This window comes from Mycobacterium sp. ML4 (genome assembly GCF_054515735.1).
Map to the genome: position 1 here is coordinate 112,325 of NZ_JBTNSY010000012.1, position 56,241 is coordinate 168,565.

Below are 56,241 nucleotides of genomic sequence, written 5' to 3' on the forward strand. Positions count from 1 at the left end.
ATCGGCTTCGTCGTCGTCGGGATGTTCGTCCTGACCTGGGCAGTCGCACTTGTCGTCTGGCGTCTGGGCCGGATCGAGGAGAAGTGGGCGCCGGCGACCGAACGTGTCGGCTAGCCCGAACCGGAGCGGCGGCAACGCCATCACCGGCCAAAACCTCACCGGATTCATTCGTCACTTGTTCTGATGCACAGCGATTTCGGGGTGTTACCGTTGGCAACGGTGCATGAGCTCTCGCTGTGCCAAGCCATCGTCGGTGTGGTCAAATCCCACGCCGCGGGTCGGCATGTCGAGGTGGTGCGGGTGCGGGTCGGTGCACTCCGGCAGGTTGTTCCCGAATCGTTGTCGTTCTGCTGGACATTGCTGCGAGACGCCGAGGGGATGCCCGACGCCGAGTTGGAACTCGAATGCGTCGCCGCCGAGGTCCGCTGTCGCGCCTGCGGCAGCCGCCAGGAGATCACCTCGGCATGGTCTATCTGGTGCCCGCAATGCGAAAGCCCCGACGTCGAAGTCCTGCGCGGCAACGAATTCCTGGTGACGTCGCTCGACGTGTCCTGAAAGCGACTCATGCCGGCGAGATTTCGCTGCGGAGGATTCCTGCGAACAGTTTGCAACAATCGTGACAGGACGGAAGTAACGCGGCTGACAATAGGAATCGACCGGGACGGGTGGCGCTGCGCACTCCGACCGAGATTGCAAACCCTTTCTGCACAAAACACTTCAACAATCACCACGCTATGAATCATCTTTCTCAGCTGTATTCTCACGACCAAACGTTGACATTGCCCGACGGCACGAGTAGACCCGGAAACAGCGCCGCGCAAGTGGGCCGACGGTCGACTCCGGCGGCGCAGGGGTCTCAGCCCGGCCCCGGAAAGCTGCAGTATGCCGACGGAAGCAGCAGTCAAGGCAGAACAAACGTTGATTCACGTTCTGTGGATCAACGCCGGCCTCAGTTGTGATGGCGATTCGGTGGCGCTGACTGCCGCCACCCAGCCCAGCATCGAGGAAATCGCCCTGGGGGCGCTTCCCGGTCTTCCGCAGGTCGCCGTCCACTGGCCGCTGATCGACTTCGAATGCGGGCCCAACGGGGGCGCGGACGACTTCCTCGAATGGTTCTTCAAGGCCGACCGGGGTGAGTTGGAACCATTCGTCCTGGTCGTCGAGGGGTCCATCCCGAATGAGCAGATCAAGAGCGAAGGCTACTGGTGCGGGTTCGGCAACGACCCTGCCACGGGCCAGCCCATGACCACCAGCGAATGGCTGGACCGGTTGGCGCCCAAGGCGACCGCCATCGTCGCCGTCGGGACCTGCGCCACCTACGGCGGCATCCACGCCATGGCCGGCAATCCGACGGGGGCGATGGGCGTGCCCGATTACCTCGGCTGGGACTGGAAGAGCAAGGCAGGGATACCGATCGTCTGCGTGCCCGGTTGCCCGATCCACCCGGACAACCTGTCGGAGACGCTGACCTACCTGCTGTACATGGCGACCGGTCAGGCGCCGATGATCCCGCTGGACGACGCGCTGCGTCCCAAGTGGTTGTTCGGCCAGACCGTGCATGAGGGGTGTGACCGCGCCGGCTATTACGAGCAGGGAGATTTCGCCACCGAGTACGGATCCCCGAAATGCATTGTCAAGCTTGGTTGTTGGGGTCCCGTGGTGAAGTGCAACGTGCCCAAGCGGGGCTGGATCAACGGCATCGGGGGTTGCCCGAACGTCGGCGGCATCTGCATCGGGTGCACGATGCCCGGCTTCCCGGACAAGTTCATGCCCTTCATGGACGAGCCGCCGGGCGGCAAGTTTTCCAGCACCGCATCGGGTCTGTACGGGACCGTGATCCGAAGCTTGCGCCATATCACCGCGAAGACCGTCGACAAGGAACCGCGGTGGCGCCACAAAGGCACCGAACTGGTCACCGGAGCCCGCAGGACCTGGTGAACTCGGACTGAGTTCACCCTTTCCAGAGCCGTCTAGACGGAAGAGCAGTATCTGCTATGACAACCATCATTCCCGAACCGTCAACTTCCAAGCGGGAACCCGGCCAGCTCGTCGAAATGGCGTGGGACCCGATCACCCGGATCGTCGGTAGCCTCGGCATCTACACCAAGATCGACTTCGAGAACCGCGAAGTGGTCGAGTGTCACAGCACGTCGTCGATCTTCCGCGGCTACTCGATCTTCATGAAGGGCAAGGACCCTCGCGACGCCCACTTCATCACCAGCCGCATCTGCGGCATCTGTGGCGACAACCACGCGACGTGTTCGTGCTACGCGCAGAACATGGCCTACGGCGTCAGGCCGCCGCACCTTGGAGAGTGGATCGTCAATCTCGGCGAGGCCGCGGAATACATGTTCGACCACAACATCTTCCAGGAGAACCTGGTGGGAGTGGACTTCTGCGAGAAAATGGTCGCCGAGACCAACCCCGGCGTGCTGGCCAGGGCGGAGACGACTGCCGCGCCACACGCCGATGCGCACGGGTACAAGACCATCGCCGACATCATGCGCTCGCTCAACCCGTTCAGCGGTGAGTTCTACCGCGAGGCGCTGCAAGTCAGCCGCTGGACCCGAGAGATGTTCTGTCTCATGGAAGGCCGGCACGTGCATCCCTCCACGCTGTACCCCGGCGGGGTCGGCACGGTGGCCACCGTTCAGCTGATGACCGACTACATGACCCGGCTGATGCGCTACGTCGAGTTCATGAAGAAGGTCGTGCCCATGCACGACGACCTGTTCGACTTCTTCTACGACGCGCTGCCCGGCTACGAGAAGGTCGGTCTGCGTCGCACCCTGCTCGGCTGCTGGGGCTCGTTCCAGGATCCCGAGGTGTGCAACTTCGAGTACAAGGACATGGAGCGCTGGGGTAACGCGATGTTCGTCACCCCGGGTGTGGTGGTGGACGGCAAGCTGGTCACCCACTCGCTCGTGGACATCAACCTCGGCATCCGGATCCTTTTGGGCAGTTCGTATTACGACGACTGGACCGACCAGGAGATGTTCGTCAAGACCGATCCGCTGGGCAACCCCGTGGACCGGCGGCACCCGTGGAACCAGCACACCAACCCGCATCCGCAGAAGCGGGAACTGGAAGGCGGCAAGTACAGCTGGGTGATGTCGCCGCGCTGGTTCGACGGCAAGGACCACTTGGCGCTCGACACCGGCGGAGGGCCGCTGGCCCGGTTGTGGTCGACCGCGCTGGCCGGCCTGGTCGACATCGGCTACGTCAAGGCGACCGGCAACAGCGTGAAGATCAACCTGCCCAAGACCGCGCTGAAGGGTCCGGTGGAGTTCGAGTGGAAGGTGCCCAGGTTCGGCAGCAACACCATCGAACGTGACCGCGCCCGCACCTACTTCCAGGCCTATGCGGCGGCCTGCGCGCTGCACTTCGCCGAGAAGGCGCTGGCGGAGATCCGCGCGGGGCGCACCAAGACGTGGGAGAAGTTCGAGGTGCCCGACGAGGGCATCGGCTGCGGCTTCACCGAGGCGGTACGTGGCGTGCTCAGCCACCACATGGTGATTCGCGACGGCAAGATCGCCAACTACCACCCCTATCCGCCCACCCCGTGGAACGCCAACCCGCGCGACAGCTACGGCACGCCGGGTCCCTACGAGGACGCCGTGCAGGGGCAGCCGATCTTCGAGGAGAACGACCGGGAGAACTTCAAGGGCATCGACATCATGCGCACGGTGCGCAGTTTCGATCCGTGCCTGCCCTGCGGCGTGCACATGTACCTGGGGAAGGGCAAGACGCTGGAGAGATTGCACACGCCCACCCAGTCACCCGTAATGGAGTGATGAGGAGATGGTGGATCGCCCAGACACCCCTGGCACCATCTCCGATGCAGACGCAGAGTGGCGCGGCGCGGGCGATCGGATCCAGACGTTACTGGATTCCTGCGCGGCAGGAGGGACAGCCGCCTACGATCGCGCGCAGCAACTCGTCCGCGAGGTCGTCGGGCTCTATGGCGCCGGGCTGGAACGGATCCTGGCCCAAACGGGTCCAGAAATGGCCGAGCGGCTGGCCACCGACGACCTGGTGGCCAGCCTGCTCCTGGTGCACGGCTTGCACCCGCACGACGTGCGGCGCCGGGTGTGCGACGCACTGGACCGGGTACGCCCCTACCTGGGTTCACACGGCGGTGATGTCGAGCTGATCGAGATCGCCGACGGCACGGTGCGACTCGCGTTCCAGGGCAGCTGCAAGAGCTGTCCCTCCTCGGCAGTGACCCTGGAGCTTGCGGTGGAAGACTCGGTCCGGGCGGCCGCCCCGGAAATCACCGAGATCGAGGTGGTGACGCCCGAGCGCACCAATGTCATTGCCGCGGAATCACTTTTGGCGCATGTGCACTCGAACGGGCAGGGCGCCACGTCCTGGCACGCCGTGCCCGAGCTGGGCGACCTGATCCCCGGCGAGGTCGCCGGCTTTATCGTTGCCGATATCCCGGTGCTCGCCTGCCGGGTTGACGAGCAGCTCCTGGCTTACCGGGACCGCTGCCCGGTCTGTGACGACACACTGGCCGGTGCGCGCCTGAACGGCACACTCCTCGAATGTCCGCGCTGCGGAACGTCTTTCGACGTGGTAAAGGCCGGCACCGGTGCCAACGGGCTGCACCTGCAACCGCTGCCGCTGCTGGCCCGCGACGGGGTGCTGTCGGTGGCGCTCCCGCGCGAGATGCTGGGGGCTTCGGCATGAGCAGTCCCTACGACGTACTGACCCGCATCGCCAGCCGGCGGGCGCCCGAGCCGGCTGGGGAACGCTGCGAGATGTGCGCCGAGTCGATAGCCGACGAGCATCAGCATGTGGTGGATGTAGCGGCCCGCCAACTGATGTGCGTCTGCCGCGGCTGCTATCTGCTGTTCACCGACCGGCACGCCGAGCTGCGCTATCGCGCGGTGCCCGACCGGTACCTGGCGTTCACCGACTTCGCGCTGGACCGCCGCGCCTGGGAGGCGATGCAGATCCCCGTCGGGATGGCGTTCTTCTTCACCAACTCCGCGCTGGGCCGCACCGTGGCCTTCTATCCCGGCCCGGCCGGGGCGTGTGAGTCCGAATTGGACCTGGACATGTGGGACGCCATCCGGGCCGCCGATCGCCGGGTTGAGCTGCTCACCGACGATGTCGAGGCATTGCTGGTGCGGGTGCCCGAAATAGAATCGGCCCGGCCCCAGACATTTCTCGTCCCGATCGACGCCTGTTACGAATTCGTCGGGGGGCTGCGGATGTTGTGGCGGGGATTCGACGGCGGCCAGCAGGCGCGGGAGTTCATCGACGCATTCTTCGCACAGGTCGCCGCCCGGGCCCGCGAGACACCGCCATGACCGAGCAGCTGGACGTGTCCTTCGCGGTGCTGGACGTGGCGCCCGAACCCTATGCCGTGACCCCGATGCTGACCGCGCGCATCGGTGTCCTCGCCAGCTCCTCGGATATCGAGGCCCCGTCCGTGCACGCGATCGCGCTGCGCTGCCAGGTCCGCATCGAACCACTGCGGCGCTCCTACAACGACGACGAGGCCGCCGGGCTCACCGACCTGTTCGGCACCCGCGACCGTTGGGCGACCACCCAGCGCACCTTCCTGTGGCAACACTGCTGCGCGATGGTGCCGGGATTCGCCGGCAACACCACGGTGGCGCTGCCGCTGGACTGCACCTACGACTTCGAGGTCACCGCGGCCAAATACCTGCACGCCCTCGACCACGGCGCGCTGCCACTGCAATTCCTCTTCAGCGGAACGATTTTCGTCAAGTCAGCCCGCGGGTTCAGCGTGCAGCAGGTGTCCTGGGACTGCGAGGACCGCTACGACATGCCGGTCAGCATCTGGCGCGACCTGATCGCCCTGCATTACCCGAACACCGGATGGGTGCGCCTTGCGCACGAGACCGTCTCCGCACTGGCCGCTTACAAGGCCGCGTGCGGGCTGCTCGACCTCGACCACGCGGTGACCGAGCTGCTGGCCGATGCCTCGGAGCGGGAGGCCGCGCCGTGACTTTCACGACGTCGTCCAGCTGGGACCGGGCTCGCGCCGTCGCCGACGCGGTGCTCTACGAGGGCTACCTGCTGTACCCCTACCGCGGGACGTCGAGCAAGAACCAATCCCGTTGGCAATTCGGCGTTCTCGGACCTCCCGGGGCGGCCGCGGCCGGACTCGGCGAAGACGATGCGCTGTCGGCGCAGTTCCTGGTCGACTCCGCCGATGCGGTCACCCTGGTGGTGCGCTTCCTGCACCTGCAGCGCCGCCAAGCGCAACGCGAGGTCGCCGGCGGCTTCGAGCCGGTCGACGCGCTCAGCACCCCGGGCGGTTCCTGGCTGACCTGGGACGAAGCGGTGGAATGCGAAACGTCCTTCGGACCGTTGGCCTTCACCGAAGCCCCCTGGACCCTGCCGATACGCGCGGCGGCCGCAACCGAGGTCGAGCCCGTCAGCGGTGGCCGCCTGATCCGGGAGCGGCACGAGGTGCGCGGCGACCTGACTGTTTCCGCCGAGCCCGACGGCGACCTGCTGCGGGTCTGCGTGCGCCTGTCCAACACCGGCGCACCCGCCGCGGACCGCACCGACGCGCTGGCCCGCTCCATGATCGGCACCCACGTGATCGCCGAAGCCGTTGGCGGTGGGTTCGTTTCGTTACTGGAGCCGCCGGACACCGCGGTCAGTGCGGCGTCGCGGTGCAGTCACCATCGGTGTTTCCCGGTGCTGGCCGGACCACCGGGTGCTCACGACATGCTGCTGATCTCGCCGATCATCCTCTATGACCACCCCGAGGTGGCCGAACAGAGCAGCACCGCGCTGTACGACTGCACGGAGATCGACGAAATCCTCACCCTGCGCGTGATGACGATGACCGACGAAGAAAAAGTACAAGCCCGCGCCACCGATCCACGCGCGGCACAGATCATCGATCGGTGTGACGCGATGTCGGCCGACGACATGCGCCGGCTGCACGGCGTGCTGCGAGACCCGCACCATGCCGCCGGGCTGTTGCCCGAGATCCCCGAGGGGGTCGACTGGTGGGACCCCTTGGCCGACAACGCGGTTCGCCCGGAGGTCGATGCGGTCCTGGTGCACGGTGTGCGGGTGGCCCGCGGCAGCCGGGTGGTACTGCGACCGCGGCGCAACGCCGACGCACAGGACATCTTCGTCGCCGGCAAGACCGCGCGCGTCACGTCGGTGCACGAGGACGTCGAGGGCAACAGACACGTGGCAGTGGTGGTGGAAGACGATCCGGCCGCCGATCTGCACGACTGGTACGGCCGCTACCTGTACTTCTCCCCCGACGAAATCGAGCCGCTCACCGGCACACTCACCGAAAGGAACCCGTCATGGATGTCTTAGGTTGGATCTTCCTGGCTCTGATCGCACTGGTTGTCGCAGTCGCGGTCGGCTTGGGCGTGGCCTCGATACCGGACGCCAAGCGGTACCTACGCTTGCGGCGCATGTAGGTCAGGACGCTTATGACCGCGCGAATCCTGGTAGCCGGCATCGGGAACATCTTTCTCGGCGACGACGGTTTCGGGTCCGAGGTGGCACGTCGCACCGAGATCCCGCACGATGACGCGCGCGTCGTCGACTACGGCATCGGGGGCATGCATCTGGCGTACGACCTGCTCGAGGAGTGGGACGCACTCGTCCTTGTCGACGCCATACCAAGCCGCGGCGCTCCGGGAACGTTGCACGTCTTCCAGGCCGATCACGACAGTGATTCCGGTACAACAGGTTTCGACGCGCACAGCATGGATCCGCAGACGGTGTTCGCCAGCTTGCGGGTGTTGGGCGGCGCTCCGCCCTACACCGTGATCGTCGGTTGCGAAGCCGGCAACGTCGCCGAAGGCATGGGGCTGAGCGCCCCCGTCGCCCGGGCGGTGCCACGCGCAGCGCAGGCGGTGCAGAAAATAGTTGCCGCCCTGCGGACTTCGGCACCCGCGCGGCAGGAGCGCTGAACCGTGTGTCTGGGTATACCTGGTCAGGTGATCAGAGTGCTGGACGGCTACGAAGGCCAACTCGCCCTGGTCGACGTCAGCGGCGAGGCGCGCAGGGTCAACATCGGAATGCTGCCGGAGGAGACCTTCGAACCCGGCGAGTGGGTGATCATCCACATGGGCTTCGCCGTGGAGAAGACCGACCGCGCCGGCGCCGAGCAGGCGATGGCCGGCCTGGAGTTGATGGGGCGGGGCCGCACGGAGGCTGTCGTCGACCCGGGAGGCGATTGAGGTGACCGCCGTACCCCTGACACCGTCCGACGATGTTCGACAGCGCATCACGGTGACGGGGGTTGTCCAGGGAGTCGGCTTCCGCCCGTTCGTCCATCGCATTGCCAGTGAACTGGGCCTGACCGGGTTCGTTGGAAACGATTCGGGCGCGGTGTTTCTCGAGGTGCAGGGGGATCGTGGCCGGGTGCGGGAGTTCGCGCGACGATTGCGAACGCAGGCCCCTCCGCTGGCCCGGATCAACTCGATCTCGGTGGCCGACGTCGGATCGCGCTGTTGCGGCCCACCTGAGTTCCGAATCGTCACCAGCCAGCGTGCAGGCGGCCCGGCAACGCCGATTCCACCCGACGTCGCAGTGTGTGACGACTGCATCACCGAACTGTTCGACCCACGCAACCGGCGTTACCGGCACCCGTTCGTCACCTGCACCAACTGCGGGCCACGGTTCACCATCATCCGGTCGCTGCCCTATGACCGCCCGGCCACCACCATGTCGGGCTTCGCCATGTGCGCGCGGTGCGCCACCGAGTACCACGATCCCGCCGATCGGCGGTTCCATGCCCAACCCATCGCCTGCCCGGACTGCGGTCCGTCGCTGTGGTTCCGCTCACCGGCCGGGCGGGTCGACGGCTCCGACGCGGCACCGGCGGCCGCCCAGCGGGCGCTGGCATCGGGTGCGGTGGTCGCGATCAAAGGGATCGGCGGCTACCACCTGGCCTGCGTGGTCGACGACGACGCGGTGGTCCGTGGCCTTCGGGCGCGAAAGTCGCGGGGCGCCAAGCCCTTCGCCGTGCTGGTGCGCGATGTCGAGGTGGCGCGCCGCTTCGCCCGGATCGATGCCGAGGAAGCCGCCGTGCTGTCCAGCCCGGCCCGGCCGATCGTGTTACTGCGCCGGCGTCCGGACGCCCCGGTTGCCGACGCGGTGGCGCCGGGCAGCCCGCTGCTCGGCCTGATGCTGCCCTACTCCCCCATTCATCACCTGCTGATGGCGCCGGCGCCCGGCGGGATCCCGCGCGTCCCCGATGCGCTCGTCTTGACCAGCGCCAACCGCTCCGAAGAACCCATCTGTTTCACCGACGACGACGCCGCACAGCGCCTTTGGCGGCCCCGCTCGCCTTCGCGCGATGCACTGTGCGACGCCGTTCTCGATCACGATCGACCCATCCACGTGCCCTGTGACGACTCGGTCGTGCGAGTGATCGACGGCAGAGAGCTCCCGATCCGGCGCTCCCGCGGCTTCGCCCCGCTGCCCGTCGACCTCGGGATGGACGGGCCGGCGGTACTGGCTGTGGGCGGGGAATTGAAGAACACCTTCTGCCTCACCGACGGCTCCCGCGCCTACATGTCGGGGCATATCGGCGACATGGCCAGCTGGGAGACGCTGCGCGCGTTCGAGCGCGCGGTGGACCAGATCACCGGGATACGTGGCCGGCCGGCACGCCTGGCCGCCGATCTGCATCCCGCCTACCACACCCACAGTTGGGCCGATCGGCACCGGCAGGGTCGACCATTGGATCTGGCCCAGCACCACCACGCTCACGTGGTGTCGCTGCTGGCCGAGCACGGGCGGCTCGGCGAGCCGATCGTCGGCGTGGCCTTCGACGGCACCGGCTACGGAGCAGACCGAACCATCTGGGGCGCAGAGATTCTCACTCTCGGCGCGGACAGCCACCGCTTCCGGCGGACCGGGCACCTCAGGCCGGTGATGCTCCCCGGCGGCGACTCAGCCGTGCGCAATCCCTGGCGGATGGCGCTGTCCCAGCTGCGGCTGGCCGACGTCGACTGGAGCCCGGATCTGCCGCCGGTCGCCGCCGCATCGCCGGACGAACTACGCTTCACCCGTTCACAACTGGACAGCGGCACGGCCTGCGTGCCGTGCTCGAGCATGGGTCGCCTGTTCGACGCCGTCGCCTCCCTGCTCGGGGTGCGACACCGAATCGACTATGAAGGCCAGGCCGCAATCGAGCTGGAGGCGCTCGCCGAAACCGCGACTGCCCTGGAACCTGAGATACCCCTACACCTCGCGGTGGGAGCCGACGGTGTGATCGACCCGGCTCCGATGGTGCAATCGATGGTGGCGGCGTGGCGCGGCGGAGCTCGAGCGGCGTTGCTGGCCGCGGCATTTCATCGGGCAGTGGCCGGCGCCGTGGCCGAGGTTGTCACCCAGGTGGCCGGTCCGGTCCGGCTGGTCGGCCTCACCGGCGGGGTGTTCCAGAACGTGCTGTTGCTCCGGGAATGCCGTGAACGACTGTGCTCAGCAGGATTCGAGGTGCTCACCCATCACATCGTCCCGCCCAACGACGGAGGGCTGGCGCTGGGCCAGGCCGCCATCTCCGTCCTGATCGCGCGGGAGGAGGACACCAAATGACGAACACGACCGCGATCGATCGGGGGCTGAGCACCGACCTGGCTGCTGACATCGCCGCCGCCGCCTTCACCCTGGCCAAACGGTTCGCCGCGGGCGCCACCATGTGGTCCGTCGCGCCCGGATGGGAACCGCACGCCCAGCACATCGCGGTGGAGTTCGTGCACCCGGTGATCATGGGTAAGCGGGCCCTGCCCGCGGTCGCGCTGACCGGACCCGACCTGGTGGATCTGGTGCGGGTGTCGGTGCAGCCGGACGACGTCGTGATCGCGGTGTCGGGCGCCGGCCAACCCGACGTGCGGTCGATCATGCGCCGCGCCCCGGCCTGGGGTGCCACCACGATCTGGATCGGCAGTGGTCCGCGGCCGCAACCGGGTGTCGCCGATCATGTGCTGTGGCTGGACGATCCCGATCCCCGGGTGCCCGCCACCGGTGGCTTCGTGCTGTTCTATCACCTGTTGTGGGAGCTGACGCATGTCTGTTTCGAGCATTCCGGCCTGCTCAAACCACCGGAGCCCGAAGGGGTTTGCCTCACCTGCAGCGACGAGGGCCGACTCGGTGAAGTGATCACCGCCGCGGCCGACGGCACTGCCACCGTGCGCACCGCGCGCGGCGCCGAAACCGTGGAGACGACGCTGATCGGCCCGGTCGCCGCCACCGACCTGGTGCTGATACACGCGGGAACGGCGATCTCGCGGGTGGGGGCGCAGGCCTGATGACCGAGCCCACCAACTTCCTCTACCCCTTCATCGACGCACAGGAAGAGAACGCCGACTCGCTGCTGGCCGACCTGACCGCGTCGGCGCAGGCCAAAGCCGCCGAGAGCCTGGCGTTACGCCGCGCCACGCTGGAAGCTAATGCCGAACTGCTGGAGGCGGCCGCGACCGAGCTGGCACGCAGGTTCGCCGCGGGCGGCAGGGCGTTCACCTTCGGCAACGGAGGCAGTTGCACCGATGCCACCACCCTGGCCGCCCTGTTCGCCCGGCCACCCGTCGGAAACCCCTTGCCTGCTTGGTCTTTGACCACCGACCAGGCGATTCTCACCGCACTGGGCAACGACGTCGGGTTCGAGCTGGTGTTCGCCCGCCAACTGATCGCGCGCGCGAAGTCCGGCGACGCCGCCGTCGCCATGTCCACCAGCGGCAATTCACCCAATCTGCTCGCTGCGCTCGCCGAGGCCCGGCAACGTGGCCTCTACACCATCGGTTTCGCCGGTTACGACGGCGGTGCATTCGCGCACAACCCGAATGTGGACGCCTGCTTCACCGTCCGCTCGCAAAGCGTGCACCGGATCCAGGAAGCCCAGGCGTTACTCGGCTATCGGCTGTGGCTGGCCGTGCAGGACAAGTGTGATCAGGGGGCTGCATGAAACACTCAGCAGGCGAATACCTTTCGTCGGGTCCACGGTTCGCCGAAGGTCAGGTGATCGAACGCATCGAATCGTTCCGCAGGCGGCGCCCGCGCCTACTCGATGACCACATCACGCTGGCGCACGGTGCCGGCGGCAAAGCCTCGGCAGCCCTGGTGGACGCCGTGTTCCTGGAGGCTTTCCGCAACCCGCAGCTCGAGTCGCTCGGCGACAGCGCGGTGCTCACCCTGCCCGGCGGCGAGCGGATCGCCATGTCCACCGACTCATTCGTGGTGCAGCCCAGGCGTTTCCCGGGCGGCTCCGTCGGCACCCTGGCCGTGCACGGCACCTGCAACGATCTCGCGGTGGCCGGCGCGGTCCCGTCCTGGATCTCGTCGGCCTTCGTGCTCGAAGAGGGCTTCCCGATAGCCGAGCTGAAGGAGATCGTCGCCGACATGGCGGTCGCCGCCGCCGACGCCGGCGTGCAGATCGTCACCGGCGACACCAAGGTGGTGCCCAACGGCGCGGCCGACGGCCTGTTCATCACCACGACCGGCACCGGTGTCATACCCGCCGGCCGCAACCTGACCGCGACGGCGGTGCGCGCCGGCGACAGACTGCTGCTGTCGGGGCCGATGGGCGATCACGGCATGGCGGTCCTGCTGGCCCGCGGCGATCTGGCCATCGAGGCCGACATCGTCTCGGACACAGCATCGTTGAGCCCGCTCGTCGAACTGCTGATGGCGGCGGCGCCATCCACCCGGTGGCTGCGCGACGCGACCCGGGGCGGGGTGGGCACGGTCTGCAACGAACTCGCGCAGTCCTGTGGTCTCGGCGTCCTACTCGAGGAGGAGCGCCTGCCGGTGCGGCCGATGGTCAACGGGGCGTGCGAACTTCTCGGTATCGACCCGCTGTACGTCGCCAACGAAGGAAAATTCATCGCCGTCGTCGCGGCCGGGGAAGCACAGGCTGGGCTGGCCGCACTGCGTTCGCACCCGCTGGGTGCCGACGCCGCCGACGTCGGTGAGATCGTGACCGAACCCGCGGAAACCGTGGTGCTGCGCACCGGATTCGGCGGCTCCCGGATCGTCGACATGCTGGTCGGCGATCCGTTGCCCCGAATCTGCTGAAACGAGAGAGGAGACCGCCGATGTGCCTTGGCATTCCGGGGCGGATCGTCGAGATCAGCGACCCGGCAAATTATCTGGCCAAAGTCGACGTCAGTGGCGTGCGGCGCACCATCAGCGTGCGACTGCTGGAAGGCGACCCGCCCGAGCCCGACGACTGGGTGCTGGTCCACGTCGGCTTCGCGATGGCCAAGATCGACGAGACCGAAGCGCTGCTGACCCTGGAGGCTGTCAAGAAACTCGGCGAGGCATATACCACCGAATTGGAAGCCTTCGACTCTTCCGCGATCGTTTAGGAGCGCAATGAAATTCGTCGACGAATTCCGGGATCCGGCAGCGGCCCGCACACTGCTGACCGCGATCGAGCACCTCGCGGGAACCGGCCCCGAGCACTTCAAGTTCATGGAGGTGTGCGGCGGGCACACGCACACCATCTACCGGCACGGCATCGAACACCTGTTGCCCGACAACGTCGAACTCGTGCACGGCCCGGGATGCCCGGTCTGTGTGATCCCGATGGGCCGCATCGACGACGCGATGTGGCTGGCCGGCCAGCCCGATGTCATCTTCACCTGCTTCGGCGACATGATGCGGGTGCCGGGTTCGGCCGGCAGCCTGCTGGACGCCAAGGCCCGCGGCGCCGACGTGCGGTTCGTCTACTCCCCGTTGGACGCGCTCAAGATCGCCCTCGACAACCCGGACCGCCAGGTGGTGTTCTTCGCCATCGGGTTCGAGACCACCGCTCCGTCCACCGCGGTGACACTGGTGCGCGCCCGCGACCTGCAGTTGCCCAATTTCAGCGTGTTCTGCAACCACGTCACGATCGTGCCCCCGATCAAGGCGATCCTGGAATCACCGGACCTGCGATTGTCCGGATTCATCGGTCCGGGGCACGTGTCGACGGTGGTGGGCAACCGCCCCTACCGGTTTGTCCCGGAGGTCTACCGGAAGCCGTTGGTGGTGGCAGGTTTCGAGCCACTGGACATCCTGGCGTCGGTCGCGATGCTGCTGCGACAGATCCGCGAGGGCCGGTGCGAGGTGGAGAACCAGTACACGCGGGTGGTGCCGGAGAACGGCAACCCGGCCGCCCTGAGGCTGATGGGGCAGGTGTTCGCGCTGCGTCCGCATTTCGAGTGGCGCGGGCTGGGATTCATCTCACAAAGCGCGCTGCGACTGCACGACGACTACGCGGACTTCGATGCCGAACGACGGTTCTCGATGCCCGGTGTGCGGGTCGCCGACCCGAAGGCATGCCAGTGTGGTGAAGTGCTCAAGGGCGTTCTGAAGCCCTGGGAATGCAAGGTTTTCGGCACTGCCTGCACGCCGGAGACGCCGATCGGCACCTGCATGGTGTCCCCCGAGGGGGCATGTGCCGCCTACTACAACTTCGGGCGCATGCACCGCGAGGCCGCCAAGCTGGTGGGATCGTCAGGACGAGGGTGACTTGACGGACGCCGCCGGGGCCGAGATGTTCGCTCGGTACGCCTACGCCCCCAACGCACTCGGCTATTGTGGTCCACCGCTGGGCGCGACCCTGCGCGACGGCTCGGTGGACGATGTGCTGCACGCCGCGCGCAGATTCTCCGGCGCATGGCCGTATCTGCGGGTGCTGTCCCGGCTGACTGGCATTGCCGATCCGCTGGACCGTCGGCTGGTCGAATCGTATTGGCTCGGCGGGGGTGTCGGCTCCGACGTGCCGGGGTCCCGATTATTCGACGAACTGCTGGCCATCATCGGCCCGCAGGCCGGCCGATACTGGTCACATCTGACCCCCGACCTGGCCGGTGAGGCGGCCGGCAATCATTGCTTTCACGTCTTCGGCGTGTACCCGTGGACGCGCTTCCTGGGACGCGGCATGGATCAGCATCCGCTGCATGTACTGGACAGTTGCCGGATCACCTGGGGCGCAGTCATTTCCCGTACCGATGACAAGATTGAGGTGATGTGCCGGCGGCTGACCTGGGACGGCCGGGCGCTCGGATTGTCCGAGCCCGCGCCGCAGGTGCTCGAGGTGTGGTCCGACGGGTACTGCGCGGTGCCGGACGTGGCGGCCGGCGACGACGTCGCGGTGCACTGGGGCCGGCTGTGCGGGCGGCTGCAACCGGACCAGGTGCGCGCGCTGTCCGACAGCACCGACCGGCAGCTACGGGTGACCAACGATCGTCTGAGCGCGTGAAACCGTGCCACACTTGCCTTCGTGCCGCCTTCCATCTGCGACGTGCTGCCCAGCGCGGCGGCTCTGCTCGGGGTACCCGGTGCGATAGACGTGCTCGGTCTGGCGGAGTCGCTTGGCGACGTCGACCGGGTCATGGTGGTGCTCGTCGACGGGCTGGGCTGGCACCTGCTGCCGGATCTGGTCGACGATGCTCCACTGCTGGCCTCCGTGCTCACCGGCGGCACGGGGCGCCTGCGCCAGCTGATGTGCACCTTTCCGTCCACGACGCCGACGAGCCTGGTGTCGCTCGGCACCGGCGCCCAGCCCGGACAGCACGGCATCCTCGGCTTCACCCTCAACATCCCGGGCACCGACCGCGTGCTCAACCACATCCGGTGGCGGGACGACCCGCTGGCCGACGAATGGCAGCCTCTGCCAACGTGGTTCGACAGGTTGTCGCACGCGGGGGTCAAAGCCCGCGCCCTGCTGCCGGAGTGGTTCATCGGTAGCGGGCTGACCGAAGCGGCCTACCATGGCGCGCTTTTTTTGCCCACGCACGCCGACGACGACTACGCGCAGCGGCTGATCGACGAACTGCACGCGGCGCCGGGCCTGGTCTACGGCTACACCGCCGACCTGGACACCATGGCGCACGTGTTCGGTGTCGGGTCGCCCCAATGGCATGAGGCCGCGGCCCGGGTCGATGCACTGCTGACCAGGTTGGCGGAGTCGCTGCCGGCCAGGGCCGCGCTGTTGGTGACCGCCGACCATGGCGGCCTGAACGTCGCTCCGGACGCGCGCATCGACATGGACGCCGACCCCCGGCTGGCCGCCGGCGTACGGGTGGTCGCCGGTGAACCGCGGGTGCGCTACCTGCACACCGAGCCCGGCGCCACCGCCGACGTGATGGCCACCTGGGCCGAGTACCTCGCCGATCGCGCGGACGTCTACACCCGTGATGAGGCCGTCGCGACGGGGTTGTTCGGGCCGGTCAGCCCCGCTCATCTGCCCCGGATCGGTGACGTCGTGGTCGTCTGCACCGGTGGGTCGGCGGTGCTGGCCACCAGCCACGAACCGCCGGAATCAGCGCGGCTGGTCGGCTTTCACGGTGCGGCGACCGCGGCCGAGATGGCCATCCCCCTGATCGAATTGCTCTAATCAAACTCAAATCTTTTTTGCGTCCTTGAACCGTCTGGGGCGCGATAGGTTCGGTTTGTGCATCCTCCGGCCGCCGTCAGTGCGTATCGCCTGTTCGCAGGGCGGGAGATCTAGCCATGGACTACGGGCAGATGCCGCCCGAAATCCATTCGGCGCGAATGCATTCGGGCCCCGGCGCGCAGTCGTTGCTGGCCGCCGCCACGGCATGGGGCAACATCGCCGAAGGGCTGGACGACGCCGCGGATGGATTCCGCTGCGTCACCGCCAAGCTGAACTGCGGATGGCAGGGCCCGGCCGCGATCGCGATGACCCGGGCTGCGACTCCCTATCTCGGGTGGCTGACCGCCGCAGCGGCAAAAAGTAAACAGACCGCGGCCCACGCACGAGCGGCCGCGACCGCATACCAGGACGCCTCAGCGGCGATGGTGCCCCCGCCGGTGATCGCGGCCAACCGGTCCCGCCGAGCATGGCTGGCCAACGGCAATGCGCTGAGCCAGGATACCCAGACGATCGCGGAAATGGACGCCGACTACGACCAGATGTGGGCCCGCGACGTCGAGGCGATGTACACCTACGCCGAGTCATCGGCAGCCGCTGCCCGGGTGACACCGTTCACCTCGGGCCCACTCGCCCTTGACCTGCCGGTGTCGGCCCGGCACGGTGCGACCGGCGACCCTGAGGTGCTATCCGCCGGTTCGCAACTGATTTCCGCGATACCGCAGGTATTGCAGTCACTGTCGGCGGCGCCGCTGACGTCTACCGCCCTGGCGGCGCTGTCGTCGTCACTGGCGAAGCTGAGTCGCCTTGCCGTGCCGGTCACGTTCCCGATGCACCTGCTCAACTTCCTCGGCAAGGGCCCGGCCGCGTCACCGGCACACCAGACCATCCGGGCGACCTGGGGCAGGGGCATGTCCATCGGCCGGCTGTCGGTACCGCCGGCCTGGGGCATCGCGGAGCCGCCCAAGCCGGTCGTGGTGGATCTCTACTGCTCGGCGCGGCGGATGAGGACGATCGGCGGCCTGGCGGTCAACGGGCAACTGGTCTATTCCTGAAGCCGGGGCTCGTCGAGGCGACCATCAGGCCCGGCATCCGGGTTCGGGGCCTGCACCCAACGGGTCGCCGCCGTCGCGCAAATTACCTTCCGGGTCACCGATGCCTTGGGTGGATCCAGGTCGCCCCGCTGGTTCGGCACTCGGGCCGGCCAGCATGCCAGGCGGGATAACGCTGAGCGGCTGATCCGGGCGTAGCTTCGGCGACACGCCCCGCTACGGGTTCAGACCGACCGTCGTGATGCACCCACCGGCTGCCGGCTACAGCGGCGTCACATAGGCCGAACTGATACCGCCGTCCACCAGGAACGTCGACGCGGTGATGAACGACGCGTCGTCACTGGCCAAAAACGCGACGGCAGCGGCGATTTCGTCGGGCTCGGCGAAGCGCCCCAACGGCACATGCACCAGCCTGCGGGCGGCCCGCTGCGGGTCCTTGGCGAAAAGTTCCTGCAGCAGCGGTGTATTCACCGGTCCCGGGCACAGCGCGTTGACGCGGATGCCCTGGCGGGCGAATTGCACTCCGAGTTCCCGCGACATGGCCAGCACACCGCCCTTGGAGGCGGTGTAGGAAATCTGTGAGGTCGCCGAGCCCATCACCGCGACGAACGACGCGGTGTTGATGATCGATCCCCGGCCCGCGGGCACCATGTGCCGCAGGGCCGCCCGGCAGCACAGGTACACCGATTTGAGGTTGACGTCCTGGACGTGTTGCCAGGCGGCGAGTTCGGTGCTTTCGATCAGGTCGTCCTCCGGGGGCGAGATGCCGGCGTTGTTGAACGCGATGTCAACCGAACCGCAGGCGTGCGCAGCGCCGTCGAACAGCTTGTTCACCGACTCCTCGTCGGAAACATCCACTGCCACATACAGTCCGGAGAGTTCTTCGGCTGCGGCACCGCCGGCCTCGCCGTCGATGTCGCCGATGACCACGGTCGCGCCCTCGCCGTGCATGCGGCGCGCCGCGGCCAGGCCGATGCCGCCCCCGCCGCCGGTGATGACCGCCACCCGGCCCGCCAGTCGTCGACTCAGGTCGATCACTGTTCCTCCTTGACGGCGATGAAGACGTTCTTGGTCTCGGTGAAGTGCAGCGGGGCGTCCGGGCCGAGTTCGCGACCGACACCGGATTGTTTGAAGCCGCCGAACGGGGTGTTGTAGCGCACCGAGGAATGCGAGTTGACCGACAGGTTGCCGGATTCGATCGCGCGCGACACGCGCAGGGCGCGGGACAGGTCGTGGGTCCAGATGGAACCGGACAGGCCGTACTCGGTGTCATTGGCCAGTGTGACGGCGTCGTGCTCGTCGTCGAACGCCAGCACGGTGACCACCGGGCCGAAGATCTCGTCGGTGACGCTGCGATCGGTGCGCTGCGGGGTGAGAACCGTTGGCGGGAACCAGAATCCGGGACCGGTCGGCGCGGTGCCTTGAAAGGCTATGGAGGCGTCGTCTTGAACGTAGGAGGCCACCTTGTCCCGGTGCGCGCGCGACACCAGCGGACCCATCTCGGTCTGCTCCGCCGCCGGGTCCCCCACCACCACAGCGCGCACGGCCGGTTCGAGCAACTCCATGAACCGGTCGTAAACGCTGCGCTGCACCAGGATTCGGCTGCGCGCGCAGCAATCCTGACCGGCGTTGTCGAATACTCCGGCGGGCGCGGTGGCGGCCGCACGCTCGAGGTCACAGTCGGCGAAAACGATGTTGGCGCTCTTGCCGCCCAGTTCGAGCGTTACCCGTTTGACGTGCGCCGCCGCACCGGCCATCACCTTCTTGCCCACCGCGGTGGACCCGGTGAACACCACTTTGCGCACTTCCGGGTGAGTGACAAAGCGATCCCCCACCACCGAGCCCCGCCCCGGCAGCACCTGCAGCAGGTCCGCATCCAGCCCGGCCTCGACGGCGAGTTCTGCCAGCCGCAGGGTGGTCAGCGGCGTCCACTCCGCGGGTTTGACCAGTACGGCGTTGCCTGCGGCCAGCGCAGGGGCGATTCCCCATGTCGCGATCACCATCGGGAAATTCCAGGGGGTGATCACCCCGATCACGCCCATCGGCTCATTGAAGGTGACGTCGATGCCGCCGGCTACCGGAATCTGCTTGCCGGACAGTCGTTCCGGGCTGCCCGCGTAGTACTGCAGCACGTCGCGGACGTTTCCGGCCTCCCACCGCGCCGATCCGATCGGATGCCCGGAATTGGCCATCTCCAGCGCAGCCAGTTCATCGACGTGCCTGTCGACGGTGGCCGCGAATGCGCGCAACCCGGCGGCGCGGTCAGCAGGCGCCACCCGCGACCAGCGACGCTGGGCCACTGTCGCGCGTGCCACCGCGTCGTCGACGGCGGCGGCGTCGGCGTGCTCGACGGTGCGCAGCACTTCCTCGGTGGCGGGGTTGACCAGCCGCGTGGAGTTCATGTCGTTGCATACGACCGGGCGGCGTCGACCAGCGCGGCGAACAGCCGCAGATCGTCCAGCGACTTCTCCGGATGCCATTGCACCGCAAGCGCAAACGCGTCGCCCGGCAGCTCCACCGCCTCGACCACGCCGTCGGTGTCCCATGCGCCGACCACCAGCGACTCTCCTACTGCGTCGATGGCCTGATGGTGGTAGCACGGCACGTCGGCGGTCTCGCCCAGCAACGCCGCGACCTTCGTTCCGGGCATTGTGCGCACCGGCAGCCTGCTGAACACACCGTTGCCGGCGCGGTGACCGGAGTGGCCGATGACCTCGGGCAGGTGCTGGTGCAGTGTCCCGCCGAATGCGACGTTCAGTAGTTGTGCGCCGCGACAGATGCCCAGGACCGGCAGCCGCCGGTCCAGCGCCGCGCGCAACAGCGCGAACTCCCACTCGTCGCGGTTGATACGCGGTTCATCCGTCGTCGGATGTGGTTGCTGGCCATAGGAAGCGGGGTCCAGGTCGTAACCACCGGTGATCACCAGCGCGTCCAGGCTGTCCAGCACCCGGTCGACCGTGTCCTCGTGCACCGGCTGCGGCGGCAGCAGCACCGGTATCCCGCCGGCCAGCGTCACGCCCTCGAAGTAGTCGGCGGGCAGGTAGGCCGCCGGGACATCCCACACCCCGGTCCGCACCCGCTCCAGATACATCGACAGGCCCACCACCGGTCTGCTACAGGCGCTCAAACCCACGAATCCTCTCCCAATCGGTGACCGCGGCGTTGAACGCCTTCAGCTCGACGCGCGCGTTGTTCAGGTAATGCGCGACCACGTCGTCGCCGAAGGCCTCCCGCGCCAGCACCGAATCTCCGAACAGCGCCGCAGCCTCGGCGAGCGTGGCGGGCAGCCGTTCGACATCCTGCGCGTGGTAGGCATTGCCGGCGTACGGCTCGCCGAGCTCGAGGCCCTGGTCGATACCGTACAGGCCGCCCGCGATCAGCGCCGCCACCGCCAGGTACTGGTTGACGTCGCCGCCGGGCACCCGGCACTCGACGCGGATGCTGCGTCCGTGCCCCACCACCCGCAGCGCGCAGGTGCGATTGTCCATCCCCCAGGCCACCGCGGTGGGCGCGAAGCTGCCATCGGCAAAGCGCTTGTAGGAGTTGATGTTCGGCGCGAAGAACAGGGTGAGTTCGCGCACTGTGGCCAGCAGTCCGGCGAGGAAGCTGCAGAACGTGTCCGACATCCCGCCGCTGCGGTCGGCGAACGTCGCGCTGCCGTCCGTCCCCCGCAGCGACAGGTGGATGTGACAGCTGTTCCCTTCGCGCTCATCGTATTTCGCCATGAAGGTCAGGCTCTTGCCGTGCTGGTCGGCGATCTCTTTCGCGCCGTTCTTATAGATCGAGTGGTTGTCGCAGGTGACCAGGGCCTCGTCGTAGCGGAATCCGATTTCCTGCTGGCCGTTGTTGCATTCGCCCTTGATCGCCTCGACCTGCAGACCCGCGCCCTGCATACCCAGCCGGATGTCGCGCAGCAATGACTCCATGCGCGAGGAGGCCATGATCGCGTAATCGATGTTGTAATCGCTGGCCGGCGTCAGGTCCCGGTAACCGCCGGCCCACGCCTGACGGTAGGACTGATCGAACACGATGAACTCCAGCTCGGTGGCGACGTCGGCAACCAGCCCCCGTTGCGCCAGCCGGTCGAGTTGGCGGCGCAGGACCGCACGCGGCGAGACGGTCACCGGGCTGCCATCCGCCCAGGACAGATCGGCGATCACCAGCGCCGTGCCGGGTAGCCACGGCACCAGCCGCAATGTGGACAGGTCGGGCGTCATCGCCATGTCGCCGTAGCCGGTTTCCCAACTCGACATGGCGTAGCCGGGGACGGTGTTCAGGTCGACGTCGACAGCCACCAGGTAGCTGCAACACTCCGCCCCCCGGGCGGCCACCTCGTCGACGAAGAACCGCCCGGCCACCCGCTTGCCGGCCAGTCGGCCCTGCATGTCGGTGAACGCGACGATGACGGTGTCGATGTCGCCGGTTCCAACCAGCTGCCCCAGCTCGGCCAGCGGCAGATGCGGCGAATCATGTTGACGCACTGGACTTACTTCCGCGCTACCAGCCGCTGGTGCGCAGGACGATCTCGGTCGCCAACTGCGCTGTCGACTCCTGCACGTTGCGTCGTCCGGTGAGATCCACGACTCGGTAGTCGGAGTAAACCAGCCGCTGACCGTCGCGCGCTACGGTGCGGGCGGCGGGCGAGCTCACCAGCACCGTGGTACCGATCTCCACCGGCGGGCAGTCACCGTCGCGAATCACCCCGTCGACGCCCGGAAGCCCGGGATGTCCGCGATCGATGGCGACCAGACCGGCGAACCGGCCCAACCGCGTCGCAGCCAGTTCCCAGGCGAGTTCCGCTCCCTCGCGGTCACCCACCACCACCGCCCAGCCGATGCCCAGAGCGTCGAGAATTCCGATCACCGACTTTGCCGTCAACCTGGGGTCGGCGCCGATGACGACGGTTCGCAGCGATGCCGTGTGCAGGCGATCGCAGATCGCATCATAGGCCGCCACCGCTCGTTGTTGGGCCCCGAGTATCACGACTACGACGCCGTTTTCCGGACCGGTAACCCCCACTGGAACGGCGAACCCGTCGAGCGTGGTCATCATCCTGGGCACCGCCCCAAACTACGCTCAAAGACCGTCGTTTACACGCCGGCGACCAGACCGATCAGTTGCCCGAACATGAAGTTGGCCACCTCAGGGGAAAGATTGCCGACGTAGAGCGCCCGAGGCAGGTAACCGATGTCCCGCAGTCCGGCGTTGTACACACCGAGGCTCGCAAGGCGCGACAATGCGGTGCCGATGTTGAGCACACCTGAATCGGCGGCGCCCAGTTGGTTCGGAAATGACTCAATCTGGATGAATTGAATTCAAATAGCGCCGAATTATGGTTTGCCGGACGGGCCTACCGCAGCAGCTCGCTGGCCAGATACGGCCGTCGCGGTGGCGCGCCGTTGAGGAGCTCGATGACGGCCTCGACGTCGAGATGTACTTCCAGCAGATCGGCGATCAGGTCGAGCTGCGCGTCGCGGCGAGCGGCGACGTTCACGTCGTCGGCAACCGTAAAGCCGTCCCGGCCGGCGGCGGACGCCGCGTCGGTGAGCAACGTCCGACGGAAGTCGTCGTTGTCGAGCAGGCCGTGCCAGTGGGTGCCGAATACCGCTGCGCGGCGGATCCCCTGCGCCCCGCAGCCCGTGCCGAACCACGTCTCCTCGGCGCAGCGGGTCAGTTGCCCGTGATGAATTTCATAGCCGTGCAACGGCTCTCGCCAACGTCGCAGCGTCTTGGTCGCGGCGAATGCGATGTCCGCGTCCAGCAGCCCCAGGCCGTCCACCACCCCGGCGCCCGACTCCACCGTGTCGTCGATGCTGCGGCACAGCATCTGGAAGCCGCCGCAGATCCCCAGCACCGGCTTACCCGCCGCGGCGTGGCCGGCTATTCCCGCGGCCAGACCGCGTTCCCGCAGCCAGGACAGATCGGCAACGGTGGCCTTGCTGCCGGGGAGCACGATCAGGTCGGCGTCGGCGATGTCGGCCGGATCGGTGATCCAGCGCACCAGAACACCGGGTTCGCAGGCCAGCGCTTCGACATCGGTCGAATTCGAAATGCGCGGCAGACGAACGGCTGCTATCCGCAACCACTGCGTGCCGCGCGGCGGCTCCGGTGTCCCGACCACGCGGTGCGCCACCACCGACAGGGAGTCCTCGGCGTCGAGCAACAGCCGCTCGCAGTACGGCAGCACTCCGTAGGTGGGGCGACCGGTCAACTCCGCCAACTGAATCAGCCCGGGTTCCAGCAGCGCACGATCACCACGAAACTTGTTGACGATGAAGCCCGAAATGAGCGCCTGGTCCTGGCGGTCGAGGACCGCGACCGTCCCGAACAGATGCGCCAGTAGGCCGCCGCGGTCGATGTCGCCGATCAGTATCACCGGCAGGCAGGCCGCTCTGGCCAGTCCCATGTTGGCGATATCGGTGGCCCGCAAATTTATTTCGGCAGGCGATCCGGCGCCCTCGCATATCACCGCAGCGAATTCGGCGCGCAGGCCCGACAGCTCATCGAGCACGACCTCGGCCACCTGACCCCGATGCCGGAAATAGCTTGCCGCACTGACGTGATCGACGGCCCGGCCCCGGATCACCAATTGCGACGTGCCGTCGCCACCCGGTTTGAGCAGTATCGGGTTGAACCGGACGCTGGGGTCCAGGCCCGCGGCGCGGGCCTGGATCGCCTGGGCGCGACCGATCTCACCGCCCTCGACGGTGACGGCGGAGTTGTTCGACATGTTCTGCGCCTTGAACGGTGCGACCCGAATTCCCCTGCGCGCCAACAGCCGACACAGTCCGGCGACCACCACGGATTTCCCGGCGTCCGAGCTGGTGCCGGCAACCAGCAGCGCCCCACTCACGTTCTCATCGCGAGCAGACACAAAATCGCACAATCGCGGGCCAAACAGTGCGAGTTTGTGTCTGCTCGCGCCACCGATCTCACGGCAGGGTCAGGATCTCGGCGCCGGTTTCGGTGACCAGCAGAGTGTGCTCGAATTGCGCGGTCCACTTGCGGTCCCTGGTGACCACGGTCCAGCCGTCGTCCCAGATCTCGTAGTCCAGGGTGCCGAGGTTGATCATCGGCTCGATGGTGAAGGTCATCCCCGGCTGGATGACGGTCTCAACTGCGGGCTGGTCGTAGTGTAGGACCACCAGCCCGTTATGGAACGTGGGACCGATTCCATGGCCGGTGAAGTCGCGAACCACGTTGTAGCCGAACCGATTCGCATACGACTCGATGACACGTCCGACCACCGACAGCTGCCGTCCCGGTTTGACGGCCTTGATGGCGCGCATGGTTGCCTCGTGGGTTCGCTCGACGAGCAGGCGATGCTCCTCGGAGACGTCGCCGGCCAGGAACGTCGCATTGGTGTCGCCGTGCACTCCATTGATATAGGCGGTCACGTCGATGTTGACGATGTCGCCGTCCTCGATCACCGTAGAGTCGGGGATGCCGTGACAGATCACCTCGTTCAGTGAGGTGCAACACGACTTCGGGAAATTCTTGTAGCCCAGGGTCGACGGGTACGCGCCGTTGTCCACCATGTACTCGTGCGCGATGCGGTCGAGTTGATCGGTTGTAACCCCTGGCGCGACTGCCTTTCCGGCCTCCTGCAGGGCGCGGGCCGCGATCTGCCCGGCCACCCGCATCTTCTCGATCACCTCTGGTTCCTGCACCCACGGCTCGGTGCCCTCCTCGGCGGTGGGCTTGCCGACGTATTCCGGGCGGGCGATCCACGTGGGCACCGGAAGAGTCGGAGACAGCACGCCAGGAGACAGCGCAGTTCGAGCAGGCATGGCAGCTAGCTTAACGATGCCGCGCCAGTGGTGCCGCCCACCGGATTCAGGTCGCGCTCGTCCCGCCCGCGCCGAGCCTGAAGATCTGCAGCCGCCCGGTGCAGAGTTTCGGCTCGGCGAACCCGCCGGCGGTCACAACCGGGGACGGCGCAGCAATGTCCGCCGCGGCCCGCGGATGACCACCGAGCCGAACACCACCTGACCGGTCAGCACGACGTGGGGATTGCCTTCGGCCGGCGGATCTTTGCGACGATCCGACGCGCTGCCCACATACGCCTCCACGTTGTCGATCGACGCGCTGGCCCCTTCGGGCAACCACAGGTTCAGCGATCCGAACTTCATGTCGATTTCGATGACCACGACCGGCCCCGCGAACCGAGCCTTGGTCAGGTCCAGGTCGATCGACCCCAGCCGGCGCACCAGCGAGAGCCGGGTGGGCACCGTCCATTCACCGTGGCGCTTCAATGAGCCGGCCCAGCCCCGCAGTTCGACCCGGTCGGTAGCCGACGTGACGATCGCTCCCGGCGCCGGCAGGTCGCCGACGAGCCGGTCCAGCTCGTGGCGGGTCCGCGCGAGAGACACCTGCCGGGTGCGCTGCTCGAATTCGTCGATGTCGATCAATCCGAGTGCCAGGGCGTTCTGCAGTCGCCGCATGGTGCCGTTGCGGTCGGCGTCCGACACCCGCATCTCCGTCATATCCCCGCCGGATCCCGTCATGGCGTTCCTTGGGTGCTCACCTTCGCAACTTACCGCTGCCGCAGTAGCCCTGCGGCCACCGGCAAACCCACGTAGGGCGTCGTGAGAAACCAAATTCCGCGGACCGGCTCGCGATACGATCCTCGAGCGAGTAAAAGCGAGTTTCCAGTGCGAAACACTGGATCGGCCAGATCGCCACGGCGCCAAGCGGGGTGCAGATGTCTTACGTGATCGCTGTTCCAGATTCGATCGTTGAGGCGGCCTTGAATTTATCCGGCATCGGATCGCTGATCAGCTCCGCCGATGCGGCAGCCGCTTACGCGACCGTAGAAGTGAAGGCCGCGGCGGCCGACGAAGTGTCGGCCGGCATCGCCGCTGTGTTTTCCGCTCATGGCAAAGCGTATCGGGCATTCAATACGCATCTGACACGAACCCACGCCCAGTTCGTTGCTGCCTTGACCCGTAATGGGACGTCTTATGCAGCTGCGGAGGCCGCCAATGTTCGACAAACCCTGCTCGACGTCGTCAACGCGCCCACGCAGACGTTGTTGGGCCGGCCGCTGATCGGTAACGGGGCCGCCGGCGCTCCCGGCTCCGGATCAAACGGACAGGATGGCGGCATATTGGTCGGCAACGGCGGGGCCGGCGGATCCGGGGCCGTCGGCCGTCCGGGCGGCAACGGCGGAGCGGCCGGGCTGTTGTTCGGCAACGGCGGTAGCGGCGGCAACGGTGGCGGCTCTGCAACCGCCATCGCCAGCGCCGGCGGGAACGGCGGAGCCGGCGGACTGTTCGGTGCCGGTGGCAACGGCGGCACCGGCGGGTTTGGCCTGAACGGCGGGGCTGGGGGCGCCGGTGGACCGGCCGGCCTCTTCGGCACTGCCGGAGCCGGAGGAGCCGGAGGGCTGGGCGTGGTCGGCTCGCCCGGCAACAGTGGAGCCGGCGGCGCCGGCGGCGCAGGAGGTTTGTTCGGTTCGGGTGGCGCCGGCGGCACCGGCGGAGCTTCCCTGGCACAGACGGGCGGAACCGGCGGTGCCGGCGGAGCGGGAGGGCTGTTCGGCTCCGGCGGTAGCGGCGGCGCCGGCGGTGCCGGCCACAATGCCGGTGGCGTCGGTGGTGCCGGCGGAACCGGTGGCGCGATCTTCGGCTTCGGCGGGGCCGGCGGCGACGGGGGGCCCGCGGGGATTGGCGCCGCCCTCGGCGGCAACGGCGGCGCCGGCGGCAACGCTATCGGTCTGTTCGGCAACGGCGGTGCCGGTGGCGCAGGCGGGGCCGGCGACTTCACCGGCGGCGTCGGTGGTGCGGGCGGGAATGCCGGCGTTCTCTTCGGATCGGGCGGTAGCGGCGGCAGCGGCGGCTTTGCGCACGCCGCCGGCGGAAGCGCAGGCGCCGGCGGACACGGCGGCAAGTCGGGGCTGATCGGCGACGGCGGCGCCGGTGGAACGGGCGGTGCATCAGTTGATGGCCTCAGTCCCGGCGGCGACGGCGCCAACGGCGGTGACAGCTGGCTGCTGGGCAGTGGCGGCAGCGGTGGCGCAGGCGGGATTGGCGGGCCGTTGGGTAAGACGGGTCGCGGGGGCAGGGGCGGACTGCTCTTTGGCCCGGACGGGCTGTAGCGGCGATCGCCGCGCTGTCAGCCCAGGTAGCCCGGCGGCAGCGAGTCGAACATCACTTTCGTCATCCGGACGGCGTACTCCGAACTGCCGCCCCCGACGATCAGGGCCGCAAACGCCAGGTCACCACGGTAACCGGCGAACCAGGAATGCGAGCCGCCCGCGAATTCGGCTTCCCCGGTCTTGCCGTAGATATCCCCGCAGCCCGCGATCTCCTTGGCCGTGCCGTTGGTGACGACCAGCCGCATCATCGGGCGCAGCGCGTCGACCATCTTCGGGCTGATGGGCGTGTTGTCACCGGAAACCGTCGTCGGCCGTCCGGCGATCAACTGTGGCACCGGAGTCTTTCCGGCGGCTACCGTAGCGGCCACCAGGGCCATACCGAACGGGCTCGCCAGTACCCGGCCCTGACCGAAGCCGTCCTCGGTGCGCTCGGTCAGGTCGACCGTCGGCGGCACCGAACCGGTCACCGTGGTGATGCCCTCGACCTGATAGTCCAGCCCGATGCCGTACCGGGTGGCGGCCTGGGTCAGACCGCGCGGCGGCAGCTGGGCACTCAGCGCGGCGAACGTGGTGTTGCACGAGCTGGCGAACGCGCGAGACATCGGCACCACGCCGAGATCGAACCCGCCGTAATTGGGGATGGTGCGGTGCCCGATGTCGATGTGGCCGGGACATCCGACCATCGTGTTCGGGGTCGCCATGTCGCGGTCGACGGCAGCACCCGCCGTGACCATCTTGAAGGTCGATCCGGGCGGGTAGAGGCCGGTGGTGGCCGGCAAACCCTCAGCGTTGGCTCCGACGTTCTGGGCGATCGCCAGGATCTCCCCTGTCGACGGCTTGATCACCACCAGCATCGCCTTGCCGCCGCGCGTGTCCACCGCATGCTGGGCGGCGTTCTGCACGGCCCGGTCCAGCGTGATCGTCACCGACGGCGCCGGTGAACCCTCGACCTCATGCAGCACCGCCACGTCCACACCGTTCTGGTTGGTGCTCACGATCCGCCATCCGGCCTGCCCGTCGAGTTGATCCACTACGGCCTTCTTGACCTCCGCCATGACCGCCGGCGCAAAGTGCGGATCTGTCGGCAGCAATTCGGCGTGCGGGGTGATCACGACGCCGGGCAACTGCCCGATCGCCGGGAACACCCGATTGCTGTCGTCGGGCAGCAGTGTGACCAGGTCGACAGGCTGCGTGGCCGAGCTGGCCATCTCAGCCAGCAACTGCGGGTCGTTGAGAGTGTCATTGAAGGGATGCAGGATGTCCACAACGGCACGGGCGGTGCCGATCAGATCAGGTCCGGCCCGGCTGGCGTCCAGCGAGTAGTTGTAGATGTAGCCCGGCGCCAGTACGTCGGAGCCACCCAGTTCATTGACCGACGCACGCCGCGGCTGATCTGCCCGCAGCGCAAAGGTCTGATGCTCCCCCAGCTTCGGGTGCAGCCCGGTCGTGGCCCACCGAACCTGCCAGCGCCCCTCGTCGCGAGCCATCTTGAGCTGTCCGTCGTAACTCCAGGTCCGGTTCCTGGGCAGGTGCCAGGTGAAGCGGTACACGACCGTGCCGGTGTCCTCGGCGTACTTCGAGCTCAGCACCTGCGCGTCCAGATGAGTCGCCTGGAGCCCCGCCCAGGCTGCGTTGAGCGCCTCGCGGGCCTCGTTGGGGTTGTCACTGAGCTGGGCGGCGGTGGCGGTGTCGCCGACAGACAGCGCAGCCAGGAATCGCTGCGCGGCCGGACCCGGCCCTTCGGGCTTCGGGGTGCACCCGGGCAGGACCACCAGCGCAATCGACAGCAGTGCGACGGATGTTGCCAATGTTGTTTTTGAGCAAAATGTGGCCATCGGTACTGATGTTAAGAACTGCTGCAGTGACACAGCTGCAGACACACCGTGATACCGGGCGCGGTTAGTCCAGCAGCACAGTGGCGAAGGTGCCGACCTCTTTGAACCCGACGCGGGCGTAAGCGGCCCGGGCCACCGTGTTGAAGTCGTTCACGTAGAGGCTGGCGATCCTACCGCTGCCGACGATCACGGCGGCCAACGTCGCGGTGCCCGTAGTGCCCAGTCCCTGGCCGCGCCACTCGGGATGGACCCAGACCCCCTGGATCTGCCCGACCGCCGGCGATTGCGAACCGACCTCGGCCTTGAAGACCACCTGCCCGTGTTCAAAGCGTGCCCAGGCCCGGCCCGCCGCGATCAGGTTGGCCACCCGGCGGCGGTAACCGCGGCCGCCGTCGCCGAGACGCGGGTCCACACCGACCTCGCCGATGAACATGTCTACGGCGGCCACGAGGTAGGCGTCTAGCTCGTCCGGCCGTACCTGACGGACCTCGGTGTCCAACGTGCAATTGGGATGAACGTTGAGACTCATAAGCGGCTGCCGGTCGCGGACGTCGCGTGCCGGGCCCCAGGCCGACTCCAGCCGCTGCCACATGGGCAGCACCAAGTCTGCCCGGCCAACAAGTGACGAACAACGCCGCGCCGTGCTCTTGGCCTCGTCTGCGAACGCGTTCAGATCGATCAGGTTGCCCCGCAGCGGGATCAGGTTGGCACCGGCGAAGCACAGCGATTCCTCCGGCACCCGCCGGGTCCACAGCTCCCCGCCAATGGAGTTCGGCTCGACGCCGTAATCGGCGACCCGAGCGGCGACCATGCAGGATTCGACCGGATTGTCGCTCAGGACCCGCCACACTGCGGCGGCGTCGCGCACCACCGAAACCCGTCTCTCGCCAACCAGGCGCAAGATGGGCGGAGCCGACATCTCATAACTCTCTGTGATGCGAACCGGAGGCCAGTTGACTTGGCCCCTATCAGCTTACGGTCACAATAGGCGAACCGCTGGCCGCCGTCCCGGGATCCGTCTCCGTTTCCAGGCCCATCTGCTCGGCGAGCCGCATCGCCTCCTCGATCAGCGTCTCGACGATCTGGGATTCGGGCACGGTCTTGATCACTTCGCCCTTGACGAAGATCTGGCCCTTGCCGTTGCCCGAGGCCACGCCGAGGTCGGCCTCACGCGCCTCTCCCGGTCCGTTGACGACACAGCCCATCACCGCCACCCGCAGCGGCACGTCCAGACCGTCCAGACCGGCCGAAACCGCGTTGGCCAAGGTGTACACGTCGACCTGGGCGCGCCCGCACGACGGACAGGACACGATCTCGAGCCCCCGTGGCCGCAGGTTGAGCGACTCGAGGATCTGATTGCCGACCTTGACTTCCTCGACCGGCGGGGCCGACAACGACACCCGGATGGTGTCGCCGATGCCGCGCGACAGCAGCGCACCGAATGCGACCGCGGACTTGATGGTGCCCTGGAAGGCGGGACCGGCCTCGGTGACCCCGAGGTGCAGCGGGTAGTCGCATTGGGCGGCCAGCAGCTCGTACGCGGCGACCACGACCACCGGATCGTTGTGCTTGACACTGATCTTGATATCGCCGAAGCCGTGTTCCTCGAACAGCGAGGCCTCCCATAGCGCCGATTCGACCAGCGCTTCCGGGGTGGCCTTGCCGTATTTCTGCATGAACCGCTTGTCCAGCGAGCCGGCGTTGACACCGATGCGGATCGGGATACCGGCGGCACCCGCGGCCTTGGCGACTTCGCCGACCCGGCCGTCGAACTCCTTGATGTTGCCGGGGTTGACCCGCACCGCCGCGCACCCCGCGTCGATGGCGGCGAAGATGTACTTGGGCTGGAAATGGATGTCGGCGATGACCGGGATCTGGCTGTGGCGGGCGATCTCGGCCAGCGCGTCGGCGTCTTCCTGACGCGGACAGGCCACCCTGACGATGTCGCAGCCGGCCGCGGTCAGCTCCGCGATCTGCTGCAGGGTGGAGTTGACGTCATGAGTCTTGGTCGTGCACATCGACTGCACGGAAATCGGGTAGTCGCTGCCGACCCCGACGTCACCGACCATGAGTTGACGCGTGGGACGCCGGGGAGCGAGCGTGGGCGCCGGGGGTTGCGGAATGCCCAGGCCAATGGTCACTGTGTGTTCGCCTTCTCTCTTTTATTGGAAGAGCCGGATCGGATTGACCAGATCAGCGGTGACGGTCAACAGCATGTAGCCGACCACGAAGATCAGCACCACGTAGGTCGCCGGCATGAGTTTGAGGTAGTTCACCGGCGCGGCCGCCACCTTGCCTCGCGCAGCGCGGATCGAATTGCGGATCTTCTCGAACACCGCGACCGCGATGTGGCCGCCGTCAAAAGGCAGCAGCGGCAACAAATTGATGGCGCCCAGCACCAGGTTCAGCTGAGCCAGGAAGAACCAGAACGCCACCCACAGTCCGTGGTCGACGGTGTCGCCGCCGACGATGCTGGCGCCGACCACGCTCATCGGCGTCTGCGGGTCGCGTTGTCCGCCGCCGATCGCGTGGAAAAGCGCGCCCACCTTGGTCGGGATGGCGGCCAGCGACTTGCCGACCTCGACGGTCAACTGGCCGGCGAAGACGACGGTTGCCGGAGCCGCGGACAGCACGTTGTAATGCGTCGGCTCGTTGCGGGGCGCGCCGACGCCGATTGCACCCACGGTGGCGGGCTCGAGTTTGTTGCCCTGCCCGCTGGGGATATAGCGGCGGGCGGATTCGACGGTGACATTGGTGCTGATCGTCTTGCCGTCCCGCTCCACCACGATCGGAACGCTGCCGTGTACCTTGCGCACCGCCGTGGCCATCTCCTCGAACGTGCTCACCGGGGTGTCGCCGACCTTGACGACGACGTCGCCGACCCGCAGACCGGCCAACGCCGCAGGCCCCGGACCGTCGCACTTCTCGAGCTTGCCCTGGTTGATTTCCTGGGCGACACAACCGGTTTCGCCGACGATCGCCTTGGTCGACGGGTGCAGGTTCGGCAGGCCCCAGATCAGCGCGATCGCATAGAGCAGCACCAGGCAGATGACGAAGTTCATGCCCGGACCGGCGAACAGCACCGCGACGCGCTTCCAGGTGGCCTGCTTGTACATCGCGCGGTCCTGCTCGTCGGGAGCCAGGTCCTCGACCGGAGTCATGCCCGCGATGTCGCAGAAACCACCCGCCGGGATGGCCTTGAAGCCGTACTCGGTCTCGCCGCGCCGCGTCGACCACAACGTCGGCCCGAACCCGACGAAGTAGCGACGCACCTTCATACCGGTGGCGCGGGCGGCCCACATGTGGCCGCACTCGTGCAAGGCGACCGAGATGAGGATGGCCAGTGCGAAGAGCACAATGCCGACAACGAACATCATCAGTCTGTTACGACCTTTCTCACGCCGAGCCGGAAACTCTGACCGACGCCGGTGCCGAGCTTGCTCCCGCGATCGCACGTTGCGCTCGCTCACGGGCCCAGCGCTGCGCCTCGAGTACCTCATCCACGGTAGCTGGTGATGCGGCCCATTGGTCGGCAGCGTGCAGCACGTCGGCGATGGTGGCGACGATGGCAGGAAACCGGATCCGCCCTGAGAGGAACGCCTCTGCTGCTTCCTCATTGGCCGCGTTGTAAACGGCCGTCAAGCAGCCTCCGGTTCCCCCGGCCTGCCGCGCCAGCTCGACGGCGGGGAACACTTCGACGTCCAGCGGCTCGAATTCCCAGCTAGACGCGGTGGAGAAGTCACAGCACGTGGCCACTCCCTGCACTCGATGCGGCCAACCCAGGGCCAACGAGATCGGCAGCTTCATGTCCGGCGGGCTGGCCTGTGCGATCGTCGAGCCGTCGATGAAAGTCACCATTGAATGAACAATCGACTGCGGATGCACGACCACCTCGATGCGGTCGTAGGGAATCCCGAACAACAGGTGGGTTTCGATCAGTTCGAGACCCTTGTTGACCAGCGACGCCGAGTTCAGCGTGTTCATCGGTCCCATCGACCAGGTCGGGTGGGCACCCGCCTGTTCGGGCGTGACATGTTCGAGGTCGGCGGCCGACCAACCGCGGAACGGCCCCCCGGACGCGGTGAGTATCAGCTTGGCAACCTCGTCCGGGGTGCCGCCACGAAGGCACTGCGCCAGCGCGGAGTGCTCGGAGTCGACGGGCACGATCTGGCCGGGCGCCGCCGCCCTCAGCACCAACGGACCGCCGGCGACCAGCGACTCCTTGTTGGCCAGAGCCAGCCTGGCACCAGATTCCAGGGCCGCCAGCGTCGGTCGCAATCCCAATGCCCCGACCAGCGCATTGAGGACGACGTCCGCCTCGGTCTCCTGGACCAACCGGGTGACGGCGTCGGGTCCGTGGAACGGGATGTCTCCGGCGCGCGCAGCGGCGTCCGCGTCGGCGACGGCGACGTTGGTGACCCCGGTTTCGGCACGTTGACGCAGCAGCGTCTCCAGGTTCCTTCCCCCGGCGGCGAGGCCTACGATCTCGAACCGGTCAGGGTTGGCGGCGATGACCTCCAGCGCCTGGACGCCGATGGAGCCGGTGCTGCCCAGCACCAGCACCCGAATGCGCGCAGTGCCGCCATGCGGGGGCCCGTCCCCGGAGAATGTCACCCACCCATTGTGCCGCCTCAGTCCGACGGACCGGGTCTGGCCGGGCGAACTTTTCGATCTCGCACCCATCCGTGATCGCACTCACTCCGAATGAGTTCATGTACGGCACCAATGGCGACGTCGGTCGTCACCACGAAAGCGTTCTGTAGCAAAGGAATCAACACGTGATGAATCATCAGGCCAAGTCAGTGGCAGCAGCGGCCCTCGCGGCGGTCGCAATCGCGGGTGTCGCGGGATGCTCCAACAGCAAGCCCGCATCGCAGGGCTCCAGCAGTGCCACCTCCGCGAGCGTCTCAGCGGCCCCCAGCACCGCGACGTCGTCGGCGAAGGCCGATCCGGCCGCAGACCTGATCGGTCCGGGCTGCTCGGAATACGCGGCGCAGAACCCCACCGGCCCGGGGTCGGTAGCCGGTATGGCGCAGGACCCGGTCGCCACCGCGGCGTCGAACAACCCGCTGCTGAGCACCCTGACCTCGGCGCTGTCGGGCAAGCTGAACCCGCAGGTCAATCTGGTGGACACGCTCAACAGCGGCCAGTACACGGTGTTCGCGCCGACCAACGCGGCCTTCGACAAGCTGCCCGCCGCCACGCTTGACCAGCTCAAGACGGACTCCAAACTGCTCAACAGCATCCTGACCTATCACGTCGTCAATGGCCAGGCGAGCCCGAGCAAGGTGGCCGGCACCCACAAGACGCTGCAGGGTGCGGAGGTGACCGTAACCGGCGCGGGCAACGACCTGAAGGTGAACACGGCGGGTCTGGTGTGCGGTGGTGTGCACGCGGCGAACGCCACCGTGTACATGATCGACACGGTGCTCATGCCGCCAGGTCAGTGACATCCCGTATCCTTGGACAAGGCAGCCCACCTCAGGTGGGCTGCCTTTTTCCGTGGCGTTGAACCGATCCGGGACCGCCGCCGTGACGAATAACTGACATGTGGACCTTGGCGCTGATCGGCTTTCTCGGCGGTTTGATCACCGGCATATCACCGTGCATCCTGCCGGTGCTGCCGGTGATCTTCTTCTCCGGTGCGAACAGCGCACCGCGCGAAGCGCCGGTCGAGGGTGCGGTGGCGGTCAAGCCCAAGCTCACCCGGTCGGAGGCGTCGCGCCCCTACCGGGTGATCGGCGGCCTGGTGCTCAGCTTCAGCGTGGTGACCCTGCTCGGCTCGGCGCTGCTTTCGGCGCTGCACCTACCTCAGGACGCCATCCGCTGGGTCGCACTCGTGGCGTTGGTGGCAATCGGTGCCGGTCTGATCTTCCCGCGTTTCGAGCAGCTACTCGAGCGCCCCTTCTCCCGTATCCCGCAGAAACAAATCGCCATGCGTGGCAACGGTTTCGGGCTAGGCCTGGCACTGGGGGTGCTGTACGTCCCGTGCGCGGGTCCAGTCCTGGCCGCGATCGTGGTGGCCGGGGCCACGGCTTCCATCGGCGTGGGAACCGTGGTGCTCACCGCGTCGTTCGCGCTCGGGGCCGCCCTCCCGTTGCTGTTCTTCGCGCTGGCCGGGCAACGAATAACCCAGCGGGTGAGCGCGTTTCGGCGCCGGCAGCGAGAGATCCGGATCGGCGCCGGGATCGTCACGATACTGCTGGCGGTCGCGCTGGTATTCGACCTTCCGGCCGCACTGCAGCGCGCCATTCCCGACTACACTGCGTCGCTGCAGGAGCGGGTCGGCGACTCCCGGCAGGTGCAGGAGAAGCTCGGCGGAATCGTCACCGACCAGAATGTGCAGCTGTCCAATTGCACACATGGCGGCAGCAAGCTCGAAAACTGTGGCCCCGCACCGGATCTGCGCGGTATCACCGGTTGGCTGAACACCCCGGGCAATCAGCCGCTCACCCTGAAGTCGTTGCGCGGCAAGGTCGTTCTGATCGACTTCTGGGCCTACTCCTGCATCAACTGCCAACGGGCCATCCCGCACGTGGTCGGCTGGTACCAGGCCTATAAGGACGCCGGCCTGGAAGTCATCGGCGTGCACACTCCGGAGTATGCGTTCGAGAAAGTTCCCCAGAACGTCGCCAGGGGCGCCGCCGACCTGGACATCAAGTACCCGGTCGCGTTGGACAACAACTACTCGACGTGGACGAACTACCGCAATCGGTACTGGCCGGCCGAGTACCTGATCGACGCCAATGGAATTGTGCGGCACCTGAAGTTCGGTGAGGGTGGCTACCAGGACACCGAGCAGCTGATCCGGCAGCTACTCACCGATGCCAGGCCCGGTGTCGCGCTGCCGGCTCCGGTCGGCGCGCCCGATCTCACACCGAAAACGAACACGACGGCCGAGACCTACCTGGCCGTCGGCAAGAACGTCAACTACGGCGGTGGCGGCGATTACGACGAGGGCGCGCAGACCTTCCGCTACCCGGCGAGTCTGGCGCAGGACAGCTTCGCCCTGAACGGCCCGTGGGCACTCGATTACCAGGGCGCCACGGCAGTCGGCGATGACTCGGCCATCAAACTCAACTACCACGCCAAGGACGTATACATCGTCATCGGCGGGACCGGCACACTCACCGTGACGCGCGACGGCAAATCCACCACCGTCCCGATCAGCGGGCCGCCGACCTCCCGTCAGATAGTGGCCGACCCCCGGCAGTCGTCGGGCACCCTCGAAGTTCGGCCCAGCAAAGGATTGCAGGTTTACTCTTTCACCTACGGGTGAATCCCGTCCACAGAGCCGGTAGCTCCGAATCCCTCTATGTCGGGGGTCTCGACACCTACCACAAGGAGCGAACAACCATGAAGACGAAAACTTCAATGGCAGCAACCGGTTTCACGGTCGCACTGATGGCGTGCGGTTTAGCGCTGGCGCCTACGGCATCGGCCAGCGATCTGGTCGGCCCGGGATGTGCGGACTACGCGGCCGCCAACCCCACCGGCCCGGCGTCGGTGCAGGGCATGTCGCAGGTTCCCGTCACCGAGGCTGCGGCGGCCAACCCCATGCTGACCACGCTCACGGCGGCGCTGTCCGGGCAGCTCAACCCGCAGGTGAACCTGGTCGACACCCTCAACAGCGGTCAGTACACGGTGTTCGCGCCAACCGACGCCGCCTTCGGCAAGCTGCCGCCAGCTACTATCGAGCAGCTCAAGACGGACTCGGGTCTGCTGACCAGCATCCTGACCTACCACGTGGTGAGTGGCCAGGCCAGCCCGAACCGCGTAATCGGCACCCACAAGACTCTGCAGGGCGCCAGCGTGACGGTCACCGGCCAGGGCAACAACATCCGGGTCAACAATGCCGGCGTGGTCTGTGGCGGCGTCTCGACGGCGAACGCGCAGGTCTACATGATCGACACGGTGCTGATGCCGCCGGCGTGATCACGCGGCGCTACGCCGCGGCGACCCCTCCGGGTGGAGACGCGCCCGCGGACAATCGACCTATGCCAGAATGTTCAGGCAGTGTCAGTCCGAGTGCAGTCCAACCGGAGGGATCGCCGTGGCCAGTACCGAAGTGGAGCCGTTCGCCGGCGTCGACGAGGCCGAGGTGCCGTCCGCGCAATGGGGATGGAGCAGGATCAACTACCGCACGTGGTATCTCACCGGCACCTTCATCGTCATCTTCTTACTGGCGATGCTGCGCGGTAACCACGTCGGCCACATCGAGGACTGGTTCCTCGTCGGGTTCGCTGCTCTTGCCTTGATCATCCTGGTGCGCGACATCTGGGGTCGCCGGCGGGGCTGGCTCAGGTAGCGGGTTGACCAGCCGGGTCCCGGTGCAGGTGTACGTCCCCGGAATCGCTGCGCACGTGCAGGATCAGGGTTTGTCGTCGGCCTCAGGGCCCTCGGCGGCCCGTAATCGGTTGGTGACGGCCCCGGAACCGGTGACGATGTCGAACCGGACGGCGGTGCCAGTGGGGACACCGAGCGCGACCTCTCCGCTGTTGGTGTGCACAGATACAGCACCCTCGACCCCCGACTCGACGATCACCGACCCCGACCCGGTGCGCGACCTGAGGTGGCCACGCAAGGTGTCGACGGACAGCGACCCGCTTGCGGCCTTGAACTTCAGCTCGCCGTCGAGGTTGTGTACCCGCACCGGCCCCGACGTCGTGGCGACCGACGCATAACCATCAACAGCCCGAACGGCGATTGTCCCCGAAGCGTTGACTGCCTTCAATCTCCCGGTCACTGCCTCGATCTCGACGTCGCCGCTGCCGGTGGCCAGCCGCACATCGGTGTACTCGCCTTCGGCGCGCAGGTCGGCGGATCTGAGCGTCGCATGCAACCGCGACCGCGGCGGCAACGCGACGTCGAGATCGACGGCGCCACCCCGATGCCGCGAGGCGGCACGCCTGGGTCCGGAGATCGTCAACCTGCCGTCTCGGAAGTCGACGCGGAGATGTTCGGCGGACCAGACATCGGCGGGCGATGCCTCATCGTGGGGCCGCACCCCTACGACCGTGTCGAGGCGCTCGCTCGCGACGAGATGGACCGACCCCGCTCGCGCTTCGAGCCGGACGCTGATCGGTTCGGGGGTGGTGAATGGCGACATTGGTGGTCTCCTCTGAGCATGTTCAGCGCGCCCAGCCCGAAAGCCGGTGCGCAGCGCGGCGGGCGGAGCGACCCGGGGTCGGGTCCAGGGCCGCCCGGGCGGCCGCGGCGCGCACCAGCCAGCTGTTCAGCGAGGCGCCGTCGCGACGGGCGGCCGCCTCGATGTGCGCCTTCAACCCTTCCGGCAACCGGAGGGTCACGCGCCAGATGCTGCCGTCATCGTCGTAGTGGGCGACGAATGCGTTGTCGTCGGTGTTGTCGAGTGCTTGCTCATCGGGTGGTGAATTGACGACGAACTCCGGATCGCGCCCGCGCAACCGGAGCTCGACAGACCCCGGCGCCAGCTCGCCGGTGATTTCCTCGGCGGCGGCCGACAGCGCCTCCAGCAACGCCAGCCGCAGCGCGGACTCCAAGGGAGCGGTCAACCGCTCGGCCAGCTCTTGTGCGTACGCCCCGGCGGCCGAAGCGGCCACCTTCAGCTCGTTGCGCACAGCATCGACGTAGCACTGCAATTCCATTAGCGTCATGATGACACCATTATGGTGTCAATTACAAGCGGTCTGGTGTCTGTGTGGTGTCAACTCTGCGCCGGCGACGGAACCAGGTACCGGCCAGTGCGCTCCCCAGAGCGACCGTCAGCGCCACCACCCACGGCCATCCGCCGTGCGTATGCACCCATCCGGCGAGCGCGCCCTGCACACGGCCGGCGGCGGTGATCACGCCGTCTTCGGGATCGCCGTTCGCGGCGAACAGTCGCACTTCGTACACGCCGTAGTAACCGACATACGCCCCCACCAGCACCAGCAGCACACCGCTGATCCGGTTGACAAAGGGCAGCACTGCCCGCATCCGCTCGACCAGGGTGGATCGGGCGGTCGCCGCCGCGACAGCCAGCACTCCGACGACCAGCGTCAGCCCCGCGACGTAGGCGACATAGACCGCGACACCGCCCACTAGCGAGCCACCTCGCAGGCCCGCGCCGGTGACAGCCAGGAACGGGCCGATGGTGCACGACAGCGAGGCGATCGCGTAGCTGACGCCGTATCCGTAGAAGGAGCCCAGTCGCGCGGTCGGGGCCCAGCGCGGGCCGACGGGCGCCAGCGCCGTCAACTCCCGGCCCGACAGCAGCCACACACCCAGCACGATCAGCACGACACCGATCGCGACCGTCACATAGGGCAGGTATCGCTGGACCGCCGAGGCCGCCGAGATGGTCAGCGCGCCGAACACACCGAAGACGGTCATAAACCCCAGCGCCATCCCCAGGGTGGCCACCAGCGCCCGTCCAACGGCACCGAGCGGGCTTGCCGGTTGCCGTCCCCGAATCACCAGCAGCAGATAGGCGGGAAGCAAGGCGAATCCGCACGGGTTCAGCGCGGCCACCAAACCGGCGGCGAAGGCCAGCCCGACCAGGGTGTGATCCACCCTCAGGACGTCAGGGCAGCGACCCGGCCCTGCAGTTCCTGCTGCGACATGGCCGAGGTGGTGTTGTTGACGAAGGTGGAGGAGCCGTCGGCACGATAGAACACCCAGGCCGGCTGCCAGGGCACGTTGTACCGCGCCCAGATCGCACCGTCGGCGTCGTTCAGGTTGGGGAAGTTCAGACCATATTTCGATATGAAGCCCTGCATCTGGCCCACGTCTGAATGAGCCGCGATGCCGACGAAGGAGACGCCCGGGTTGGCTGCCGCCACCTGGCTGAGACCGGGCGCCTCGGCGTTGCAGAACGGGCAGAACGGGGTCCAGAACCACAGGACGGCGGGCTTACCCTGCAGGCCGGCACCGTTGAAGGGGGCACCGCTGACGGTGGTGCCGGTGAAATTCAGGCGGTCATCGGCCGCCAGCGCGCGCGGCGCGGCAGCCAGCCCGAGCATGACGGCAACCGCCGCCGCGGCAGCGAGAATCTTCAGCGGGGACAACAGTTTCATTGCGGACCTCATTCGGGGGGGTTTCTGCCTTGACGACGTATTGCCCACCGGGGATGGTTCAACACCTCGCCCGGTCACGTCATCGACGCTGAAAGATCGCAGGACGGGATACTTGAACTGTCGCCGCAGATTTTCAGGCTCGGCACCGGCGGCCTGTGCTCCAGCTACCCGCCTCCGGCGGCCAGCTGTCCACACGCCCAACCCAAAGGCCTGTGCTCCAGCTACCCGCCTCCGGCGGCCAGCTGTCCACATGCCGCTGCGATCTCGCGGCCGCGGGTATCCCGCACCGTACACGAAACACCCTGCGCGCGAACGCGTTTGACGAACTCACGCTCCACCGGCTTGGGGCTGGCATCCCAATCGCTACCCGGGGTCGGATTCAGCGGGATCAGGTTCATGTGCGCCAGCGGGCCCAGCGACCGGTGTAACCGCTTGCCGAGCAGGTCGGCCCGCCAGGGTTGATCGTTCACGTCGCGGATCAGCGCGTATTCGATCGACACCCGCCGACCGGTCACGTCGGCGTAGTAGCGGGCAGCCTCGAGCACCTCGTTGATCCTCCACCGGTTGTTGACCGGCACCAGCGTGTCGCGCAGCTCGTCGTCGGGCGCATGCAGCGACAACGCCAGCGTCACCCCGAGCCGCTCGTCGGCCAGCTTCCGGATCGCCGGAGCCAGTCCCACCGTCGATACCGTCACCGAACGTGCGGAGATCCCGAAGCCGGACGGCGGCGGCTCGGTGATCCGGCGCACCGCTGCCACCACTCGCCCGTAGTTGGCCAGCGGCTCCCCCATGCCCATGAACACCACGTTCGACAGCCGCTGCGGATCGGGACCGAAGTCGTCACGCAGTGTGACCGCTGCCGACCGGACCTGTTCGAGGATCTCGGCGGTCGACAGGTTGCGGGTCAGCCCACCCTGCCCGGTGGCACAGAACGGGCATGCCATGCCGCAGCCGGCCTGCGAGGAGATGCACACGGTGTTGCGTTGCGGGTATCGCATCAGCACCGACTCGACGGTGGCGCCATCACCCGCCCGCCACAACGTCTTACGGGTCTGGCCGGCATCGCAGGTGACCTCGCGCGTCGCTGTCAGCAGCACGGGGAACATGGTCACCGCGACGGCGTCGCGCACCGCTGCCGGGAGATCGGTCATCTGGTGCGGGTCAGCGATCAACCGCCGGTAATACTGGTTCGCCAGTTGTTTGGCCCGGAATGCCGGCAAGCCCAGTTCGGCGACGGCGTCCGCCCGGCCGGCGGCGTCGAGGTCGGCGAGATGCCGCGGCGGCTTACCGCGGCGGGGCGCCTCGAACACCAGTTGTTGGACCATGACCAGTCCAGTATCAGGGCAACAGGGTCAGAACGGTCCACGCCGCAACCGCGGACGGCAGGATGCCATCGAGCCGGTCCATCAGCCCGCCGTGGCCGGGTAGCAGCCGGCCCATGTCCTTGATGCCCAGATCACGCTTGACCTGGGACTCGATCAGGTCGCCCAGCGTTGTGGTGAGCACGAACAGCAGACCCAGCAGTGCGCCCACCCACCAGGTTTTGCCGGCCATGAAGGTCGCGGTCAGGATCGTCGCGGTAATGCCGCAGACCAGCGAACCGGCGAAGCCTTCCCAGGACTTCTTGGGGCTGATCCTGGGAACCATCGGGTGCTTGCCGAACAGTGCACCCACGGCGTAGCCGCCGGTGTCCGAGCTCACGACGGCCAACATCATGCAGAACACCCAGCCCGTGCCGTGTCGGGGGTCGTAGACCAGCATCGCGGCGAACGACGCGAACAGCGGAACCCAGGCACCCAAAAACACCGTGGCCGACACGTCGCGCAGATAGTTGCTCGACGGCGGCATCCCGCCGGTAGGTCCACCCTGATCAGCCACGACCCGCTTGTCGTGGATGAACAGTCGCCAGATCATGCAGACCACTACCATGCCGCCGAAGCCGGCCAGCGCGCCGACGGCGCGATACGGCCAGGTCAGCCAGACCGTGACCTGCCCGCCGATCAGCAGGGGAATGACCGGAATCAGATACCCGGCCTCGCGCAGCCGCCGGACCACCTCGTGGCTGGCCACCAGCGCGGCCAGGGCGCAGTACACCACCCAGACATGCGGAAACCACAGCAGCGTCGCAATGAGGACGGCGCCGATGCTGGCACCCACGGCGATCGCTGCGGGCAGATCGCGCCCGGCTCGGGACGCTTTCTTCGCCGGCTTCGCAACCGGGGTCGCTGACACGCCGACCGGTTCGTCGGACGTGCTGCCGGAGCCGGCATCGGTGGTAGCCACGGACTTCAATGGACGGAGCTGCTGTGTGGTCGCTAGACCTCCAGCAACTCGCCTTCTTTGTGTTTGACCAGTTCGTCGATCTGAGCGACGTACTGGTGGGTGGCCTTCTCCAGGTCTTTCTCCGCGCGACCGACCTCGTCCTCGCCGGCCTCGCCGTCCTTGCGGATCCGGTGCAACTCCTCCATCGCCTTGCGGCGGATGTTGCGCACCGAGACCCGGGCATCCTCCCCCTTGGCCTTCGCCTGCTTGACCAGTTCGCGCCGGCGCTCCTCGGTGAGTTGCGGTATCGCCACCCGGATGATCGTGCCGTCGTTGGTGGGGTTCACGCCCAGATCCGAATTGCGGATCGCCGTCTCGATGGCATTCAGCTGGCTGGCCTCGTAGGGCTTGATGACAACCATCCGCGCCTCGGGGACATTGATGCTGGCCAACTGGGTGATCGGGGTCATCGCACCGTAGTAGTCGATGACGATCCGTGAGAACATGCCGGGATTCGCGCGGCCGGTCCGGATGGTCGACAGGTCGTCGCGGGCCACCGACACGGCCTTCTCCATCTTCTCTTCGGCATCGAACAGGGCCTCGTCAATCATGTGCGCCGCTCCTTCCCCCGCAAGCAGGTAGTGCCCCCGCATCGCTGCTCGTTGCATCGTCGCAAGCGCGGATCATTGTGCGTCTTCCCGTCAGGTGGTGACCAGCGTCCCGATCTTCTCACCCGCGACCGCTCGGGCGATATTGCCGTCGGTCAGCAGGTTGAACACCAGGATCGGCATGCCATTGTCCATACACAGACTGAACGCGGTGGCATCGGCTACCCGCAGGCCGCGATCGATGACCTCGCGGTGGCTGATCGCGGTGAGCAACTCGGCGTCAGGATCCTCACGCGGGTCCGAGGCGAACACGCCGTCAACCGCCTTGGCCATCAGCACCACGTCGGCACCGATCTCCAAGGCCCGCTGCGCGGCGGTGGTGTCGGTGGAGAAGTAGGGCAGGCCCATCCCGGCGCCGAAGATGACCACCCGGCCCTTCTCCAGGTGTCGCACGGCTCGCAGCGGCAGGTACGGTTCGGCCACCTGACCCATGGTGATGGCGGTCTGGACTCGGGTGGCAATGCCTTCTTTCTCCAGGAAGTCCTGCAGCGCAAGGCTATTCATCACTGTGCCGAGCATGCCCATGTAGTCCGACCGGGTTCGCTCCATGCCGCGCTGTTGCAACTGAGCCCCGCGGAAGAAGTTGCCGCCCCCGATCACCACGGCAACCTGCACGCCGCCGCGGACCACCTCGGCGATCTGCCGGGCCACCTGCGCTACGACATCGGGATCGAGTCCGACCTGGCCGCCGCCGAACATCTCGCCACCCAGCTTCAGCAGCACCCGCGAATATTTGGACGACGAGCCGTTGGCGCTGGTCCTCGGTGCCGCCGAGCCAGCGGCGTCGGGCTCCTTGGACTCCGTCATCAGTCTCCTCGCATGAGAGCGCCATCCCGGCCACCACCCCGGAACGGCGCTTATCATCCTGCCTCATAACCCGGCTTTGGCGTGGGCGGGGTGCACAAAGCGCACTGCGAATGTTTGATTCGCCGGGGGTTCGGGAAATCGCTGCAGGCGGCGATGGACGCGTCTTGAGAAGAAGGGCCTGCATCGCCAGGTGGGCGGTCGCTCGTCGATCGGTGAATTCACAGCAAAGGAAAACCATGGCAGACAGCAACTCGGGACCCGCTGAAGCAGTCAAAGGAATCGTCGAGGACGTCAAGGGCAAGGCCAAGGAAGCCATCGGGACCGTGACCGGTCGCGGCGAACTGGTCAACGAGGGTGAAGCCCAGCAGGACAAGGCAAAGGCTCAGCGCGATGCGGCGAAGAAGGAAGCTCAGGCAGAGGCCGCTCGCGGCGCCGCCGACGTCGCCGAGCAGCGCCAAAAGGCCAACCAGTAGAACTTGTTTCGAGGATGGGCCCGGTCCGTACTCAGGGACCGGGCCCATCGAACATTCGCCGAACTCCTTGTTCTGCAATAACCGCGGTAACAACAATGGAATAATGACGGCCGTACGGAGTGGGCGATTTTCGTTCGGGGCAGCATCTCCAGCAGAGATGACAAACGGGTCGGGGGTCGGGGGATTGTCGGCGGGACTGCGGGCTTGACCCTCAGAAGGTTTGGAGATCGCGGTTGGATGTACTTCTGCTTACCAATGATCCCGACTTCCAGTCCGCCTTGCCCATGCTGGAGACGTTTGCCCTTACCGTGAATGTCGCACCGCTGGGCGACGGCGATGTCCGGCTGACCGACGCAGCAGATGTCGCGATCGTCGATGCGCGCTCGGATCTGGTGGCCGCCCGGCGCGCCTGCCGGCATCTGACGGCAAACCGGCCGGCACTGGCCGTCGTGGCCGTGGTGACGCCGGCCGACTTTGCGGAAGTGGACGTCGACTGGAACTTCGACGACGTGCTGCTGGCCGCGGCCGGGGCCGCTGAGCTGCAGGCACGTTTGCGCCTGGCCATCACGCGCCGGCGCAAGGCCGTCGGTGGCACGCTGCAGTTCGGTGACCTCCTGCTGCACCCGGCCAGCTACACGGCGTCCCTGGAGGGCAAAGATCTGGGGCTGACCCTTACCGAGTTCAAACTGCTGAATTTCCTTGTGCAGCATGCAGGCCGGGCGTTCAGCCGGACGCGCCTCATGCACGAGGTATGGGGTTATGAGGGCAACAGCAGGGTGCGCACCGTCGACGTGCATGTGCGGCGGTTACGAGCGAAACTGGGCACCGCGCACGAGTCGATGGTCGACACCGTGCGCGGCGTGGGTTACATGGCGGTTTCTCCGCCCCAGCCGCGCTGGATCGTCGGCGAACCGGTGCTCAACCCGGTATGGACCGGACTGGACAAGGATTCAGTAGCCCGGTGATGCCTCAGCCGAAAACGGGCAGCGCGCGTTTGCGCGCGAGTGCATCCATGCCTCGCTGAATGCTGTTTTGCACCTCGCGGTATTTGGCGTCGACGTAGTCGTCGTCCTCGGCACGCTCAGGGTCGTGATCCACTTCGATGGGGGGCATGAACCGCGTTCTGATCTTTGCCGGCAGCGGCAGCTGTGGAAGTGCTGCCGGCGCGATTCCCCAGGGCAACGAAATCGCGACCGGGAACACCTTGAGGCGCAGCAGCTTGTCCAGTCGCAACATGCGCGACAGCCGGTCGCCTCGGATGAGCACCGGCATGGCGTCGGCGCCACCCACGGTGGCGATGGGCACGATCGGGACGCCCGCGCGGATCGCCATCTTCACAAACCCCTTGCGGCCAGCGAGGATTGCCCGGTCTCGTTCCCTCCAGGGCCGAAGGGAGTCCACCTCACCGCCGGGCCACAACGCCACGTCTCGGCCCTCAGCCAGTGCGGTGGCGATCGCGTCCGGCGCCGCCGGCAGGACACCCATCGCGCGGAAGTAACGGCCGATGCCCGGAATGGCCATCAACGCGTCGTGCGCCGTGCCGTGCAGCGGGCGTTCGGGGCCGAACCGTCGCCACCATTGCAGGCCGACGGTCCACGCGTCCCACACGAACGGCGCGCCCGAATGGATGCCGATCAGCAGCACCGGCGCCTGCCCCACGTTCTCCCAGCCGTCGATCTCCATGCGGAACCAGTAGTCCACCAGCGCATTCCAGAAGAACTTCTGCCGGTGCATGGTGGCCTCGTCCTGGCCCTCCAGATCCCATTCGCCAGCGCGTTTGGCGACCCACCCGCCGACGCCACCGTCCTTGTCGCCGCGTTTCTCCGCCATCGCGGCGCGGGCTTCCTGCGCGTGCCGGCGCGCCTGCTCGCGTACTTCTTCGGGCCGGTGATCAGTGGTGTGGGTCATACCGTGCTCATACCCAATTCATGCACAAACGACCCACATCGGGCATTTTGTGCCGCAAACAGCAACCTCCCCGCGCCACGGCGTGGCGCGGGGAGGGACCGGACACTGTTAACTCTGTTGCATCGTGGCCTCGGGCGTCATGCCGGGCGACGGGTTGGGCTGACCGGGAGCCGGGTTCGGCTGGCCGGGCGAGGTGTTGGGCTGCTGGCCCGGAACCGTGTTCGGCGCCGGGGCGCCGGCCGAATTGGTTGCCCACACCAGCACATCCTGCACTCCGTCGTTGTAGACGACCTCGTTCGGTGGCGCGCCCGTCACGTCGAAATAGACCTTGCCGGTCGCGGTACCGCCCTGGGTGATCGGCGCGGGGCTGAGGCCCTGCGGGGTGGCCGGCACGCTGATCACGCGGTAGTTCTGGTCGCCGGCGCGAGCGTTGAAGTTGGACACGACGGGTGTCACGACGCCGCTGTTGGCGCGAGCACTGACGTCGACCTGCCACAGCTGGCCCTGCGGGGTGTAGCCCGGAATGGTCACGCTCGCGGGCTGCAGGTTACTGACGGTGTAGGCGGTGACCAGCGGGCCGTCGACCAATGCCTGCGGTGTGCCGAGACCTTCGGGTACGCCGGGCGTCGCCGAAGCAGCAGCCGCGCCGAATAGGCTCACCGCGGCAATTCCCGCGGCAGCAATGGCTCTTTTTGCAGTGGTGGTTGGGGTGAACTTCACGCTGAATCCTCTCCGTTGGTGTCGTTCCAGGCGGTGCGCGCCCTTGCGCCGAGCGCTCAACCGCACCCGGTTCGCATTGCCCGCGCCGTCCACCCCCAAACACCACGACGTCACGAAATTACCCTGTCCAACGGTCTGACCTGGTGAAACAACGCCGATTTGATTTGGACCACACTTCTTTGACTGCCCACTTGCGCAACATGGGTATCGATTGTCACTTGACGCAATCGCGTACATCGCCGAATGGAGATAGGTGGCACGAGCTGTGCGACTGCCGCACTTGAGAAATGGACCGAGCTAAGCCGAGGCGAAATTCGTGGTCGGATGAAAGTCTTTACGGCAGGCCATGTTCACCGCGTGTGATTACGACTCATCGGGGCCGGATCCGTCGCGCACCTTGCCCGCTGCGCGGTAGCCCGGTGCGGGCCGGCGCCGGTCATATGTCAATATCCCTGACATGTCCTCGCTCGGCGACGCTCCGCTCGGATACCTGCTGTACCGGGTCACCGCCGTGCTGCGACCGGAGGTGTCGGCCGCGTTGAGCTCGCTGGGACTGACGTTGCCGGAATTCGTATGCCTGCGCAGCCTGTCGCTGGCGCCGGGGTCATCGAGCGCCGAACTGGCGCGGCACGCGGGAGTCACGCCTCAGGCAATGAACACGGTGCTTCGCAAACTCGAAGAACTCGGGGTGGTGACCCGACCGGCCTCGGTGTCCTCCGGCCGTGCTCTGCCGGCGTCACTGACCGGGCAGGGCCAGGCGCTGCTGCAGCGGGCAGAGGCCGTCGTGCGCGCCGCCGACACTCGCATCCTCGCGCGCCTAACCCAGTCTCAGCAGCGCGAGTTCAAGACCATGCTCGAAAAGCTTGGATCAGACTGACTGGCTCTGGATCCGCGCCCACGGCCGGGCCTCTTCAAGTTCATAGGCCAACGCCAGCAGCCGCGCCTCGTGACCGATGTCGGCGGCAAACATCATCCCCACCGGCAGTCCGTCCGCGGACTGGGCCAGCGGCAGCGAGATGGCCGGATCACCGGTGACGTTCTGCAGCGGGGTGAAAGCGACCCAGTCGATCAGCCGGTCAATGACCTGGTGATAGTCGGTGGGCGCCAGGTAGCCGACCGAGGGCGTCGGCTCGGCGAGCGTCGGGGTGAGCAGGATGTCGTAGCCACTGAAGAACCGGGCGCTACGCCGTCGCAGCCCGCGCAGCCGCGCGATAGCCAGCGGGAGCCGGTGGATGTTGGCTCTGGTGTGCCGGGCCAGCCCCAGCGTCAGGTTGTCCAGCCGCGCCCGGTCGAAGGTGTCGCCAAACAGACGGCGTCCGCTGGCCACCTGCGCGAAAGCAAGGAATCCCCAGTACAGGACGAAATCGCCGACGAAGCTGGCCGGCACCCAGTCGTTGTCGATGTAATCGACGCGGTGTCCCAGCTCTTCGAGCAGAGCAGCCGACTTCAGGGTGAGTTCCCTGACCTCGGGACGAGCCTCACGCCGCACCGAACTGGTCACGACAGCGATCTTGAACCGCCGCTTGCCCGGTTGCGCCACGTCACCGATCGGCGGCAGTTTGGGATTGCGCCATAGACGTTCGGCCTCCCGGTAGAACGCGGCGGTGTCGCGCACCGAGCGGGTCAGCACACCGTTGGCGACGATGCCCACCGGCAAGCGTCGGTACTGGGGATCCAGCGGCATCCGCCCGCGCGACGGCTTGAGTCCGATCAGACCGTTGCACGCCGCGGGAATCCGGATGGAACCGCCGCCGTCGTTGGCGTGCGCGATGGGCACCACCCCGGCCGCCACGAACGCCCCGGACCCCGATGACGAGGCGCCGGCGGTGTGGTCGGTGTTCCAGGGATTACGGACCGGCCCCAGGCGCGGATGCTCGGCGGCGGCGCTGAACCCGAACTCCGACAGCTGGGTTTTGCCCAGCGATATCAGCCCGGTGTCCAGCACTACCCGGGTGACCGCGCTGTCCGCGCTCGCCGGACGCGGCTCCCAGGCGTCGGTACCGTTCATCGTCGGCTGCCCGACGACGTCGATGTTGTCCTTGATCAGCGTCGGCACTCCGGCGAAGTAACCGCCACGGGGTTGTCCCGCCGCAGCCCTGGCCGCGTCGAAAGCCTGATAGGCCAGGCCGTTCAACTCCGGGTTGACGGCCTCGGCGCGTGCGATCGCGGCCTCGATGACCTCGGCCCGGCCCACGCGGCCGGCCCTGATCGCATCAGCCAGGCCGACCGCGTCCAGTTCGCCGAGGGCATCGTCGCCGAAAGCGTGTACGCGGGCCATGTCGTCGCGCCCGCTAGGCCTGGCCCACCTCGAAGCGCACGAATCGGGTCACCGTGACCCCGGCCTCGTCGAGCAGCGCCTTGACGGACTTCTTGTTATCGGACACCGACGGCTGTTCGAGCAGCACTGCGTCCTTGAAGAAGCCGTTGAGGCGGCCCTCGACGATCTTGGGCAGCGCCTGCTCCGGTTTGCCCTCGGCCTTCGCCGTCTCCTCGGCGATGCGGCGCTCGCTGGCCACCACCTCTTCGGGCACGTCGTCGCGGGACAGATAGCGGGCCTTGAGCGCGGCGATCTGCAGGGCGACCGAGTGCGCGGCGTCGTTGTTTTCACCTGTGAACTCGACGAGCACACCGACGGCCGGCGGCAGGTCCGCCGCCCGCTTGTGCAGGTAGGTTTCGACGTTGCCGTCGAAGTACTGCACGCGGCGCAGCTCCAGCTTCTCCCCGATCTTGGCCGACAACTCGGCGATGGCCTGCTCGACCGTCTTGTCACCGATGCTGGCCGCCTTCAGGCTCTCGACGTCGGTGGCCTTGGATTCCAGGGCGGCGTTGACGACCTGGTCGGCCAGGGCCTGGAATTCCGCGTTCTTGGCGACGAAGTCGGTCTCGGAGTTCAGCTCGATCAGCGCGCCCTGCTTAGCGGCGACCAGGCCCTCGGCCGTCGCGCGCTCGGCGCGCTTGCCGACGTCCTTGGCGCCCTTGATGCGCAGCGCCTCGACGGCCTTGTCGAAGTCGCCGTCGGAGTCCGCCAGCGCGTTCTTGCAGTCCAGCATTCCAGCACCGGTCAGCTCCCGAAGTCGCTTGACGTCGGCTGGGGTGAAATTCGCCAATGCTCAGCCTTTCCTAGGATGCATCTGTGGTTGATTCGGTTGTGCCGCTTGAGGCTTCGGTGGCGGCGGCGGTGGCCGCGGCACCGGCGAGCAGTTCCTGCTCCCACTCGGGGAGCGGCTCGGCCGCCAGCGAGTCTGAAGCCTCCGGCTTACCGTCGCCGCGACCCAGACCGGCGCGGGCCTGCAGGCCCTCGGCGACCGCGGAGGCGATCACCTTGGTCAGCAGCGCGGCCGAGCGGATCGCGTCGTCGTTGCCCGGGATCGGGTAATCGACCTCGTCCGGGTCGCAGTTGGTGTCCAGGATCGCGATCACCGGGATGCCCAGCTTGCGTGCCTCGCCGACGGCGATGTGCTCTTTGTTGGTGTCGACGACCCAGATCGCCGAGGGCACCTTGGCCATGTCCCTGATCCCACCCAGGGACCGCTCCAATTTGTTCTTCTCGCGGGTCAGCATCAAGATTTCTTTCTTGGTGCGACCCTCGAAACCACCCGTCTGCTCCATCGCCTCCAGCTCCTTGAGGCGCTGCAGGCGCTTGTGCACGGTGGAGAAGTTGGTGAGCATGCCGCCCAGCCAGCGCTGGTTCACGTACGGCATGCCGACGCGGGTCGCCTCGGCCGCGACGGATTCCTGTGCCTGCTTCTTGGTGCCGACGAACATGACGCTGCCACCGTGGGCGACGGTCTCCTTGACGAACTCGTAGGCCTTGTCGATGTAGGTCAGCGTCTGCTGCAGGTCGATGATGTAGATGCCGTTGCGGTCGGTGAAGATGAACCGCTTCATCTTGGGATTCCAGCGACGGGTCTGATGCCCGAAGTGGGTGCCGCTGTCAAGCAGCTGCTTCATGGTTACAACAGCCATGGCGATGCCAGCTTTCAGTGTCGGTTGTCGCCCGGCATCGGTTGAGACCGGGGCCCTGGCGTCTGCCGCGATGCCGAACCCGCGTCCGGGGACTAACGGGACCGCTCGGCATACTGGTGCGGACCCTTGACAACGGGGCCGCGTGCAGGCGCGCGAAGTCAGCCCGCTTTCACGAGCTGCGTTGAGGAGTTTACACCGCGACTGCGGGTGATTTTTCCCGCCGCCCACATCGGGGCCGGTGCGTCCACAGCCCGGCTCTGGCGACTGGCGGGGTCGTCGCCCCCGCCGTGGACTGAGCTGGTGCGCTGGGTCCTGGTGGGGCTGTTCGTGTTGTGGGTGCTGCTCAACGCGCCGCCCGCGGATGCCGCCGGCGGCCGGCTGGAATGGCCGCTGCGTCCCCCGCCGGCGGTGACGCGGGCGTTCGACGCTCCGTCGCCCAATTGGCAGCCCGGGCACCGCGGCGTGGATCTGGCGGGCGGTCCGGGCCAGCCGGTGTATGCCGCGGGAGATGCGACGGTGGTGTTCGCCGGCCTGCTGGCGGGCCGTCCGGTGGTGTCGCTGGCCCACCCCGGCGGCCTGCACACCAGCTACGAGCCGGTGCGCGCGAGGGTGCGGACCGGTCAGGCGGTGGCATCGGGCAGCGTGGTCGGCGAATTGCTGGCGGGCCACGCCGGCTGCCCCGCGGTGGCGTGTCTGCACTGGGGTGCGATGTGGGGTCCGGCGTCGCGAGCCGACTACGTCGACCCAATGGGACTGCTCGCATCGACGCCGGTGCGGCTCAAGCCGCTCGACGCGGGCTAGGCGCGTGGGTGCGCCTGGTCGTGCACCGCCCGTAGCCGGGCGACAGCGACGTGGGTGTAGAGCTGAGTGGTGGCCAGGCTCGAATGGCCGAGCAGCTCCTGCACCACCCGCAAGTCGGCTCCCCCTTCGAGCAAATGGGTGGCCGCGCTGTGCCGCAGCCCGTGCGGCCCCATGTCGGGTGCTCCGTCCACCGCCGCGACGGTCTGGTGCACCACCGTGCGCGCCTGCCGTACGTCAAGCCGGCGGCCACGCGCACCCAGTAACAGCGCGGGCCCGGACTCGGCGGTGGCAAGCGCAGGCCGTCCGTCGGCCAGCCAGGCACCCAGTGCCTCGGCCGCGGGCTGCCCGAACGGCGCGGTGCGCTGCTTGTTGCCCTTCCCGAGTACCCGCACCAGCCGTTGCCCGGTGTCCCCGGCATCAATGTCGTCGACGTCCAGGCCGCACAGCTCACTCACCCGGATCCCGGTGGCGTACAACAGCTCGACGATCAGCCGGTCGCGTAGCGCCAGCGGATCACCCTGCTCCGCACCGGCTTTCGCGGCCGTCATCGCGGCCAGCGCCTGATCCTGCCGCAGCACCGAAGGCAGCGTGCGATGGGCTTTGGGCACCTGCAGGCGGGCGGCGGGATCGGTGGTCAGCAAGCCCTGCCGAGTCGCCCAGGCGGTGAATGCCTTGACCGAGGAGGTGCGGCGGGCCAGCGTCGTGCGGGCCGCACCCGCACCGGCGGCGGTGGCCAGCCACGACCGCAGCACCGGCAGGCTCAGGGCCTGCAGATCCGATCCGCGCGCGGCCAGGAAATCGAACAGCGAACGCAGGTCGCCGAGGTAGGCGCGACGGGTGTGCGCGGAGCGATTGCACTGCAGTTCCAGGTAGTCGTCGAATTCCTCGAGGACCGCATCGGCCTGACCGGGCATGCCCCAAACCTGGCAGACGCGGCGCTGTCTTTCAGAGGACGCGCCGCAATGTAGCCGGGGTGAGATCTTCCAGTGTCCGATAGCCGTCCACCGCCATTGTCAGATCCGCCTCGGCCAGCAGCATGCGCAGCACGTGGACGACACCGTCGACCCCGCCGAGCGCCAATCCATATGCGTACGGACGGCCGACGCCGACGGCGGAGGCGCCCAAAGCCAGCGCCTTGACCACGTCGGCGCCGCTGCGGATACCCGAGTCGAACAGCACCGGCAGCTCGCCGGCGGCTTCGACGACGGCGGGCAGGCAGTCCAGTGCCGGCAACCCGCCGTTGGCCTGCCGGCCGCCGTGGGTCGAGCAGTAGATCCCGTCGACGCCGCCGTCGATGGCACGCCGCGCGTCGTCTGGGTGACAGATGCCCTTGATGATCAGCGGCAGGTCGGTCAGCGACCGCAGCCATCCCAGGTCGTCCCAGGTCAAGGGGTTTCCGAAGGTCTGCGCCCAGGCCAGGACGGCGCCTTGTGAGTCTTCCTCGGGCGGGCGTTGCAGGCCGGCGCGAAAGACCGGGTCGCTGGTGTAATTGCTCAGGCAGTGCCCGCGCAGTTGCGGGAAGTTCGCGGTGCTCAGGTCGCGGGGGCGCCAGCCGGGAATCCAGGTGTCCAGGGTGACGATGATCGCCTTGTAGCCGGCGGCTTCGGCGCGCTGCACCAGGCTGGCGGCCAGGTCCCGGTCTTTGGGCGGGTAGAGCTGGAAGAAGCCGGGGGTGCCGCCGAATTGTGCGGCGACGTCTTCCATCGGGTCGGCGGTCAGTGTGGAGACGACCATCGGCACGCCGGTGCGGGCGGCCGCGCGTGCGGTCGCCAGGTCGCCGTGGCCGTCCTGAGCGCACAGGCCGATCACGCCGATTGGCGCCATGAACAGCGGCGACGGCAGGCTCAAGCCGAACAGCTGCACCGACAGGTCGCGTTCGACCGCGCCGACGAACATGCGCGGCATCAAACCCCAGCGATCGAACGCCTCCCGGTTGGCGCGCTGGGTGCGTTCGTCACCGGCTCCCCCGGCGACATACGACCACACCGACGGTGACATCGCCCGCTCGGCCCTGGCCTCCAGCTCGGCGAATGCCATCGGAAGCGAGGGCGCAACCCCGGCCAGACCCTGGAAGTAGATCTCGAGCTGATAGTCGCCGAATGCCATGCCCTAGAGGATGCCAGCCGGCGGCGCGGGTGGAACCTACTGCTGCGAAGCTTCCGCCTCGGCGAGTTCCTTCTTCCACTGCCGGAACGACTCTTCGGTGCGTCCACGCCGCCAATAGCCTGAAATCGAAGCCGCCCACCGGGCGTCCACACCGCGCTGTTTACGGATGTAGGGCCGCAAGTTGTGCATGACGGCCTGGGCCTCGCCGTGAATGAACACGTGCACCTGTCCGGGGAGCCACTGCGCGGTGGTCACGGCTTCGATCAGCGGCGCGTGGTCACCGGCCCGTTCCTCCGGCACCAGGTCCGCGCGCCCGCCGCGGTAGACCCAGTTGATCTGAACGCCCTCGGGTGCCGTCAGCGCAATCTCGTCGTCGGGGCCGGCCACCTCGATGAACGCCATACCGACCGCCGACGCGGGCAGCGCTTCCAACGCGGCGGCGATGGCCGGGAGCGCGGACTCGTCGCCGGCGAGCAGGTGCCAGTCGGCGGCGGGGTCGGGGGTATAGGCTCCGCCGGGTCCCATCAGGTAGATCGGCTGCCCCGGCTGCGCTGTCGCGGCCCACAGGCCTGCGACGCCGTGCTCGCCGTGCACCGCGATGTCCACCGTGATCTGGCGGGCCTGCTCGTCCACTCGGCGAACGGTGAAGGTGCGGACCACTGGCCGCTTCTCCGGCGGCAACCCGGCGAAGCTGTCCAGCGTCGGCGGCTGCGGCAGCCGCGCGACGTCGATATCCTCGGGGACGAACGCCAGTTTCACGTAGGAGTCGGTGAACTTGCTGGGCACAAAGGTGTCGAAGTTGCTGCTGCCCAACACGATCCTGACCATGTGCGGCGTCAGCTGCTCCGCACTGACCACTTCGAAAGCCTGGAGAGGCCGGCCTGCCACGTATCCTCCTGTCACGTTCTGACCCCTCGTCGACTATACGAGCCGACCCTGACCGCGACGCTTGCGCGCGATGCGCCAACAGCCGTCGCGGCACTCGGCCAGACCCGTCAGCTCCAGCAGCGCCAGCGGTCCCAGCACGTGTTCGGGGATCAGGCCGCAGGCGGCCGCGATCTGCTCGACCGTGGCCGCACCGCGGCCCGGCAACGCCTCGAATACCTGTCGCTCCGCCTCCCCCAGCCCGTCCAACGCGGTGGTGGGGCGCGGTTCGTCGGGCGCCAGTTCACCGATGTTTCCCACCAACTCCACGATGTCCTCGCAGCGGGTGACCAGTTGCGCGCCGTTGCGCAGCAACACGTGACAGCCTGCCGAGGCCGATGACGTCACCGGGCCGGGTACCGCGGCCACCACCCGGCCCAGCGACCGCGCCCAGGCGGCAGTGCTGGCGGCGCCGCTACGCAGACCCGCCTCCACGACAACCGCCGCGCCCGACAGGGCTGCCACCAGCCGGTTGCGGGTCAGGAAACGGAAGCGGGCCGGTCGCACTTCGGGCGGGTATTCGGTGCACAACATGCCGTGTTGCCCGATGCGGTGCAGCAGCGCGGAATGGCCCGCCGGATACGCGACGTCCAGCCCGCCGGCCAGAACGGCGACGGTGATCCCGTCGGCGGCCAGCACAGCGCGGTGGGCCGCACCGTCGATTCCGTAGGCGCCCCCGGAGACCACCGTGACGTCGCGCCGCGCGAGCCCGGTGGCCAAGTCGTCCGTCACCTGTTCGCCGTATGCGGTCGCGGCCCGGGTGCCGACGAGAGCGGCCGCGCGCCGGGCCACCTCGTCGAGTCGCGCCGGGCCCATGGCCCACAAGACCAGGGGCGTGGTGTCATCTCGCCGGGCACCGTGGAATGCGGCGAACGCGAGCACCGGCCACTCGTCGTCATCGGGTGTGACCAACCTGCCGCCACGCCGCCGGATCATATCGAGATCTGTTGCCGCCCTGTCGATTTCGCGTCTAGCCGCGGTCAACCGCAGCAGGTCGTCGTCGACCAGCCCCCGCCGGACCCGCTGGGCGGCCTCGAGCGGACCGACACTTCGCACGAGGGCGACAAGTTGTGCGCAGGGCGGTTCGGCTACCCGGGACAGGTAGGCCCAGGCCCGCAATGTGGCATCGGCCGGGGTCGTCATCGCCGCGCTCCGGGCTGCCGGAAGCTCAGCGCGGTAGCTACCTCGGACAGGCCGGGTGAATCACGGCCGGCCAGGTCGGCCAGGCTCCAAGCG

General features: G+C 67.5%; 59 protein-coding genes and 2 pseudogenes (2 of these 61 only partly in view). 29 read left to right on the forward strand and 32 right to left on the reverse strand.

Annotated elements, in window-relative coordinates:
- The 20 genes and pseudogenes from nicT to ACX9NE_RS15645 all read left to right on the forward strand — a co-directional run.
- Nucleotides 1-114, forward strand: a pseudogene (gene nicT / locus ACX9NE_RS15550) (Nickel transporter NicT) (it extends 1,013 nt beyond the left edge of the window).
- Between the two features lie 105 nt (nt 115-219).
- Nucleotides 220-555 carry a hydrogenase maturation nickel metallochaperone HypA gene (locus ACX9NE_RS15555; protein WP_459362264.1) on the forward strand — a complete coding sequence of 112 codons (336 nt, stop codon included), beginning with the start codon at nt 220-222 and terminating at the stop codon, nt 553-555.
- Nucleotides 556-882: 327 nt separating this feature from the next.
- Complete coding sequence (locus tag ACX9NE_RS15560) at nt 883-1,938, forward strand: NADH-quinone oxidoreductase subunit B family protein (RefSeq protein WP_459362265.1); 1,056 nt, start codon at nt 883-885, stop codon at nt 1,936-1,938.
- A gap of 56 nt (nt 1,939-1,994) precedes the next feature.
- Nucleotides 1,995-3,794, forward strand: coding sequence for a nickel-dependent hydrogenase large subunit (locus ACX9NE_RS15565; RefSeq protein WP_459362266.1), 1,800 nt, complete (start codon nt 1,995-1,997; stop codon nt 3,792-3,794).
- Between the two features lie 7 nt (nt 3,795-3,801).
- Entirely contained in the window at nt 3,802-4,692 is an 891-nt protein-coding gene (locus ACX9NE_RS15570) for a NifU family protein (protein WP_459362267.1), read from the forward strand.
- Nucleotides 4,689-5,318 carry a DUF5947 family protein gene (locus ACX9NE_RS15575; RefSeq protein WP_459362268.1) on the forward strand — a complete coding sequence of 210 codons (630 nt, stop codon included), beginning with the start codon at nt 4,689-4,691 and terminating at the stop codon, nt 5,316-5,318. Before ACX9NE_RS15570 ends, ACX9NE_RS15575 begins: the two co-directional genes overlap by 4 nt.
- Entirely contained in the window at nt 5,315-5,983 is a 669-nt protein-coding gene (locus ACX9NE_RS15580; RefSeq protein ID WP_459362269.1) for a DUF6084 family protein, read from the forward strand. Before ACX9NE_RS15575 ends, ACX9NE_RS15580 begins: the two co-directional genes overlap by 4 nt.
- Nucleotides 5,980-7,326, forward strand: a complete 1,347-nt coding sequence (locus tag ACX9NE_RS15585) for a hypothetical protein (protein ID WP_459362270.1) — start codon at nt 5,980-5,982, stop codon at nt 7,324-7,326. The genes ACX9NE_RS15580 and ACX9NE_RS15585 overlap by 4 nt, the downstream gene beginning before the upstream one ends.
- Nucleotides 7,314-7,433, forward strand: a complete 120-nt coding sequence (locus ACX9NE_RS15590) for a DUF6893 family small protein (protein ID WP_459362271.1) — start codon at nt 7,314-7,316, stop codon at nt 7,431-7,433. The genes ACX9NE_RS15585 and ACX9NE_RS15590 overlap by 13 nt, the downstream gene beginning before the upstream one ends.
- Before the next feature lie 12 nt (nt 7,434-7,445).
- Entirely contained in the window at nt 7,446-7,931 is a 486-nt protein-coding gene (locus ACX9NE_RS15595) for a hydrogenase maturation protease (protein ID WP_459362272.1), read from the forward strand.
- Between the two features lie 3 nt (nt 7,932-7,934).
- On the forward strand, nt 7,935-8,201 hold the full coding sequence (locus ACX9NE_RS15600) for a HypC/HybG/HupF family hydrogenase formation chaperone (protein WP_459362273.1): 267 nt from the start codon (nt 7,935-7,937) through the stop codon (nt 8,199-8,201).
- Between the two features lies 1 nt (nt 8,202).
- On the forward strand, nt 8,203-10,566 hold the full coding sequence (gene hypF, locus ACX9NE_RS15605; RefSeq protein ID WP_459362274.1) for a carbamoyltransferase HypF: 2,364 nt from the start codon (nt 8,203-8,205) through the stop codon (nt 10,564-10,566).
- Nucleotides 10,563-11,279, forward strand: a complete 717-nt coding sequence (locus ACX9NE_RS15610; RefSeq protein ID WP_459362275.1) for a hydrogenase assembly protein HupF — start codon at nt 10,563-10,565, stop codon at nt 11,277-11,279. The genes hypF and ACX9NE_RS15610 overlap by 4 nt, the downstream gene beginning before the upstream one ends.
- Entirely contained in the window at nt 11,279-11,932 is a 654-nt protein-coding gene (locus tag ACX9NE_RS15615; RefSeq protein ID WP_459362276.1) for a D-sedoheptulose-7-phosphate isomerase, read from the forward strand. The genes ACX9NE_RS15610 and ACX9NE_RS15615 overlap by 1 nt, the downstream gene beginning before the upstream one ends.
- Nucleotides 11,929-13,041, forward strand: coding sequence for a hydrogenase expression/formation protein HypE (gene hypE / locus ACX9NE_RS15620; RefSeq protein ID WP_459362277.1), 1,113 nt, complete (start codon nt 11,929-11,931; stop codon nt 13,039-13,041). Before ACX9NE_RS15615 ends, hypE begins: the two co-directional genes overlap by 4 nt.
- Nucleotides 13,042-13,061: 20 nt before the next feature.
- Nucleotides 13,062-13,334: a HypC/HybG/HupF family hydrogenase formation chaperone gene (locus ACX9NE_RS15625; protein ID WP_459362278.1), complete on the forward strand. Its 273-nt coding sequence runs from the start codon at nt 13,062-13,064 to the stop codon at nt 13,332-13,334.
- A gap of 7 nt (nt 13,335-13,341) precedes the next feature.
- Nucleotides 13,342-14,481, forward strand: a complete 1,140-nt coding sequence (hypD, locus tag ACX9NE_RS15630) for a hydrogenase formation protein HypD (protein WP_459362279.1) — start codon at nt 13,342-13,344, stop codon at nt 14,479-14,481.
- Between the two features lies 1 nt (nt 14,482).
- Nucleotides 14,483-15,214, forward strand: coding sequence for a DUF6390 family protein (locus ACX9NE_RS15635; protein ID WP_459362280.1), 732 nt, complete (start codon nt 14,483-14,485; stop codon nt 15,212-15,214).
- 21 nt (nt 15,215-15,235) lie between these two features.
- Nucleotides 15,236-16,351, forward strand: a complete 1,116-nt coding sequence (locus tag ACX9NE_RS15640) for an alkaline phosphatase family protein (protein ID WP_459362281.1) — start codon at nt 15,236-15,238, stop codon at nt 16,349-16,351.
- Between the two features lie 116 nt (nt 16,352-16,467).
- Nucleotides 16,468-17,403 (forward strand): PPE family protein, encoded by a 936-nt coding sequence (locus ACX9NE_RS15645; protein ID WP_459362282.1) that lies wholly within the window; start codon nt 16,468-16,470, stop codon nt 17,401-17,403.
- Nucleotides 17,404-17,661: 258 nt separating this feature from the next.
- Here the strand turns inward: ACX9NE_RS15645 and ACX9NE_RS15650 are convergent, their stop codons facing one another.
- The 9 genes from ACX9NE_RS15650 to ACX9NE_RS15690 all read right to left on the reverse strand — a co-directional run bounded on the left by ACX9NE_RS15650 (nt 17,662) and on the right by ACX9NE_RS15690 (nt 25,907).
- Entirely contained in the window at nt 17,662-18,438 is a 777-nt protein-coding gene (locus ACX9NE_RS15650) for a 3-oxoacyl-ACP reductase (RefSeq protein WP_459362283.1), read from the reverse strand.
- A complete protein-coding gene (locus ACX9NE_RS15655; protein ID WP_459362284.1) occupies nt 18,435-19,802 on the reverse strand; it encodes an aldehyde dehydrogenase family protein in 1,368 nt (455 codons plus the stop codon). Before ACX9NE_RS15655 ends, ACX9NE_RS15650 begins: the two co-directional genes overlap by 4 nt.
- Nucleotides 19,799-20,548, reverse strand: coding sequence for a gamma-glutamyl-gamma-aminobutyrate hydrolase family protein (locus ACX9NE_RS15660; RefSeq protein ID WP_459362349.1), 750 nt, complete (start codon nt 20,546-20,548; stop codon nt 19,799-19,801). Before ACX9NE_RS15660 ends, ACX9NE_RS15655 begins: the two co-directional genes overlap by 4 nt.
- Nucleotides 20,514-21,881 carry a glutamine synthetase family protein gene (locus tag ACX9NE_RS15665; protein WP_459362285.1) on the reverse strand — a complete coding sequence of 456 codons (1,368 nt, stop codon included), beginning with the start codon at nt 21,879-21,881 and terminating at the stop codon, nt 20,514-20,516. Before ACX9NE_RS15665 ends, ACX9NE_RS15660 begins: the two co-directional genes overlap by 35 nt.
- A 16-nt stretch (nt 21,882-21,897) precedes the next feature.
- Nucleotides 21,898-22,452 carry an alpha/beta hydrolase gene (locus ACX9NE_RS15670; protein ID WP_459362350.1) on the reverse strand — a complete coding sequence of 185 codons (555 nt, stop codon included), beginning with the start codon at nt 22,450-22,452 and terminating at the stop codon, nt 21,898-21,900.
- A 38-nt stretch (nt 22,453-22,490) separates the two neighbouring features.
- Nucleotides 22,491-22,658 (reverse strand): hypothetical protein, encoded by a 168-nt coding sequence (locus ACX9NE_RS15675; RefSeq protein ID WP_459362286.1) that lies wholly within the window; start codon nt 22,656-22,658, stop codon nt 22,491-22,493.
- 92 nt (nt 22,659-22,750) lie between these two features.
- Nucleotides 22,751-24,253, reverse strand: coding sequence for a cobyric acid synthase (locus ACX9NE_RS15680; RefSeq protein WP_459362351.1), 1,503 nt, complete (start codon nt 24,251-24,253; stop codon nt 22,751-22,753).
- Nucleotides 24,254-24,332: 79 nt separating this feature from the next.
- A complete protein-coding gene (gene map / locus ACX9NE_RS15685) occupies nt 24,333-25,190 on the reverse strand; it encodes a type I methionyl aminopeptidase (protein ID WP_459362287.1) in 858 nt (285 codons plus the stop codon).
- Nucleotides 25,191-25,322: 132 nt separating this feature from the next.
- The gene (locus ACX9NE_RS15690) at nt 25,323-25,907 is read right to left on the reverse strand and encodes a DUF1707 SHOCT-like domain-containing protein (protein ID WP_459362288.1); all 585 of its coding nucleotides are present in this window, start codon (nt 25,905-25,907) and stop codon (nt 25,323-25,325) included.
- Nucleotides 25,908-26,104: 197 nt separating this feature from the next.
- Here ACX9NE_RS15690 and ACX9NE_RS15695 point away from each other — a divergent pair, with 197 nt between their 5' ends.
- Complete coding sequence (locus ACX9NE_RS15695; RefSeq protein WP_459362289.1) at nt 26,105-27,499, forward strand: PE family protein; 1,395 nt, start codon at nt 26,105-26,107, stop codon at nt 27,497-27,499.
- A 17-nt stretch (nt 27,500-27,516) separates the two neighbouring features.
- Here the strand turns inward: ACX9NE_RS15695 and ACX9NE_RS15700 are convergent, their stop codons facing one another.
- From ACX9NE_RS15700 to dxr, 5 genes are all read right to left on the reverse strand, one after another.
- Nucleotides 27,517-29,334, reverse strand: coding sequence for a penicillin-binding transpeptidase domain-containing protein (locus tag ACX9NE_RS15700; RefSeq protein WP_459362290.1), 1,818 nt, complete (start codon nt 29,332-29,334; stop codon nt 27,517-27,519).
- A 64-nt stretch (nt 29,335-29,398) separates the two neighbouring features.
- A complete protein-coding gene (locus ACX9NE_RS15705) occupies nt 29,399-30,253 on the reverse strand; it encodes a GNAT family N-acetyltransferase (protein ID WP_459362291.1) in 855 nt (284 codons plus the stop codon).
- A gap of 49 nt (nt 30,254-30,302) precedes the next feature.
- A complete protein-coding gene (gene ispG, locus ACX9NE_RS15710; protein WP_459362292.1) occupies nt 30,303-31,475 on the reverse strand; it encodes a flavodoxin-dependent (E)-4-hydroxy-3-methylbut-2-enyl-diphosphate synthase in 1,173 nt (390 codons plus the stop codon).
- A gap of 21 nt (nt 31,476-31,496) precedes the next feature.
- Nucleotides 31,497-32,711 carry a M50 family metallopeptidase gene (locus tag ACX9NE_RS15715; RefSeq protein ID WP_459362293.1) on the reverse strand — a complete coding sequence of 405 codons (1,215 nt, stop codon included), beginning with the start codon at nt 32,709-32,711 and terminating at the stop codon, nt 31,497-31,499.
- A gap of 19 nt (nt 32,712-32,730) precedes the next feature.
- A complete protein-coding gene (dxr, locus tag ACX9NE_RS15720; RefSeq protein ID WP_459362294.1) occupies nt 32,731-33,948 on the reverse strand; it encodes a 1-deoxy-D-xylulose-5-phosphate reductoisomerase in 1,218 nt (405 codons plus the stop codon).
- Between the two features lie 164 nt (nt 33,949-34,112).
- Here dxr and ACX9NE_RS15725 point away from each other — a divergent pair, with 164 nt between their 5' ends.
- From ACX9NE_RS15725 to ACX9NE_RS15740, 4 genes are all read left to right on the forward strand, one after another.
- Nucleotides 34,113-34,784 (forward strand): fasciclin domain-containing protein, encoded by a 672-nt coding sequence (locus tag ACX9NE_RS15725; protein WP_459362295.1) that lies wholly within the window; start codon nt 34,113-34,115, stop codon nt 34,782-34,784.
- A 98-nt stretch (nt 34,785-34,882) separates the two neighbouring features.
- Nucleotides 34,883-36,613 (forward strand): cytochrome c biogenesis protein DipZ, encoded by a 1,731-nt coding sequence (locus ACX9NE_RS15730; RefSeq protein WP_459362296.1) that lies wholly within the window; start codon nt 34,883-34,885, stop codon nt 36,611-36,613.
- Nucleotides 36,614-36,690: 77 nt separating this feature from the next.
- Nucleotides 36,691-37,269 (forward strand): fasciclin domain-containing protein, encoded by a 579-nt coding sequence (locus ACX9NE_RS15735; protein WP_459362297.1) that lies wholly within the window; start codon nt 36,691-36,693, stop codon nt 37,267-37,269.
- A 118-nt stretch (nt 37,270-37,387) separates the two neighbouring features.
- A complete protein-coding gene (locus ACX9NE_RS15740; RefSeq protein ID WP_459362298.1) occupies nt 37,388-37,642 on the forward strand; it encodes a DUF2631 domain-containing protein in 255 nt (84 codons plus the stop codon).
- A gap of 63 nt (nt 37,643-37,705) precedes the next feature.
- On the opposite strand, the gene ACX9NE_RS15745 is transcribed toward ACX9NE_RS15740, so the two are convergent.
- From ACX9NE_RS15745 to pyrH, 8 genes are all read right to left on the reverse strand, one after another.
- Complete coding sequence (locus ACX9NE_RS15745) at nt 37,706-38,443, reverse strand: DUF4097 family beta strand repeat-containing protein (protein WP_459362299.1); 738 nt, start codon at nt 38,441-38,443, stop codon at nt 37,706-37,708.
- Between the two features lie 22 nt (nt 38,444-38,465).
- On the reverse strand, nt 38,466-38,960 hold the full coding sequence (locus ACX9NE_RS15750; RefSeq protein ID WP_459362352.1) for a histidine kinase: 495 nt from the start codon (nt 38,958-38,960) through the stop codon (nt 38,466-38,468).
- 31 nt (nt 38,961-38,991) lie between these two features.
- The gene (locus tag ACX9NE_RS15755) at nt 38,992-39,867 is read right to left on the reverse strand and encodes a cytochrome c biogenesis CcdA family protein (RefSeq protein WP_459362300.1); all 876 of its coding nucleotides are present in this window, start codon (nt 39,865-39,867) and stop codon (nt 38,992-38,994) included.
- Between the two features lie 2 nt (nt 39,868-39,869).
- Nucleotides 39,870-40,382 carry a protein disulfide oxidoreductase gene (locus ACX9NE_RS15760; protein ID WP_459362301.1) on the reverse strand — a complete coding sequence of 171 codons (513 nt, stop codon included), beginning with the start codon at nt 40,380-40,382 and terminating at the stop codon, nt 39,870-39,872.
- Nucleotides 40,383-40,591: 209 nt separating this feature from the next.
- On the reverse strand, nt 40,592-41,695 hold the full coding sequence (gene rlmN / locus ACX9NE_RS15765) for a 23S rRNA (adenine(2503)-C(2))-methyltransferase RlmN (protein WP_459362302.1): 1,104 nt from the start codon (nt 41,693-41,695) through the stop codon (nt 40,592-40,594).
- A gap of 13 nt (nt 41,696-41,708) precedes the next feature.
- Nucleotides 41,709-42,653 carry a phosphatidate cytidylyltransferase gene (locus ACX9NE_RS15770; RefSeq protein WP_459362303.1) on the reverse strand — a complete coding sequence of 315 codons (945 nt, stop codon included), beginning with the start codon at nt 42,651-42,653 and terminating at the stop codon, nt 41,709-41,711.
- 32 nt (nt 42,654-42,685) lie between these two features.
- Nucleotides 42,686-43,243: a ribosome recycling factor gene (gene frr, locus ACX9NE_RS15775; RefSeq protein ID WP_459362304.1), complete on the reverse strand. Its 558-nt coding sequence runs from the start codon at nt 43,241-43,243 to the stop codon at nt 42,686-42,688.
- 90 nt (nt 43,244-43,333) lie between these two features.
- Complete coding sequence (gene pyrH / locus ACX9NE_RS15780) at nt 43,334-44,107, reverse strand: UMP kinase (protein WP_459362305.1); 774 nt, start codon at nt 44,105-44,107, stop codon at nt 43,334-43,336.
- 236 nt (nt 44,108-44,343) lie between these two features.
- Here pyrH and mbp1 point away from each other — a divergent pair, with 236 nt between their 5' ends.
- The gene (mbp1, locus tag ACX9NE_RS15785) at nt 44,344-44,580 is read left to right on the forward strand and encodes a microaggregate-binding protein 1 (RefSeq protein ID WP_459362306.1); all 237 of its coding nucleotides are present in this window, start codon (nt 44,344-44,346) and stop codon (nt 44,578-44,580) included.
- Nucleotides 44,581-44,813: 233 nt separating this feature from the next.
- Entirely contained in the window at nt 44,814-45,545 is a 732-nt protein-coding gene (locus ACX9NE_RS15790) for a winged helix-turn-helix domain-containing protein (RefSeq protein ID WP_459362307.1), read from the forward strand.
- 4 nt (nt 45,546-45,549) lie between these two features.
- Here ACX9NE_RS15790 and ACX9NE_RS15795 read toward each other — a convergent pair whose 3' ends face one another.
- Together ACX9NE_RS15795 and ACX9NE_RS15800 are read right to left on the reverse strand one after the other, a co-directional pair.
- Nucleotides 45,550-46,488, reverse strand: coding sequence for a lysophospholipid acyltransferase family protein (locus ACX9NE_RS15795; RefSeq protein WP_459362308.1), 939 nt, complete (start codon nt 46,486-46,488; stop codon nt 45,550-45,552).
- 108 nt (nt 46,489-46,596) lie between these two features.
- On the reverse strand, nt 46,597-47,208 hold the full coding sequence (locus ACX9NE_RS15800; protein ID WP_459362309.1) for an MPT63 family protein: 612 nt from the start codon (nt 47,206-47,208) through the stop codon (nt 46,597-46,599).
- A 457-nt stretch (nt 47,209-47,665) separates the two neighbouring features.
- Between ACX9NE_RS15800 and ACX9NE_RS15805 the strand changes: the two genes are divergently transcribed.
- The gene (locus ACX9NE_RS15805; RefSeq protein ID WP_459362310.1) at nt 47,666-48,085 is read left to right on the forward strand and encodes a MarR family winged helix-turn-helix transcriptional regulator; all 420 of its coding nucleotides are present in this window, start codon (nt 47,666-47,668) and stop codon (nt 48,083-48,085) included.
- On the opposite strand, the gene ACX9NE_RS15810 is transcribed toward ACX9NE_RS15805, so the two are convergent.
- From ACX9NE_RS15810 to rpsB, 3 genes are read right to left on the reverse strand one after another with little or no spacing between them, the layout of a single operon-like run.
- Nucleotides 48,077-49,486 (reverse strand): amidase, encoded by a 1,410-nt coding sequence (locus ACX9NE_RS15810; protein WP_459362311.1) that lies wholly within the window; start codon nt 49,484-49,486, stop codon nt 48,077-48,079. The genes ACX9NE_RS15805 and ACX9NE_RS15810 overlap by 9 nt on opposite strands.
- Before the next feature lie 13 nt (nt 49,487-49,499).
- Nucleotides 49,500-50,315, reverse strand: coding sequence for a translation elongation factor Ts (gene tsf, locus ACX9NE_RS15815; RefSeq protein WP_459362312.1), 816 nt, complete (start codon nt 50,313-50,315; stop codon nt 49,500-49,502).
- Between the two features lie 13 nt (nt 50,316-50,328).
- Entirely contained in the window at nt 50,329-51,174 is an 846-nt protein-coding gene (rpsB, locus tag ACX9NE_RS15820; RefSeq protein ID WP_459362313.1) for a 30S ribosomal protein S2, read from the reverse strand.
- 321 nt (nt 51,175-51,495) lie between these two features.
- Between rpsB and ACX9NE_RS15825 the strand changes: the two are divergent.
- Nucleotides 51,496-51,969 (forward strand): annotated as a pseudogene (locus ACX9NE_RS15825) (M23 family metallopeptidase); the annotation flags it as partial.
- 2 nt (nt 51,970-51,971) lie between these two features.
- Here ACX9NE_RS15825 and ACX9NE_RS15830 read toward each other — a convergent pair.
- The 5 genes in view from ACX9NE_RS15830 to ACX9NE_RS15850 are tightly spaced (at most 36 nt apart) and all read right to left on the reverse strand, a layout consistent with a single transcriptional unit that may run on beyond the window.
- Complete coding sequence (locus tag ACX9NE_RS15830) at nt 51,972-52,889, reverse strand: tyrosine recombinase XerC (RefSeq protein WP_459362314.1); 918 nt, start codon at nt 52,887-52,889, stop codon at nt 51,972-51,974.
- 31 nt (nt 52,890-52,920) lie between these two features.
- On the reverse strand, nt 52,921-54,081 hold the full coding sequence (locus tag ACX9NE_RS15835; protein WP_459362315.1) for a lactate 2-monooxygenase: 1,161 nt from the start codon (nt 54,079-54,081) through the stop codon (nt 52,921-52,923).
- A 36-nt stretch (nt 54,082-54,117) separates the two neighbouring features.
- Nucleotides 54,118-54,969 carry a siderophore-interacting protein gene (locus ACX9NE_RS15840; RefSeq protein ID WP_459362316.1) on the reverse strand — a complete coding sequence of 284 codons (852 nt, stop codon included), beginning with the start codon at nt 54,967-54,969 and terminating at the stop codon, nt 54,118-54,120.
- Between the two features lie 33 nt (nt 54,970-55,002).
- Nucleotides 55,003-56,148, reverse strand: coding sequence for a DNA-processing protein DprA (dprA, locus tag ACX9NE_RS15845; protein ID WP_459362317.1), 1,146 nt, complete (start codon nt 56,146-56,148; stop codon nt 55,003-55,005).
- Nucleotides 56,145-56,241, reverse strand: partial view of a YifB family Mg chelatase-like AAA ATPase gene (locus ACX9NE_RS15850; RefSeq protein ID WP_459362318.1) — the end only. The gene runs 1,415 nt beyond the window's last position; 97 of the gene's 1,512 nt are visible here — the last part of the coding sequence; the start codon falls outside the window, past its right edge; the stop codon is at nt 56,145-56,147. The genes dprA and ACX9NE_RS15850 overlap by 4 nt, the downstream gene beginning before the upstream one ends.

Bases quoted from the DNA above. Each gene is read 5' to 3' on its own strand.
- ACX9NE_RS15560 (WP_459362265.1), top strand. From the start codon at position 883: ATGCCGACGGAAGCAGCAGTCAAGGCAGAACAAACGTTGATTCACGTT.
- ACX9NE_RS15565 (WP_459362266.1), top strand. From the start codon at position 1,995: ATGACAACCATCATTCCCGAACCGTCAACTTCCAAGCGGGAACCCGGC.
- ACX9NE_RS15570 (WP_459362267.1), top strand. From the start codon at position 3,802: ATGGTGGATCGCCCAGACACCCCTGGCACCATCTCCGATGCAGACGCA.
- ACX9NE_RS15575 (WP_459362268.1), top strand. From the start codon at position 4,689: ATGAGCAGTCCCTACGACGTACTGACCCGCATCGCCAGCCGGCGGGCG.
- ACX9NE_RS15580 (WP_459362269.1), top strand. From the start codon at position 5,315: ATGACCGAGCAGCTGGACGTGTCCTTCGCGGTGCTGGACGTGGCGCCC.
- ACX9NE_RS15590 (WP_459362271.1), top strand. From the start codon at position 7,314: ATGGATGTCTTAGGTTGGATCTTCCTGGCTCTGATCGCACTGGTTGTC.
- ACX9NE_RS15595 (WP_459362272.1), top strand. From the start codon at position 7,446: ATGACCGCGCGAATCCTGGTAGCCGGCATCGGGAACATCTTTCTCGGC.
- ACX9NE_RS15610 (WP_459362275.1), top strand. From the start codon at position 10,563: ATGACGAACACGACCGCGATCGATCGGGGGCTGAGCACCGACCTGGCT.
- ACX9NE_RS15615 (WP_459362276.1), top strand. From the start codon at position 11,279: ATGACCGAGCCCACCAACTTCCTCTACCCCTTCATCGACGCACAGGAA.
- hypE (WP_459362277.1), top strand. From the start codon at position 11,929: ATGAAACACTCAGCAGGCGAATACCTTTCGTCGGGTCCACGGTTCGCC.
- ACX9NE_RS15625 (WP_459362278.1), top strand. From the start codon at position 13,062: ATGTGCCTTGGCATTCCGGGGCGGATCGTCGAGATCAGCGACCCGGCA.
- hypD (WP_459362279.1), top strand. From the start codon at position 13,342: ATGAAATTCGTCGACGAATTCCGGGATCCGGCAGCGGCCCGCACACTG.
- ACX9NE_RS15645 (WP_459362282.1), top strand. From the start codon at position 16,468: ATGGACTACGGGCAGATGCCGCCCGAAATCCATTCGGCGCGAATGCAT.
- ACX9NE_RS15655 (WP_459362284.1), bottom strand. From the start codon at position 19,802: ATGAACTCCACGCGGCTGGTCAACCCCGCCACCGAGGAAGTGCTGCGC.
- ACX9NE_RS15670 (WP_459362350.1), bottom strand. From the start codon at position 22,452: ATGATGACCACGCTCGACGGGTTCGCCGTTCCAGTGGGGGTTACCGGT.
- map (WP_459362287.1), bottom strand. From the start codon at position 25,190: ATGCCTGCTCGAACTGCGCTGTCTCCTGGCGTGCTGTCTCCGACTCTT.
- ACX9NE_RS15690 (WP_459362288.1), bottom strand. From the start codon at position 25,907: ATGACGGGATCCGGCGGGGATATGACGGAGATGCGGGTGTCGGACGCC.
- ACX9NE_RS15695 (WP_459362289.1), top strand. From the start codon at position 26,105: ATGTCTTACGTGATCGCTGTTCCAGATTCGATCGTTGAGGCGGCCTTG.
- ACX9NE_RS15700 (WP_459362290.1), bottom strand. From the start codon at position 29,334: ATGGCCACATTTTGCTCAAAAACAACATTGGCAACATCCGTCGCACTG.
- ACX9NE_RS15705 (WP_459362291.1), bottom strand. From the start codon at position 30,253: ATGTCGGCTCCGCCCATCTTGCGCCTGGTTGGCGAGAGACGGGTTTCG.
- ACX9NE_RS15715 (WP_459362293.1), bottom strand. From the start codon at position 32,711: ATGATGTTCGTTGTCGGCATTGTGCTCTTCGCACTGGCCATCCTCATC.
- ACX9NE_RS15730 (WP_459362296.1), top strand. From the start codon at position 34,883: ATGTGGACCTTGGCGCTGATCGGCTTTCTCGGCGGTTTGATCACCGGC.
- ACX9NE_RS15735 (WP_459362297.1), top strand. From the start codon at position 36,691: ATGAAGACGAAAACTTCAATGGCAGCAACCGGTTTCACGGTCGCACTG.
- ACX9NE_RS15745 (WP_459362299.1), bottom strand. From the start codon at position 38,443: ATGTCGCCATTCACCACCCCCGAACCGATCAGCGTCCGGCTCGAAGCG.
- ACX9NE_RS15750 (WP_459362352.1), bottom strand. From the start codon at position 38,960: ATGGAATTGCAGTGCTACGTCGATGCTGTGCGCAACGAGCTGAAGGTG.
- ACX9NE_RS15760 (WP_459362301.1), bottom strand. From the start codon at position 40,382: ATGAGGTCCGCAATGAAACTGTTGTCCCCGCTGAAGATTCTCGCTGCC.
- rlmN (WP_459362302.1), bottom strand. From the start codon at position 41,695: ATGGTCCAACAACTGGTGTTCGAGGCGCCCCGCCGCGGTAAGCCGCCG.
- frr (WP_459362304.1), bottom strand. From the start codon at position 43,243: ATGATTGACGAGGCCCTGTTCGATGCCGAAGAGAAGATGGAGAAGGCC.
- pyrH (WP_459362305.1), bottom strand. From the start codon at position 44,107: ATGACGGAGTCCAAGGAGCCCGACGCCGCTGGCTCGGCGGCACCGAGG.
- mbp1 (WP_459362306.1), top strand. From the start codon at position 44,344: ATGGCAGACAGCAACTCGGGACCCGCTGAAGCAGTCAAAGGAATCGTC.
- ACX9NE_RS15795 (WP_459362308.1), bottom strand. From the start codon at position 46,488: ATGACCCACACCACTGATCACCGGCCCGAAGAAGTACGCGAGCAGGCG.
- ACX9NE_RS15805 (WP_459362310.1), top strand. From the start codon at position 47,666: ATGTCCTCGCTCGGCGACGCTCCGCTCGGATACCTGCTGTACCGGGTC.
- ACX9NE_RS15810 (WP_459362311.1), bottom strand. From the start codon at position 49,486: ATGGCCCGCGTACACGCTTTCGGCGACGATGCCCTCGGCGAACTGGAC.
- rpsB (WP_459362313.1), bottom strand. From the start codon at position 51,174: ATGGCTGTTGTAACCATGAAGCAGCTGCTTGACAGCGGCACCCACTTC.
- ACX9NE_RS15830 (WP_459362314.1), bottom strand. From the start codon at position 52,889: ATGCCCGGTCAGGCCGATGCGGTCCTCGAGGAATTCGACGACTACCTG.
- ACX9NE_RS15835 (WP_459362315.1), bottom strand. From the start codon at position 54,081: ATGGCATTCGGCGACTATCAGCTCGAGATCTACTTCCAGGGTCTGGCC.
- dprA (WP_459362317.1), bottom strand. From the start codon at position 56,148: ATGACGACCCCGGCCGATGCCACATTGCGGGCCTGGGCCTACCTGTCC.